This window comes from Cohnella faecalis (assembly GCF_003570905.1).
GTDB classification, from domain to species: domain Bacteria; phylum Bacillota; class Bacilli; order Paenibacillales; family Paenibacillaceae; genus Cohnella; species Cohnella faecalis.
Window position 1 is genome coordinate 691,840 of the sequence record NZ_QXJM01000040.1, and the last position, 57,671, is coordinate 749,510.

A 57,671-nucleotide genomic window follows, 5' to 3' on the forward strand; every position below is an offset into this window, starting at 1 on the left:
TTGCCCCGCTAGTGAAAATTACTTCATTTGAATCTACTTGTAGTAGTAAGGCAATTTCGCGGCGTGACTTTTCCACTAATTTATTTGCCATTTGGCCATACACATGTGTTCGACTACCAGCGTTACCAAAGTTATTACGATATACGTCGTTCATTTCTTGCAAGACTCTTTCGTCAATAGGGGTTGTTGCATTGAAATCTAAGTAGATTGTCATAAATAGTTACCCGCCTCCTCTTTGAGGAAGAGGGTATTTTCGGTTGCAAGAGTCAAGAGATCTTCTATAGATTTTATTAAGTTCGATGATGAAAGATATGATATACCTCGATGAAGATGTAGTCTGAAATATTTAGACAACGTGGCTGGGTCAGTCCCGAGATTGTCATTAATGCACCTTTGAATTATTAGTGCCTCAAATATTTCATGATGGTCTCCGCCGAAAACATGCCAACTCATTTCAACATTACTATCAGATGGAATAACCATTTCCATCGGAACCGTAGGTTCCCGTAGTGATAAACATACTGCCCAACGACATAATACATTCCAGTTTTGTATTCCAGTTTTGCCTTTTAACCGGGACAATTGATCTTTGGCATGATTAGATAGAGTGATTTGTTTAATTATCATATTGCTTCACCATCGAAATATCCTTTCGTTATTTTTGTTGTTTGTTCATTATGGTCAAACATTAGCATGTAGCTATTGTTAATATGTTTCTTGATTGAAGATAAATATTGTCCCTGAATTTCTGTATCTGTAGATAGGATTATTACTTGATGACTTGCGTTAGGTAAATACTTCTCTACAAAATTAAGCCTATGTGAGGAGTCAAGCCGCCCCATAGGAGTATCGATAATAACAGGTAATTGTCTACCAGAGGATTTAGCTAGCCCCCACAGAATAGAAATTGCCAACATTTGTTTTTCTCCTGCAGATAACCTGGATTTAGGTAACTCTATCCCCTCCATATCAAATAATTTAACCTCTAAAGCATCATTATCCACAATAACTTTAGAAACCAATGAAGTTTTGTGGATTAAAAATAAAAATGCTTCAGTAATGTGGAGGGATAAATCGCTTAATTTTTTTAGTTTAAGAACTTTCTTATATTCTTCCATTTTCTTCTGTGTTCGAATAGAGTATTCAATTATTCTCTTTGATTCCTCAGCATCATTACTTACTTCGAGAATTGTTTCTAAATTTTTCCGATATTGCATGGTCATCCGATTTATTTCAATCTCTTTTTGTTGATAATTCTGTTCTAGACGAACAAGTGACTCCTTAACTTCACCAATTTTTTGTGATAATGATTTCAATTCTTTAAGGATTAGATTTGATTTAGATTCATCAACTTCTAATAATAAGTGTCTATCTGCTTGTTCAAGCTGTAACTCTAAAGATTCGGTATTATTCACTAATGTTTTAGCTGTAAAACAAAGTTGCTGAGATTCACCACCCAAGAATCTTACCACTAATTCAATATTCTTTTCAGATGATGGGAACTGCGATTTGATCGTAGTATTTGCCTCGTAGGTCTTTCGCAAATTGTCTAAATAAGACACTAAATTATTTTGTAATTCATCTGTCGCATTGAACTCTTTTAGGGCAGATACGATTGAAGCATCGTGTTGCTTTAATATTGGCAGAATGGATGCGGAATCTTTGCGTAACTTTTCTGTTTTCATGTTATCTAATAAGCTATTTAATAATGGTGTTAACATTGAAACGGGAAGATTAGAAGCTGCTAAACTTATCATTTTTTCTTTGTTTTCCGCTAAAGAGGATTCTAATTTAGCCTTTGTGCTTATGAGGGTTGATCTGGTCTGAGCTAATTCTCCCCCTGTTTTTAAAAACTGATCTTCTTTTTGTTCAAGTTTGTGGTTTAGTTTTAGTAAACTTGTTTTTGTGCTAGTAATTTCTTGATTTATGCTCTGAAGTTGAAGTTGTCGTTCTTGGATTGCTGTTTTTAAATTATTAAGATCAAGGTCTTCTTCAATTGAAGGAATAAGTTTTTCGTGCTTGTTTATCACTTTTTTCATATCGACGATTAATCGATCAACAATGTCCAATCCAAGTAAGGACTGAATTGATTTTCTTGTGGTTTCACTATTATCATTTTCACTGGCTAACTTTGCAATTTTCTCACCATCGAAAAATATTAAGTTTGCTATCCCATATGGCAGCAGATCTTCCACATAAGTATCCCAATTAAGAGCCAGATAACTGTCTAGAACATCTTCTTTCCACACTTGTAATGATTCTTTAATGCGAACGTTACCTTTTTCCCATGAACGACGAATTAGAAGGGAGCTTTCTTTATTATCTAAAAAGGCTTTTATTTTTAGCTCAATCCAACTTTGATTCGAGGAAAAATCTCTACTTCGATGCATACATGCCTCAAGGTAATTTGAATATGAGATTCCACTTTCTTTATAAGATGGGCAACGTTGCCCGTAAAGAAGAAGAAGAATCGCATCTAAAATAGTTGTTTTTCCGCCGCCATTCATTCCGCCAATTAAAGTAATCGGCTTCCCTTCCACTGAATTTGGTGTAGGAGATAAATGGTGCTGTCCCGATATTGGCCAAAATTATTCAGACCTATTTCCTGAATTATCAAAGATGTCACCTCGTTTTATTATTCGTAAGAGCTTAATAGTAGATGATCAAAGTCAAGTTGTTTCTCAAGTTCGATTTTTTGATTCTCACGTTGCTTTTTATATTCAAGTGCATCTTCTTCGTCAGTATAAAAAGCTTTTTTAATTTCATTTTGAAGCTGGTCAAGTAATCCTTTCCGAACAGAATATCCATAGTTTTGCTGCTCAATATCAAGAAGAGAAGTTTGGAGTTGAAAGAACAGCTCATCACCTTCACAAATCTCCTTAAGTAAATTCCATTCGTCATGTCCTAACGGCTTTCTATAAATATCATTCAAATAGTTGTAACTGTTGCCAGTAACTTTTTCATAAATTCGGGGGAGTGAATCATCAAATTCATGTTTGTTTAAAACCCAAATACGTCTGATTTCACGCAGCTCGTCATCCGAGATTAGTTTGATTTTCCTAAACTCCTCAGGACCTTTTTGCTGAACTTCTATTTCGACCTCAAGAAGACGCGTTAACCAGTATTCTCTCCAAACTTTTGTATACGGACCGTGGACTGCTTGACCGTTATGAAGCAGAATATTTCCATGCATTTTTCTGAAGTCGCGTTTATCCCGATCATTAATTTTTCCTGATGAATCGGTTTTGCCAAGTTCATTTCGCAACTCGAGCATTGGAGTCATCCAGCTTTTTTCAGAGTCGTTTTGAATCATTGCCTTCATCGACTTATCTTCACTAACTAAAGTACATACCCAACATCCAAATCGACTGTTACCGCAACTTGGAGTGCTTGAATCAACGACAAGAGGGCAGTCATTGTCAGCAGTGGCACCTCGATACATTGTTAAAAGTTCTTTATTTGAAAACCCCCATGGATTTGGATACTGCATTAGAAAAGTCCAAACATTATCATCAGACCAATCTTCAATTGGGGTAAAGATTAGGGAGTTAGGAAGGCTGGCATTTGGACTAAGTCCGTCCCTCATTCTTTTATTCTCATAGAAGCTCATGTTACTTGCACGATTAGCGCTCTCAGCTTTGCGAGTCCCTAGAACAACAATAGCTTCTCCATGAGTTGCTACAACGTTTGTTATAAAGATATTTGATGGTTGGATTTTTAATCGAGAGGTACACCATCTAAATGTTATTCGTGGTGCAGGGTATCCTTTACCAATTAAATTCACCCAGAAGCTATCCTTGATTTCAGGTGTAAGACGATGGGGAACGATTGGCATTTGTTGTTCGTCTGCAGCTGCTTTTATTTTCTCGTGAGACAAAATAACCCACATTGACATAACTGGTGATTCAACTAATGTATCAGTACTAATAACATGTATCGTTTTGTGTCTACTTTCAACAGGTAATTTAGAAATGGCATACCAAACTAATTGTAATGTTGCGCTGGAATCTTTTCCTCCACTGTACCCAACAACCCAAGGAATAGTATCTTCAAGATATAAGCGCTGAATTTGTGCTGTAATATTGTCAATTATTTCTCTTGTAAGTTTTCCTGTGCTCATGCTAATCCCACCTTCTTACTACTAATATAGGCTTTTTCTGCACACTCTTCTTCGACTGATAACACTAATCCAAGGCTTCGTTTTAACTCGATGGCCATAAGGGTAATATTATTTCTAGAATTTGAGATCTTACCACCAATTAATGCTCGACCTTCCCATTGAACGTTATTTCGATGCCAGTTAATAACTTTAAGTTGACCAAGTTTTGCTTTCCAGTCATGTGGATAGCATTGTATAAGTGTTCTTCCTGCTTTTCCGATTGCACTTAATACAACTGCATGAGCATGGATATAGTCTTTTCTGAGTTCGGCTGCCGAAACTTCGCCTTTTTTGACTAATTGCCACTCATTAATGTTTTTGGATATCTCATTCCAATATTCAATGGCCAAAGCTGTTTGAGAAGAAAGATCAAGGTTATTTTTGTCTTGAAGCAGATCTAATGTTGCGTTATGAATTCCGCTTAAAGTAAATAATTTGTTAGAACGGTTTGAGATTGTTGATTTTTCAGTTTCAGTTAGGCCATTGAACACATGGACTTCAGAAATTATCTCACGTGCCATTTGAGCATAAGGGTCTCGATAATCATAAAGCAGGCTTAAGGATTTTGTAGTTCGAATCGAGTATCGATTGAGATCAGCAAACATCTGTTGTGAACGTCTTAGACCTAAATCAACAAAAAACACCACGGAAATGGTCTCATCACCCAATTCCGGGCGTTCCTTTAAAGCGGCTTCGATGGCAGCGCGTCGGTGCTGGCCATCATTAATAATAAATTGCGCATCCATCGGTATTTTTATGAATCCTAAATTATAATGCACTGGTTGATCTGATGCTGGGGAGAATTCAATATTTCCATCAACAGATGCTGTAAGAGCAGAAAACACATATGCCTCTGGATTTTGTACTATATATGAAGATATTTCAGGAATGCGAGATTTGTTTAGTACTCGCTGTGCTCTAATTTCAGGCTGAAGTTCCTCTTCATCAAAGAGAAATATCTTAGGTATTATCCGCATTGGACACATAGATATAAAATATTCTTTGCCTGCTTGTATTCCACGGATAGCAGGGAAGTTGTAGTAAAATGCATTTTGCATTTGAACATTCTCCTTTTGGAAGTCTTATAAAATGCATTTGGAAGTATTATATCATAGATTATAAAGCAACTCTTCTTCCTTTTGTTCGATCATTTGTTCATACAACGCCTTGTCATACCACTTGGAAACTAAAAAGGACACCCGTCTGGGTGTCCTGAAATTTCGCCTCAGAGATGATATGCTGAACCGTACCATAAGTGACGGCGAAAAACTTCGGATGCCCTTTTCCAAAGCTTATTGTCGGGAATTGTACAACAACATCCCGAACGAACGGGTGGGCTCTATCCATTGCTGACCGCGGCATCGGCTTTTGTTACAATAGGGAGACAAGGGAGTGAAACGGAATGGGACGGAAACAAGCGTACACGCAAGCGGAACTGTTGGACACGACGAAACGGCTGCTGCTAGAGCACGGCTATGACGGCTTTCATCTGAAGCTGCTGTCCCGACACTTGCACGGAGCGCGGAGCACGATTTATCAGTACTATGGCAATAAAGAGCAAATCGTCGCGGCCTGCATGAAAAGCGTGATGATGAACATGCTGGAAAGCGCGTCCTTGGTAGACGAATCGGATTGCATGAAGGCGCTGGAGCAGGTGCTGCGCATCTATATCCAAGAATCTGCGTTTCATCAGCTTCTTGGGAGTATCAACAAAATCAATACGGCGGATGCCCCGTCCGCAGCGGAAGATCTGGCGTTCGTGGAGCAGTCGCATATTACGCTGAAAGACCAGCTTAGCCGATTGTTCGCCCGTGCTCAGCAACAAGGCGCGCTTCGCAAGGATGTTCCGCTTCCCATTCTGATCGGAGTCTTCTTTAACTTCATCAACACGCCCAATATGCTCGGTATTCCGACCGCGCAGTGGAGCCGGCATCTGTTCGACATTTGGCTGAATGGCGCTCGGGAATAAGGCTTCCTATTCCGATATTTAATTGACACAAGTGTCATTTAAATGATTTAATAGGGATGCACATGCTGCGCAGCGTGAAGAGACATTGAATTCGACACAAGTGTCAATTAAATAGCAAGGAGAGGGACGAAATGTTTTTAGCGATCAAGGAACTTATGCACAACAAAACGAGATTTCTCATGCTGGCAATCATTTTCGTACTGGTTTCTTGGCTGGTTTTCATTTTATCTGGATTAGGAAACGGACTGGCGTCGCTTTCCGCTTCTACGATCAAGCATATGAAGGTCGAATACGTCGTCTTCGAACAAGGCTCACAGTCTTCGTTAAGCAAATCTCTGCTATCGGAGGAACTGGTTAAAGTGGCTGCGCAGCAACCGAACGTAAAAGCCGCCGCACCGCTCGGGACCACGATGGCGACTGCGTTAAAGGGGCAGAGCGAGAAGGACGAGGATAAACTTGACATTGCCATAATCGGAATCGCTCCCGGCAGTTTTTTGCAGCCAAAGATCGTAGAAGGGGAAGGACTTTCCGGCGATAAGCCAACCGGAGTGCTGGTCAATATTTCGATGAAGGACGAAGGATTCTCGATCGGCGATACGTTTAAGCTGGATGGGTCTACGGAGTCGCTCACTATTGTCGGATACGTGAATGGAGAAACGTATAACCATGTGGCTTCCGTGTTTACTCCGATCGATGAATGGCGCAAAATCGCGTTTGCCGCGCCGGGATCGGACAACGGCGTTGCGGAGCCGATTAACGCGGTTATGCTGCAAGGGAACGGGATTCATCCGAGCGATTTGAACGGGAAGCTGCCGAACACGAATACGGTTAATCGCGCGGCGGCCATACAAGGAATGCCGGGGTATAAAGAAGAGAGCGGCTCGATAACGATGATGCTCGCCTTTCTGCTGACGATTTCCGCCTTCGTGCTTGGCGTGTTCTTCTACGTGCTGACGCTGCAGAAGTCGAATCAGTTCGGCATTATGAAGGCGATCGGGGCAAGAAACGGGTTTTTGGCAAAGGCGATCATCTCCCAAGTGCTGCTGCTTTCCGTTGGAAGCATCCTCATTGGCATCCTCCTGACGTATGCGGCAGCGACTGTGTTGCCTCAAGCGATGCCGTTTATTTTGAGCACAAGGCTGGTCGTGATTTATGCCATCGTTCTGGTTATTATAGCGCTGTTAAGTTCGCTCGTATCGGTTCGGAAAATAACGAAGGTGGATCCGCTCAAGGCGCTGGGGAGGGTTGAATAATGACGACAGGATTGCACATGAGCAACGTGACGAAATATTATTCGGAAGGAAGCAATAAAATTGCCGCACTGGATCAAGTATCCATCACGATAAGCCCGGGAGAGTTGGTCGCCGTAGTCGGACCTTCCGGTTCTGGGAAAAGCACGTTCCTATCGGTCGCAGGCGCGCTGTTGAAAGCTTCCCAGGGGGAAGTTAACATAAGCGGGCAAGAGCTCTCCGAGCTCTCCGACCGGGAGCTATCCACGATCCGGCTGAACGAAATCGGGTTTATTATGCAATCGTCGAACCTCGTTCCTTATTTGAACGTGCTGGATCAGCTATTGATCGTGAAGCGGATGTCGGGAAAAGTGAAATCGGCGGATAAAGAGGTTGCTATAAGGCTATTGGAGGAATTGGGGCTCGGCGCGAAGCTGAAGAGCTTCCCCGAGGCGTTATCTGGAGGCGAGAAACAAAGGACGGCGATTGCTCGGGCGTTGATCAACGATCCGAAGGTCATTTTGGCGGACGAGCCGACGGCTAGCCTGGATACGAAACGTGCGCATGAAGTTGTGGGCTTGATTGCGAAAGAAGTGAAATCGCGGAAAAAAGCGGCGATCATGGTCACTCATGATGAGCGGATGCTGGAGTACTGCGATAAGGTGTATAGAATGGAAGACGGTAAATTAACGGCAGTGTAGCTAAGCGATGAGCGCTTGTCGGCAGGAAAATGCAAACACAAGGAGGCACCCGCTTGGGTGCCTTTCGATTTCGCTCTATAGATGTTACGGAGAACCGTATCATAAGTAGGGCGAATATTTGGTGCTCATAGTTTTTTTAGGGGCAAGTAATGTCGCCGTTCGGTACACTTAGGTACAAGTTTTGCTGTTTAACTCGGGCAACGAAGGCGGCTATTTATTATTGCTCTTTATTTTGCCAGAGTAACACATCGGCTTCATCTTCAAAATGATGAGTCTAGAAACCTAAAGAGGTGAGCAAATGGCAGTCGTAAAAGCCAGATCACGGGATATTGAAATGTTGGCAAGGTTAATTCGAGCTGAAGCTGAGGCTGAAGGGGAAATGGACTCCTGTGTAGCGTGACTGGAAATATCCATAAAAAACCATCTTGTCATATGACAAAACTAAGGACAACAGTCACTACTGTATAAAAATTTAATTATTTATAATTGATATTAGTATAATAGAAACTTTGCATATGGTAGCTAGTTCAATCGAGAGAGCGGCGAAGATACTGCGCTATGCACCATTAACCAATGCTACTCGAGCAGAAGCTCTTACAATGCTATTGCATGTATTAGAATTAGACTCAAGCCTTAAATCCTTATTTAAATAAAAAATAGTAAGACGGCGCCATCTTGCTTTTTAATGTTTTAATCATTTTCTATGTATGGTAAGAAAAGTTAAGTTTTCCATAACATTACTCATCTGAATAACCCTTTGAATCTGACAACGAATTATTTAGTTTTTTGTTGCGGTTTTTTAAGAGGGGTTTTTAGTTGGAACCTCGTATTTCAATGTGCACGTAAAAAGAGAGTACTGTTTGCTATAGCTATGATTGGAGGATGTACGTTGAATACAAGAAAGAGACGATTATTCACAAGATCAGTTTGCATAATGATGGTTATGGCCATGTTATTTTATCCGGGCTTTATGTTATCTAGTATCCCGGTATCCGCGGCATCGACAACATCGATTATAAGCACAATCAAGAATGTAGGGACTCAAGGAATAACATCGGATTCTTTAGGTAATGTCTATTACGTAAAAACGTCGGTTGGGAGTAAGATATATAAACTTTCTACTGAAGGAGTTGAAAGCGAATTTGCGTCTTTGGGATCGACAACTTATCAACTTGTCACAGATGCTAACGATAATATTTATGCGGCGGCTAATTCCGGGTTGAAAAAAATAGATCCTCAGGGAACGGTCACTTCAATCTCCGGTCCGACTAACGTGACGAGCATGGCGCTTGCTATTGATAATTCCGGAAATGTCTATTATTCGGACACTCTAACCATGCTTAAAAAGATAGATACGGCGGGAAATGTTACGGTGCTGGCGTCAGGCTTTAATCAGAATATGGGTATGGCTGTGGATTCGAACGGCAACGTATATGTGGCCGATTATACGGCTCATGTAATCAAAAAGTCGATACGAGCAATAACAATAATGTTACCGTTATAGCAGGAACAGCTTCATCTAGCGGGTACACCGGCAACGGTGGCCAGGCTAGCGACGCCAAGTTGAAGGGTCCGCACAATATGATTATGTCTGACGGGCAATTGTACTTTGCGGAATATGACAACTATGTTGTACGCAAAATCGATCTTGCCACCGGAATCATCGATGTGGTAGCAGGAAATGGAACAAGCGGCAATACAGGGGATGGTGGAGCGGCTGATGCCGCCACATTGGGGAGAGTGTTCTCCATAAGCAAAGACGCTTTCGGCATTTTATACATAGCGGCCGAGAACGCTACAAAAATAGTATATACGCCTGGAACGCTGAGCGGCACGGTGCTGGATACAAGCAACAATCCTGTCAATGGCGCCACGGTTGCCATAGCCGGAACGGCACTATCGACCACAACGAACGCAACGGGAAGCTTTACTTTGAACAATATTGTGCCGGGCAGCAGAAAGCTAACGGTGACGGCTGCGGGATACGGGAATGGCGAAGCGACAGTGGCAATCAATGACGGTCAAAGCGTAAGCGTTGGAAATATCGTAATTGGAGCTCAGGTTAGTGGCGTCACGTTGGATAAGCCCGCATTGTCCTTGGCGGTAGGAGGAGCACCGGCCGCACTTACGGCAACGGTTTCGCCCAGCAATTCCGCTGACAAAAGCGTAGCTTGGCATAGCAGTGATGCTAATATTGCAACGGTGGACAATAACGGACTTGTTACGCCGGTGGCTGAAGGAACGGCGACGATTACGGTGACGACGGCGGATGGAGGCAAGACGGCCACCAGTATAGTAACGGTGACGCATTTTGTAGCAATGCCTGCTATCGTCTATACAGATGCAGCAGTGCAACAAATTACTTCTATGACAGCTACTGCTGGAGGAAATATAGCTTCAGACGGTGGTGCTATGGTCACGGAGCGAGGAATTGTATATTCCAAGAATGCCAATCCGACTATTGTGGATGGTAAAGCTGTAGCTGCAACTGGGGGAGCAGGAACCTTTTCAGTGAGTCTTGCTGGGCTTCAACCCGGAACCATCTATCATGTGCGTGCTTATGCAGTGAATGCAAGCGGAATAAGCTATGGACAAGAGGTTACTTTTGCAACATTAAGCTCTAGTTCTGGCTTGGATACATTACATTTAAGCGGTATTACATTAGATCAAACGGTGAGCGGAAGTGTATATAACTATACGGCGAACGTACCGAATTCCACATCTGACTTCACAGTAACGGCGACTGTAAGTGATCCTATTTATGGTTCCGTGTCAGCGAGTGTCTATAATAGTGCCAATACTCTTGTAGCTGGTCCGGTGAGCTTGTTAAGCGGGGAAACAAGTACAGGGCTTCCCCTTAAAGTAGGCAGTAATCGAATTGAATTATTCGTCATTGCTCAGGATGGTACAAGTACCAAGTATACGGTGACGATAACGAGAGCTACACCAAACGATGGTCCTGTCGGTGGTGGACCGAGTGTCGTACTCCCGGTTGTCTCTACCGATGGGAAATTAATTCTCCCTGTAGGTCAAGCAGGCGAGGTTAGATTGGACAATGGGCTTGTTATTGCCGTTCCGGCTAATGCTTCAAGCAAGGAGCTGGGATTAACAATTGAAAAAGTGTTAGATGCGAAGAACCTTCTCAGCAATAGAGAGATTCTTGCAAGCTCGATCTACGAGATTCTGAAAAACTTCCCAGAGAACTTCAGTAAATCAGTGACTTTGACTTTTGTATTCGATCCAGCACAATTGAAGACTGGCCAAACGGTAGCGATCTTCTATTATGATGAAGTGAAGAAGGTCTGGGTAAAAGTTAATGGCAGTAAAATAAATGGAGATCGCATTGCTGCAGATGTGGATCATTTTACGAAGTTTGCTGTACTCGTAGTTGATCAAGCGACGGTTTTACCAGTAACTGAACCAACTAAGGAGGCTCAATTAAGCGATATTTCCGGACATTGGGCGGAGGCCAATATTAAGCAAGCGGTGAGCGAAGGCATCGTCAAGGGTTATACCGATGGATCGTTCAAGCCAAATACTACGGTGACACGCGCGGAATTTACTGTAATGCTGATGAATGCGTTGAAAGCGCAAGATGAAGGTGCGGAGCTGATCTTCACAGATGTAGCATCAATTGGGGCTTGGGCGAAGAAAGCAGTTGAGCAAGCCGCGAAGTCGGGCATAGTTAAAGGTTTTGATGACAATACATTCCGTCCGGATGCAAAAATTACACGCGCCGAGATGGCCGAGATGATTGCTCGTGCAATGGACTTGTCCATCGAAGAGAATGCCGAAACGGGATTTGCAGACGATAAGGATATCCCCTCATGGGTAAAGGGCGCGGTAGCTGCCTTAAAGAAACGGAATCTAATTGAAGGCAAAGGCTCCAACCAATTCGATCCGACTGCTCCAGCAACAAGAGCGGAAGCTTTAACGATTATATTGAAGATGTTAGAAAAAGAAAACAGTTAACCGTGTACTTCTGCAGTGAATGCCCTCCAATTCAGACAGATTCAAATATTTCGTATGTGATAAAAACCGCGAAAGCTTAATGCTACGCGGTTTTTTATGGTATTTTCATGCTTTCTTTTTAATATTCTTTCATTTCCAAAAGGCTTTGATATAACGGGCAATAATCATAAAAGCTAGGAATTAGCTTTGTTTAATTTAATGAGGAAAGAAGGTTGGCAACTATACGCCGCAACAAGCTCCTTCTTATTTTTCGCCGATAGACCTGTTACGCTGAACCGGCGAAAATTCTAAATCGCTTGTATTGAAGTGCACCCCTTAGAATAAACATTGGAAAAACCCTGGGTTAATCCGATGAAATTCTAAGGGGTGCATTTTTATGGCGATTAAGGGACAGAAGTATATGCATTATCCTGAATCACTTAAACTGGAGTCTATTCGGTTACATGTTGATGAGGGATGGAGATGGATGAGGAAATATCGTGAAGACGGGCAAGCGGCGTTTGAAGATAGACGTGGAAGCCCACATCGTGCAGAAACAGAGCAAGAACGAGAACTCAAACGCCTTTATATGGAGGTAGACGTTTAAAAAAGTGGTTACAAATCTTGAATCGGGAGGGTTGAAAAGTAAACATGCTGTTATATCGTCATCCCACTTTTCTAGTAAAATGAATTAGCATCACTAAATCCAGTGTATCATTATAGATTTCTTCCAACAATTGTAATTCTGCTTATAAGCGTTGATATTTGTGCAGCTCAAAAAGTGTGGTTGGTGTACAAGAGGATCATAAGAAAAGGGACTCCCTTAAGAATATTTCTCCATCATTTTATTTAAATAATTTCGAAATTCTTCAACATAGGTTTGGGGCTCTACTATCTCTAGATTTGTACCGAAACTTGCTAAAAATTGAAATCCAGTACTGTTTTGAGGAACGTGGATTGTGGCTAAGAGATATTCAGAGCTATAGCTTTCAATACTCTTTCGACCATACCTTTCAATAAATTGATCTTTTATGCTAGGCGGAATCAACGCCTTTATAGCGACTAGTTGCGGTTGATAACTTGCTTCATGTTCTTGTTCTAATAAATAATCTCTAGGGATAAACGTTTGTTCATCCATAATAAGATTATCAATCCTAGATAATTTAAATGTTCTATAGCTCTGACGATGTAAACAGAATCCCTTCAAATACCAACTCATTTCGCTAAAATGGAGCTGATACGGCTCAATAATTCGATTTGTTGTAATACCATCTTTATCAATATAATCAAATGAAACTAACTTTTTCTTTACTATTGATTCCTGACATGTGTTTAAGGTTTGAAGAATTTCAGAACGACCCTCCCAATCATAAAATGACAGGTGAATGGAACCTTTCCAGGATGTTGAGCCAATCATCGCATCAATTTTTTTTATCGTTAGTTCTACCTCATCACTAAATAAAATTTGTCCCAATCCACCGAGTGCAGTTAAAATATTTTCTAAGTCTTTACTGCTCAGAAGTCGTTTGTCTAATTTGTATTCATCCATTATTCCATAGCCGCCATGAACTCCATTTATAGCATAAATAGGTATATTAGAATAACTGAGGGTTTCCATATCACGCAGAATCGTTCTTTTTGACACATTAAATAATTTTGAGAATTCGGTTGTCGAAACAATATTTTTTTGCAGCAAGATCATTACGATAGATATTAATCGTTCAACTTTCTCCATGTTATCCCCCGGATCGGAACGTAATAAGTCCACCTATTTATGAAAACTCACAAAACTTTCTGAGAATCCTCTTTAGGTAAAAAAATGTTTTTTACAGAGCCATAATAGGTGACAAAGTAGCTGTCACCTATTATGGCTTATACTTCATGTATTACAAGAAGGAGGTTATATTATGTCGGTTATCACTTATGTAAATTTTGATGGAAATACAGAGCAGGTTATTGCCTTTTATTCAGAAGCTCTTCATGCAAGTGAAGTAAAAAAGGTGAAATTTAAGGATATTCCCCAAGATCCAAACTACCCATTGCCCGAGAATGAACAGAATATGATTATGGAGTCATCGTTGGAGTTCGCTGGTGGGAAAATAATGATGTCGGATATTCTACCTTCCATGAAGCAGGTAACGGGCGAGTTGGTTAAAGGCAACAACATACTAATTAGTATCGTTATTGATGATAAAGAGGCACTGCAAAATTACTTTTCTAATCTGTCTGTTGGCGGATACGTGATTATGCCGTTATCAGAAATGCCTTGGTCTTCCTGCTTCGGAATGTTGGTTGATAAGTTCGGTGTTACTTGGAAGTTCAATAGCGACGCGGATAAGTTCCTGGATAGAGTTCTCTCCAACCAACAGTAAATCATACAAAAAAATGGTCTTTCATGAAGACCATTTTTTTGTATGAAAGGTAATGTTATCGCCGAGTAGATAACAATTCATGAAACATCTTATCCAATAACATTATTTCCGCTTTTTGGCTGATAGCATGGTTCCCAAGCTTTACATCAATGATAAAGTCATTGCTCAGCCACTGACGATAACGGGAAATAATATCGTTCTCAGGCAATTCTCCCATTGCCTTCGTTTCTGGTGGGATTACCGGAATTCCGGCTTGCTCTACCAGGTGAAGGTTCTGTTTAATATCTGCGGCAATCTTGCTTAGAATCTTTATACTTCTTGCTGTCTCAATATCCACCATTCCGTCATTCGTGTAGAAATGCTTGTTGACGATAGCCAACGCAATATGCGATATATGGAATGCCAGAATGTCTTTTTGGATTTCATAATGCAAATTGACCGATTCGAATAGTTGGGCTAGCTCTTTCACTCTTTCAGTCGTCCGTCCATTTATTTCACCGAAAATGGTCCCTTGATGTTTTTCGGAACCAAATTGGGCGTATAGAACATCCTCTTTGATGTCTCCACCCGCACCCGGGAATCCTGGGAGCAGCCGGTCTCCCACGATTTCAAGCCAGCTGTCATATCCTATGGTGTTGGTCAAGGTGACAATGGTTTTGCTCTTATTGTTCTTGATCGCAGTCAGGGAAGATTCGGCCTGATCATATCGTACGGGAACAAAGATAAAATCATAAATGTCGTCGTTCTCAAGCGTGTCTATCGTCTTGACCGATATTTGCTTGACCGTTCCGTTGTCGTTGTATGACAGTCCGTTCCTTTTAAGTGCCTCCAGCCTCTTTCCTCGTGCCAACAAGGTTACGTCCAGTCCGTACTGTACAAATCGGAGTGCGTAAACACTGCCAACCACGCCAGCGCCAAATATCAGAAGTCGATAGGGCTTGGTGTTCAATAGAATCCTTCCTTTCAAATAAATAGTCATAAATTGTTTAAGCAACATCTGTTAGATAAGATGATAATGCTGCATGCTTGTGATCTCAACCGGCAGAGTTAGTTGAAAGTTGCGTAGGCAACACATTGTCATATTTGATGTTTATCAAGGAGATATTGAAATGGTAAATCAGGAAGATCCGAGGGTGTTGCGCACACGACAGTTAATTATAGAAGCGTTCAGAGATTTGTTGCGGAGAAAAGGATTCGGGGCCATCACCATCAAGGATATCGCGCAGAAAGCAACCATTAACCGAGCCACTTTTTATGCCCATTTTGAAGATAAATATGCTTTGCTTGACGAAGTCACTGAACAGGTGTTCCATGAGATGATTCCAGAGCAAGTGGCGAATGCACGGGAGTTTACGGATGAAATATGTGAACAGCTGATCTTGCAGACGCACCGATACATCGTGGATTTTTATCAGACCTGTAGAATGGATTCCAAGCCGATGGCTACGCTTGTCGATGAGAAAATAAAGAAAATGCTGCTGCAAACCATAGAAAGCATCTTTCTAAAAGGAGCTACGCATCTTGGTGTGGGCAGGAATCCTATCAAAGTCATGGCGGCCATGACAGGCTCGGCGATCTATAGCGCTGCGCATTATTGGTTAAATGTCGAGGAAAAAGATCGAACCGATGGGCTTGTAGACATTGTTCGTTCTTATGTTATGAACGGTTTGGGATTGTATCGCGATGGGGGTAAATAGAGATAAAACTTTCGCGATTTTGGACATATGAGGCGGTAGCGTCAAGAAGTTTGTGTAGTAGGTTTTTCCATCGGGATGATGGACATGATTTTAGGTTTTAGAGTTGGCGGAGAGCGCAGCTCAAGCGAAGGCGCGGGAGATTGGTTTTTGTGGCGCTACTCCTCGGATGTTATCTTGTCCGAATATCGTGCCTCAAACATCTCGGTTAACTTCTTCTTCACTTCAGGATCTGCAAACCCACGTATGGCGCGACTTTCGTTACGTTCGTTGTAGTCGATTGCCTGCAAGTAAACGATCTTCTCTGCCGCATCCATGTTCGTTAAACTATTCATCGGCTTGAGTCTCTTGCGGATTTCCTTATTCATCCGCTCGATTGGGTTGGAAGTGTAAATGGCTTCCTTGATGAGGCTGGGAAATTTGTAAAAGGTCAGCAACGTAGGCAGTTGCTCCTTCCAAAGTTCCATCTCTTTTGGATACAATTTGCCCCACTTTGCGTAAACCGTGTCGAAGGCTGCTAATGCAAGATCTTTGTCCTCAGCCGTGTAAACCGTTTTGATATCCTCGATAACTTCCGTTCGATGTTGCACCCGGATTTTTGGGAAAGTAGCACGGACTTTGTGCACCACACAGTGCTGCACGTCGGCTTTCGGGTAAGTCTCGCGGAAGGCTGCTTCAAGCCCTGTCAGGCCGTCAAACACGCCGAGCAGCACGTCTGTCGCCCCGCGTATATAAAGATCTTTGAGTACTTCCCGCCAGCCATTTGAACTCTCTTGGCCGCCAATGTAGAAGCCAAGGATTTGCCGGTGACCATCTTCGTCGATCCCCATCGCAAAGTAAACGACTTCGCCACTTACGGTGCCGCGTTTGAGTTTGACGTAAAGACCGTCGAGATAAATAACCGAGTAACGTTTCTTTAGCGGGCGCTGCAGCCAGATTTGAATGTCCTCCAACACTGTCGCTGTAATATTACTGACGGTCGTAGGCGAATATTGGCTACCAAACATGCTTTCAATGAAACGGGCGACGTCTCGTGTGCCCATACCGCTTTTGTACATCTGAATAACAGCTTCCTCTAGCCAACCATCTCGGCGCTGATACGGCTCGAATACGCTGGTTTGGAATTGGCCATTACGGTCACGTGGTACCTGGAGATCTTCAATGTGACCATACTTCGTGTGGAGGGTGCGCGTGTAATAACCGTTCCGGCTATTACGCTGATGTTCTTCCTGCTCCTCCAACATGTGTTTGATTTCAGCTCGCATGATCGTCTCAATGTTCTGTTTCACAAACTGTGTGACAAGATTTTCAAATAGATCGTTAAGCATGTTTTCGGGTATAGTAGTCATCGAGTAGGGCTCCTTCTTGGTGGCGTCGTAACCCCGAGAATACCCTACTTTTTTTTGTTTTGGTAAGACTCCAAAACATGGTACACAAACAATTTTACGTCATCTATGAGGCCGAAATCTCACATGTGGATTGGTCACTTTTGGACTTACGCCGGCATGCAACAGAAGGTCCTCATCCCGTTTTCGATAGACATGATTCATTTTATAACCGATGAACGGCGAGAATAGGTCGGATGGCATTCGCATGCCCACATTTTAGAAATATTTTCGAATTGTTTTCGAGGGAGTTTAGACTCCTCCTTTAGACTAAGGTTGTAAGCAAGAGAAACCATACAATCTTAAAGGAGCGAGTAAGATATGAAGAAGAGAAACCAATGGTTGATGATCGGTGGGGCTGCTGCTGCGGTGACGTTATTTACGGCGACGGCGTTCGCGTACACCCCGAATACGGAAGGGTACAACGCGTTCAAAGAGGCGCTGAAGGCGAACCAATTGTCGGGCAAAGCTTTCGAGAGCGCGACGATGAACGGGAACTTCACCGTGACAGTAGATGGCAAGTCAGTGCTCGCCGCGAACGGCAAGACGAAGGTGGCGGACGCGGAAGACGGACACATAGTGAGCAGCGACTTCGACTTCACCCTCATGGGCATCGCGCGCAGCGGCAGTCTGTACAGCAACGGCGATGAAAGCATCTATATGGTCGACCGTACGCACAATAAGCACTATCAGGTGATTAACACTGACGAGGAGAACGCCGGCAAGCACCGCGTGCGGCCTTATGAGGACGACTCCTATGACCGCTCGATGAGCAAAGCGGAAGAAGTGCTCCTCGACTTCATAGTCGGCGACCTCAAGGATAACTTTAGCGTGGCGAACCATGCGGACGGCTCGAAGACGATCACGGCAGACATTGACGAGAAGGACATTCCGCTTCCGATTCGACTACTGATGGACGCGGCAGAGTCTAATGACAGGATTGAGCGCAAGCATACGGAGGAAGTGCCGGCCGAATGGGAGCGGGTCAAGCAGCTGCCTTTCTTCCAAGGACTTAAGGACATCAACTTCGAAGAGCAAATGCCGGAGCTGACGAAAGACTTCGCGATTGAGCACGTGGTGCTTCAGTTCACGGTGAATGCGGACAACGAGCTTCAGAGCGTGCAAGGCGAGCTTGAAGTAAGCGGCAAGGACGAAGCGGGTGTCGCCCACACGGTGGAGATCGAAGGCGCAGGAGACGTCAGCGGCATTAACGCTACGATGCCGGACGTGTACGACCCTGCCGGCAAGAGCATCGAAATCATCGACGCGGCAACGTTCGAAGATCGCGGCTAACATCACGATAACGGGAGGACCTGTCATATGTTCGAAGTGGACAATTTATCGAAGGTCTACCCCGGAGGCCGCGGTTTCCAGGGGCTCAATCTCACCGTACTTCCCGGTGAGGTTGTCGCATTATTGGGGCCGAACGGTGCCGGGAAGACGACAGCACTGCAAGCGATGGCCGGGTGGCTCGAAAGCGACCGCGGGAATGCGCGCTTGGATGGCGCTTCCGTCGCCGACCAGCCCGAGCAGACGAGGCCGCACATGGGCTTGATGATTGGCGAGCCGACGCCGTACTCCTATCTCACGGGTTACGAGTATTTGAGACTCTATCACAAGCTGTACCCAGGCATCGACGAAGCGCGTATTCGGCAGACGATAGAGCTTGTGGGAATGTCGAAGCACCACGGGCTCAAGATCAAGAAGTACTCCACCGGCATGAAACAGCGGATTGAGCTCGCTAGCGCGCTGCTTCACCGGCCGAAGCTGCTGCTGCTCGACGAACCGTTCTCGGGCATGGACATTGAGGGTCGGCGGGAGATGGCCACGATATTGCACAGTCTCGTAGCTGAGACGGGGATGAGCATCATCGTCTCGTCCCATCAGGTGCACGACATAGAGGATTGGATCACGCATGCATGCATCATCTTCGAAGGGCGGCATATCGGTACCGCGAGCGTCGCACAGATTCGCGAATCTTTCCCAAGCGTAGAAGAATACTATTTGCACGGAATTTCGCAAGAAAGGAGCGGGGCCGCATGATCGCGCAATTGAGCTATCTCACGGGGGAAGAGCTGCGTAAGCTGCTCCGTGGAGGGAAGTTAAAGGTGCTGCTGCTGCTCGCCTTTCTGATCGGCGTCTTCCTCGTCTTCATCGGCGACCGTATCGGGCTGGACGACAACCTCCCGTCAACCGCGCTGGAACTGTTGCTTGCGATCGTGTTCCCCTTATTCATGGCGTCGTTAGGGAGCGACCTTATGGTCGGCGAATTTAAGGACCGTACGATCAAGCATGCGCTGAAGCTGCCGGTCAGCCGAGAGTCCCTTTTCATGGGGAAAATGCTCGCGGGTTGGACCGCCGGTGCGTTGATCGTACTAAGCGTGTTCGTGCCAACGTTGATCGGAAGCCTGGTGCTCCAGGGTGTGCCTGCACTCTCCGAGTTGGGCGCGAATTTGGCTGAACTCGGCGCTGCGATTCTTTTCTGCGGATTATTAGTGGTGCTGGCTAACTGCGTGGCTTTATGGACGGGAAGCGGCGGAGTGGGGCTGACGGTAAGCGTTGTGCTGTGGATGGCGATGGGCGTCGTCGGCTTGCTTGAACCGCAGTCGAGCCGTTTCCTCGTCACCGAATTCACGGACTGGGTGCGGCCGCTTCTGTACGCAGGCGATGCCGGCGCATCGATTTCGACATTGCTATTTATAATTGCCTACTATATCATTGGCACTATATTGGGCTTGTTATCCTTTCAAAGAAAAGAGATCTAATAGGTGTCTATTCGACTGAAGCTCATTTTAACGTATATTGTCGGCATTTTGCTGACCGCAGCGATCGTCATGGTGACGGGGATCGGACTCGTCACGGGGGTCGTCTCGTATTTCGCGAAAGGCATCGTGAAGGATCAAACCCCGCGCGAGGCGTTCCAACGGGGCATCGATCTGATCGTGGACTTGCGCTATGCGGAGCGGTATAAGTCGGAGGAGCTGACCTCCCCCGCATTCGCGAGCCTGTTAGGGGATCAGCTGCAGCCGTTCGGAGGCTTCCTTGTCGTCCAGGAAGGAGAGCGATGGGAAAGCTACGGCGCGCTCAAGAAAAAGGATACGTTCCTTGAGCAGTTGCGGAAAGACGTTTCGAAGCCGGGAAAGCATGCGGACGGCGCGTTCACGGTGAGTTCGTGGGAAGGACGCGATTTGTTCGCGCTGCGGTACGATTTTCCGGCGATCGACGATCCCTTAACGTATTACCTCGTCATTGACGTGACGGAGGTGTGGACGAAGGGCGACCGTTTCCCATTATTTGTGCTTCTTGGCATTGCGATCTTATTTGGGATCATTCTTGTCCCGCTGATCTGGATTACGACGAAGGATATCGTCAGGCCGCTGCGGCAGCTTGAACAAGGTTCCCGCCGTATCGCGGAGGGGGACCTGAACTTCAGCCTGCAATCGAAGGTGCGCAACGAAGTAGGCAGCGTGATTCGCTCGTACGAGAAAATGCGCAGCGAGCTCCAGCAATCCATAGGCGCGCAACTGGCGCTGGAGGAGAACCGCAAAGAGCTGATCTCGAACATTTCGCATGATCTGAAGACGCCGCTCACCTCGATTAAGGGATATGTGGAGGGGATTCGGGAAGGTATCGCGAACGATCCGGAGAAGCTGAGGAAGTATATCGACGTTATTTATACGAAGACGCTCGACATGGACCGGATGATCGACGACCTGTTCCTGCTGTCGAAGCTGGATCTCGAGCAAGAGAAGTTCCACTTCGATGCGGTGTCGCTGGAGGAGTTCTACCAGCAGACCATGAGCGAGCTGTACATCGAATATGAGAGAGCGGGCATACGGCTGACGGGCGAATACGAGGCCGGATCGGACGCTGTCGCGACGATGGATGCTCAGAAGATCAAGCGGGCCATACTGAACATCGTCGGCAACTCGGTGAAGTTTATGGATAAGAAGGAACCGCATATCCATGTGTGTTTCGGCCGGCAATCGGAGGCGTGGGTGATCGCGGTGAGAGATAACGGTCCCGGCATGGAGCAGAGCGAGCTAGTGCGGATTTTCGACCGGTTCTATCGGGCGGACGCCAATCGGAATCAGAATGTGGCAGGCTCCGGGTTAGGTTTGGCCATCGTGAAGCAAATCGTCGCGTTTCATGGCGGGACGATTACCGCAAGAAGCGAGCTTGGGCAATCTATGACGGTGATGTTTACGATACCGATGAATCGGTCTCGAGCGTGACGGGAGAGAGTAAGAAAGATGACGAAGCGGAAAGTGTTAATCGTCGAGGACGACCAAGCGATCGCCGAGCTGGAACGGGACTACCTTGAGGTACACGGCTATGAGGTGACCCTTAGGGCAGACGGCCGACAAGCGATGGAAGAAGCGTTGGAGCAAGCGTACGATCTTATTATTCTAGACGTCATGCTGCCGGGCATGGATGGCTTTGACATTTTGCGGCGGATTCGCGAGACGAAGTTCATTCCGGTACTGATGGTGTCCGCCCGCAAGGAAGATATCGACAAGATCCGGGGACTCGGCTTAGGCGCGGACGATTACGTAACGAAGCCGTTCAGCCCGTCGGAACTCGTGGCGAGGGTGAAGGCACATCTTGAACGATATGACCGGTTGACCGGGGCCGCGGCAGGCGCCGGTACTTTATCTGTCCGGAAGATACGCGAGCTGAACATTCGCGGACTTGCGATTCAGGTCGATGCCAGACGGGTGACGCTGAACGGGCAAGAAATCACGATGACCGCCAAAGAGTTCGACTTACTGCTCTTCCTCGCGGAAAACCCGGATCGGGTCTATTCCAAGGAGGAACTGCTGGATAAGGTGTGGGGTATCGATAACTTCGGGGATTCCGCCACGGTCACGGTCCACGTCGGGAAGATCCGCGACAAGATTCAGAAGGACCCCGCAAAACATCAGTTTATCGAGACGGTGTGGGGCGCGGGGTATCGATTTAAAGTGTGAATGCGTCCCCAACCTTCAACATACTTCTATAACAAAAAGGCACCCGATCGGGTGCCTTTCGATTTCGCTCCATAGATAATACGGTGAACCTTATCACAAGTAACGGCAAGTTTTTATTGTTCAACTCGAATCAAGTATGCAAAAATCGCCGATGATACGATCAAAAGGAAAGGAGGGAGGACTTCTATGTACGAATGGATTAGATCGGTTGTAAACAGTGTTACTCTAACAACGGTAAACTTATATACAAACATTTCATTCACGCTCGAAGAGGCACAACATTACGCTGTTATTGGAACAAGTGGCAGTGGAAAAAGTATCAATTAGCTTTAGATATTTTTGATGCAATGGGCGGGGGAAATTTTGAAAGCAACATTAATAAGAAACTAAATCTAGCAAACCTCATGAAGCTAAAAGAGGTTAGGGTATTCGATCTGAGTGGTGGGGAATTCAAACTCATTCAAGTGATGAAGGAAATGCTTAATAGCCCAGACTTGATGATTATGGACGAACCAGATGTGTTTTGTTGTTACGCACAACCGATATTTATTGAATCATTGCTTTAACAAAATTTAGATTACAACCCTAGCGGGAAGGGTAAAAGATAAAGCAAAGATGCCTTTAAGCCACATCCAATGGTTTAAAGGGAGGCGAGGGTGGTATAATCACGCTAGAGTGTTGGAACCAGAAGGGTGATAGCCATGAGCGTAATACGGTTGGAGAACGTCACGAAGAAGTATGAAGAGTCCATGATTTTTCGCGACATTTATTTTCGAGTTATGCAAGGGGAACGTATCGGCCTAATTGGACGGAACGGCGCCGGCAAGTCGACGGTATTTAAGCTCATCATGGGCAAGGAAGAGCCGACGTCCGGCAGAGTAGAAATAGATCCTCAGGTGCGAATCGGGTATTTCTCGCAATTCTCGGAACTCAGCGGAGGCTTGTCCGTTCAACAAGAACTAGAAGCATGCTTCAAGCAGGTTGCCCTTATTGAGCGAGAGCTGCAAGAGGTCGGAGATAAGCTGGGTGTGGTTGCCGACGACAGCGAGATGGATGCGCTACTAGCAAGGCAAGCGGAGTTATTCGAACAGATGGATCATCTCGATGGCTGGAACGTGTCCGTCGAGATTAATACGGTGCTTACGAAGCTAGGGTTTAACGACAGATCCCGCAACCAGCCGATCGATGAGTTGTCCGGAGGATGGCGTAACCGCGCGGCGCTCGCAAAAATGCTAATTGAGCTGCCCGATGTCGTTCTGCTCGACGAGCCGACGAATTACTTGGATATGGAAGGGATCGCATGGCTGGAGCAGTGGCTGTACCGATTCAAGGGTGCCATGATTCTGGTGTCGCATGACCGGCAATTTATCGACAAGGTCGTCACACGCACGATCGAGATTGAGAACTATCATTTTCAGGAATACGAAGGCAACTACACAGATTACGTCCGCAAGAAGAAGATGCGCAAGAAGGAACTGGACCGCCAGTTCGAGTGGGAGGAAGAGTTGCTGCTCATGGAATCCGAGGCGATCGACGATCGTGCGAACCGGAATTCCGGTTCCAAGGACCGTCTCTCGCGTAAGCTGGCGGATAACAAGAAGCGGATAGAGCCGCATCCCGTTAACGTGCTAATTACCGACATCTACGAGAGGTTGCGCTTCCCGGACAAGCTATGCGAAGTGAAGAAGATCGGGCAGACATACGAAGGTAGGCAGATCTTCGAGAACGTTAGCTTCGATATTCAGAAGGAAGATCGCTTGGTCATCGCGGGACCGAACGGAAGTGGGAAGTCCACGCTCATTAAGGCGCTTACCGGGCAGGAGAAACCGGATTCCGGAGAGGTTGTCTGGGAGAAAGGTGTTTACTACGCCTACTTCAACCGTACGTGGGAGGAGCTTGATCCTAAGGATACCGTCAGCCACGCGGTGAATACGTATGGATTGGGACTGGACGCTCCGCGCAAAAAGGTGAACAAATTCCTAGCTATGCTGCAATTCTCGGAGGCGGATCTGAGCAAGGCGATCGGCAATCTGTCCGGCGGGCAGAAAGCTCGGGTGGCGCTGGCTAAGTGTCTTCTCTCAGGTGCGGCCGTTATCATCTTGGACGAGCCGACCAACCATCTGGACCTCACGAGCATACAGGTTATGGAGCAAGCTCTGATCCATTTTCCCGGCGCGGTTATTACGGTAAGCCACGATCGCTTCTTCATCGATAAGATCGGAACCAAGATGCTGACCTTCGATCTGGTAACGGGAGTGACCGAACAGAGCTTGTAAGAGAGGATGGCTCTCTAAATACCTCTCAGCGTTGGCTAAAGCGGATTCGAGGGGCCGTCCTCCTAGCGTGACAACTTTATTTGCCGCAGAGTAGTAATAGGTTCATACATTGACAGTCATAAGAAAGAATAAATACATGTTATAAAGCAAGGGCACCCAAACGGGTGCCCTTAAATTTCGCCTTACAGATGATATGCTGAACCGTATCACAAATAGTTACAACTTTTCAGAGACAATCGAAATAAGATTTGTAGTATAAAGCGCCAGTTATTGGCGCTTTTTGTGTTGTATCTTTAAGGTCGTATGCTATAATTTGGGTATTATTTCCTAGTGGGTGGTGCTTTTCCATGGCAGTTCAATCTAATTTGGAAGTCCAAATAACAAATGATCATATTGGTAAGTTACTTAAATTTCAACCACTAAGGGCATTATCTGAATTAATTTGGAATGCTTTAGATGCTGATGCTACAGAGATTGATATAGATTTTGAACGAAATGCATTAGACGGATTAGAACATATAATAATTAAGGATAACGGACATGGAATAGACTTCAATTTAGTTGACGAACACTTTGGAAAGCTAGGAGATTCACATAAAGTTAAAGATAAAGTTAGCCCTAAAGGAAGAAAGTATCACGGTAAATTAGGTCAAGGGAGATACAGTGGATTTGTCTTGGGAAGAAGAGTTGAATGGGTTAGTTTGATCAAGAAAGAAGAGGAATTATATGAGTTTGCAATATCGGGACATGATAGCAATTTAAAATTATTCAGTAAAACAGAACCCTCAAGAACTAATGGACAAAATTCAGGAGTAATAGTATCAATTACTGATCTTATTAACGAAAGTGCTGATAAAATTGCTGATAAACTAGGCCTTATTCAGAATCTTACGATGATCTTTGCTCCTTATTTATTGGCCTATAAAGATATTTCTATACGGGTAGAAGGGTTTAAACTCGAACCAGCAAAACAAATAATCAATACATATGAATTCCCGTTATTTGCACATAATGAAGAACAGTTACCGGTCAGAGGTACTTTGAAAATTATTGAATGGAAATCTAGTAAGCATAAAAATTTATATTTGTGTGGACAGACTGGAATCGTCTTTGAAGAAGAACCATCAGGATTCAGATCTAGCTCGTTTTCACACTCAGCGTACTTGCTAAGTAATATCGTTGATGACCTATGGGAAACAAACCAGATTGATGTTAGAACATTGAATCCTGACTATAATACGCTTAGGGAATTGACAGATTTAACGTTACGTGATCTATATCGTCAGAAAATGGCCAGCGAAGCTTCAAATGAAATAAAGAAAATTAAAAAGGAAAATATTTATCCCTATAAAGGAGAAGCACAAACTGTTGTTGAGGAAGCTGAGAGACAAGTATTTGATATTTGCGCCGTAAAGTTGAATCAGTATTTGCCGGATTTCAGCAAAGCTGAAAAGGGTGCTAGAGAGTTTACATATAGGCTTATGAAGGAGGCACTACAATCAAATCCGGACAGCTTACAAACAATACTGAGAGAGCTTCTTAAACTTCCTACAGAGCAACAAGATGAACTTGCTGCAATTCTTGAAAAGACAAGCTTGGAGTCAATAATTAACACTACAAATCTGATATCCAATAGAATCTTATTTTTAAATGGACTGGAACAAATTTTATTCAGTGATCAATACCGTAAAAGGTTGAAAGAGAGAAGTCAGTTACACAAAATTTTACTTAGGGAACTTTGGTTATTTGGTGAGCAATACGTGTATGGATATGACGATATTTCTCTTAAGAATGTTCTCAAAAAGCACCTTTCAATTTTGGGAAGAGAGGAATTAGCAAAAGAAATTGATTTTAAAAGCATAACCTCTTTAGATGATATTCCGGATATAGGACTATACCGTCAGTATAAGTATGGAAGAGACGATTGTTACGAAAATCTTGTGATCGAACTAAAGCGGCCTAAATGTGTAATTGGAACTGAAGAGATCAGCCAAGTCAGAAGATATGCTCATGCAATTGAAAAAAATAATAATTTCGATAAAGCGAAAACAAAATGGAAAATAGTATTGTTGGGAACTGATCTTGATGAGGATGCACGTTTAGAATCATCACAGGGTGATAGAGCACCAGGATTGATCTATAAAAGTAAGACCGGTAACATGGAAGTGTGGTTGAAGGAATGGAATGAGATAATACAAGAAGCTAAGGGGAAACATCAGTTCCTTAAAGAAAAGCTTGAACTTGAAGTGAAGGATAATGAGGAAGGCCTTAATTATTTACGAATGAAGTACAAAGAATATATTCCGGATTAATCAGAAGAGGGGCCTACGCACCCTCTTCTTCCTTATTTACGTTACATTCAGCCTGCGATGCTCCATAATCCTGAACCATTTCAGCAAGTGTTTTAATAAATTCAAAGTAGTTTTCATCTTCATTGACCATTATAAACTCTCCTTTTGTTTAGACCGGGTAATACAAAGGAGAGGAAATTAGGGTTATTATTCCGGAGAGTCAGCTTATCTTGGACAGCATTGAAAGTTCATGACATTCAGCCAAGAATCAGTGCTTAAATAGATACTTAAATAAAGTGATACGAAGCATGCTCAACTTACTTGTTAAAAGCAAAGGCGACTTTGTTCCAAGATGTCAGCAATGGCAATCATAAATAAAAAGCAGTCAGTTACTTAATCTCAGATAGAGTTAAGCATCGGACTGCTTGATTCTTTTATAGACATGGAATACAAAACTGAGACTATAACTCACCTACAAGATGTGAGATCATAAATAAACATGAAGTAAACAAAAACAAAGTTCATACATAACGATCCGGACGATCCAGATAGCTCTGAATCGTTTTAAGTAGGATTGAACGATACGAGCTATGCAGAGCGATTTATATAACATCAGAATGCGTTCTGGGCTACTTCTATTATCATATCAGCTTCAGAGATTGCGATGACATATGTTTTCATAATGTGGGCTTGAGTTTTGACATGCTCATATATTAAGAAGCAAATTGCTTGGAAAATGACAAGAAAGAAGAATGATAATGGAGAAGAATATCACGAAAAGAGTAAAATACTACACTAATTTCATGAGCTTATATGAATTTCTTGTGGATGCTCAGTATTCAAGTCCAAATCAAGATGACGATTTCAAGGGAGAGATCGAAATTGAGCCTGAAATGCTCAAAAGATTAGTCCACCAATTCAATAAACTGTATATCTCTAGAAGAAAAGGCTACCTGGTTCAGAATCATTTTCAAGTGCATGAGCGAGGCAAAGCATTTGTTTATAAAGATCAAACGCTTAGTGATACTGTACTGCAAAATCATCTGCTCGGAAAGCAAACAATCGCTTGCTATCCTTGTAATGCTTATAGCACGAAGTGGTTTCTCTTCGATGTTGATGTGGCCTTGAATGGTCAGGATGCAATCATTCTAGCTAAACGCTGTACTAAAAGATTGATCACTACGCTTAAAGAGTATATTTCAGAAGAGTACATACATTGTTATAGAAGCGGAAGTAAGGGCTACCATATTGTTATTTATTTAAGCGAACCCGTTCAAAGAAAACGAATTGAAGAGTTTCAGCAGTGTATTATTGCTATGGCTGGTTTACAAGGATTAAAGAATGCTGATGTTGAGATCATTCCGCAAATAACAAATGAAAAGAAACAAGGCAAAACAGCTAAACTACCTCTTGGACGGAATCACATCAATTTAGAGTATGGTTCAAATTTTTGTTGTCTTGTAAATCTTGATACGCTTGAGTATAAGCCATCACAGTACAGAAACTTTTTGGATATAGACCCGTTGGATAGAGACTCCTTTAATAAGGTTGCTGATGTTGTTAAAGAAATAGCGCCCGTCGCAAAAAAGCAGCACATTCCAATGCGTCGTATAGAAAAGAAAGTTGAAATTGCACCACGAGTACTCCAAGAGAATGATATATTTTCTTTTTGTAACAGCTACGAGGTTACAGCTCATGGCCAGCGTCATGACATGACTTTTGATTTGGCATTAAGGTTAAAGAATGACTACAAGTTATCACAGAAAGAAACGGAAGCAGCGCTATTAGATTGGCTTGATAACCAAGAAGGTAGATATGGTTCTTCTAGAGTAGAAGCGATAAGAGATACAAAGTTTCAGGCCCAATATGTCTACAGCAGAGGGTATGAGCTTAGGGGGAAGTTAATTCATAGTATCGTTGTGACAAGAGATGAAGCTGCTTTTTTTGCTGATATCGTAAATGAAGAGAATAAGATTGGTATTATGGAACGGAATGCAATGACTGTGTTAGTTGCGTTCATTAGGCATGCTAAGTTATTTGGCGACAATCAATTCTTTATGTCTTACGATCAAATTGAGGGAATTTCGGATGTAAGAAGAATGGCGATAAATCCTTGCATAACACGCTTAGAGCATTTAGGGAAAATAGAAATAATAGAGCGAATCGATTTCAAGAAAGGTATAACAAAAGCAAACAGGTATAAGATTGCATTGGATGTTATGCATGAAGAATCTACGAAAGGTTACACGATCCACTATGACAGCAAGATCAATGTGTTGGAAATCTTATCGGCTTTCTACAGTGTAACTCAATTGAAATCAATGCTTACGAAATCACTTTATAATAACATTTTGGAATCGCAAGAATCTTCTTAGAACGCTGAAAAAGCTTGTTACGATAAGAACAACGGTTTATATTTCTAAGCTAACAGGAACGATCTGAACAGCTTATACGAATAACACAAAACCAGTCATTGCGACTGGTTTATTTGCGTTTATTTTCACTTGTGCTTCTCATAAATTTGACGTTCTTTAAAGCGTAATCAAGGGCCATATTGATAAGTTCATTTCTGGAACGTTCGCTTTGTAGAGCCAAACTATCTAACTTATCAGCAATAGCTTTATCTACTCGAATAGTGATCGTCACACTTTTCTCTTTAGGTGTCACAATAAAATCATCATTATCCATTTGCGTTCACCTCTTACATCAGTATAGAAATTGTAAGAGGTCGAAAATAGAACACAAATTGCAATCATTATAAATTACAATTTAGAATCAGCGTGGTAAAATATTACTCAAACTAAACGCTAGGAGAGCTACTATGTCAAAGTACAAATGGCTAGGGATAATTGCAATATTATTGGTCGTTCTTAATGGTTTTCTAATCATGCATCTATACAAAAAAATATCCGGAAGTAGCGACAGCAATCACTATGTGGCACAGGGACAAGTGAATAATCTAACTACAGGTAATACAGACGTAAAGAATGCTTTGGACTACTTGGAAATCCAGAGTGATTTGTCACAAGGCTTCAAAGAGTATGCTCTGAGTGACTTCAAATCCAAGAATACAATGAGCATTAAGATTAATAAGATGGCTTTATCAAAACAAGGTAACGATATTATTCTTAAGGCAAACCTGCTGAATGACTCTGCAAGTAATGTGAATTGGATTCTAGTGAATATACAGCTATATAATGCAGTCGGACATAATATTGGCCTTGTGCCATATACCATATTGTCTAGTCAAACTGGTGATAAACCATTAGAACCAGGAAAAGAAATAACTCTGAATCATACGTTTGACGGTGAAAGCGTAGAAGAATGGGATGGTAGATTCTCTGTAGATGTACTCACAAAGAACTCTGATAGCAGCCAAACATCTAGCCAGAGCAATGCTGAGCCTAAAAAGAAAGAAATAAATGAAAAAGTCTCTAAAGAGGATCAGATTGAGTCAGCAATCACAGACGCTGTTAGCGAATTAAACGGGATTGAAATTTATCAAAGAGACGGAAGGTATGTAGTTGAGGCGACTTATGATTTAGAAGATGGTCCCTACCTAAAAAGTGCTGCTGAAAAGGTAGCTCGTGACTTTACATTCGCAGCATACGCTACAGGATTGCCTATTCTTAGGACATCCATAATAATCAATAAGCCTGATAGGATAGTGGGGCTAACCGTTACAGTGGGAAGTGCTCAAGCAAATACACAACCAGAAAGCACTTGGTCTGATTCAAAAATTGGTCCTACAATCTTTATGGATTGGGTAAAGCAAAATTCCAATGACGATTATAATAATCTTGGCAATCATACAGTAGCTAAGTACAACTTTTAGCGTGTACTTACAAATTTATGAACTGTACGATAAGTTTCAACTATACGTTAAGGAGTTGAAACAATGGAAACGAATCTAGATTTGATTAACCAGTATGTGAAAAGTGTTGTAGAAAAAGAGCAACTTCTGGAAAAACTAAACTTAACAGTTTTATCGGAACAAGATATGCACAAACTGATGTTGCTAACCTGTACTATAAATGAGCTAGTCGGACGAATGGTAGATGCAGGACTAATTCAAATTGAAATCAAGAAGTAATCAGATTAGCATTCGTATTACAATTTCAATTTACACTTAAACAAATATGATACTACAAATAGTAATCAAATAAATTTAACTATTTGTAGTATCATATTTTATTTATTGATATGGAATACAAGAATGAAAGTATATCCGACTTCCAATCCTCGCGTGCCTCCGCAAAGCATTTTTGTCCAAGTAATTCTAATTAATTAAACATCATAATGATAATTCCGTTCTTAATCCAACATGAATTGCAAATTCTTTATCGAAATCAATCACTGCTTTGTTATCACGATAGGCCCAAGAGTAAAAATATCTATCCATTCCATCTTTCTTCCATTTATTACCTATCAGTCCAAATTCAAAAAAGGTTTTTAATATTTCCTCTAGTTTTATATTTGGATAGATGCTTTTATTCTTTTCATAGTATTCTTTCAAATTTTTGAACTTAAATTCTCCTCTATTATATTGTTTGAGCAGTAGAGTGCCTTCATCAATTAACAAATCATCAAGATGGCCTGACAACTCATTTCTAACTTCTTGAAAAAAGTATGTAGAATAATCTTTTTCCAACTCGATAAAAGCATGTTCTTTAAACCGACTCTCTTGTGCATACTTTTCAATTATGAAGTTTAGGTAAGTAACAACATCTCTAGGTCTGAAAAATGTTCGACCAAGCAAAAACTTCTCAGTATCAATTCGTCGTATTTGTTCGGGAAAGAATAAAGTAAACAGTTCTACTCGTGACTTATCTTTTAAATCTGGCACTGATGCTTTGATCTTTGTAAATACTAAATCAAACAACGGTGAGTCTACTTGAATTGTTGCTCCCCAATCAATAGTTATAGAGTTATCAATTTTTATCTTATTGAGGTCTGGGTCATTTAATATATAAAAAATATCCGTTCTCAATAGAACCGTTACTTTACCATTGATTCTATTGTCCAACATAGATAAGTTGATTTTGTCCACTGCTTTAATCAAGCTAATTATACTGTTTTTGTAAATTTCGTTGTTTCTGAATTTATCATCTAGCTCATCATAAATTAAAGTGTATTTACAATCTGTTTCAGCAAGTAATTCAAATACAGTTTCTCTCAAATCGTCAAGATAGTATAGATATGAGCCAACACTGTATTTCTTTGTTTTCCCATGTTCTCCACCAAATTTAAACAAATTCCCACTTAGTTTGTTTTGTTGCGTTACTTCGATAATCTTCATCGCATTTAACTTTACTGTAAAGAAATTGTCCCTTACGAATTTGTTCAATTTCTGCCATGTTTCTGAGTAACTAAGATTTTCGTTTTCAAGACAAAGTTTAGCTAGTTCAAGTAAAATAACCCATTCCCATATGGAGATATATTCATTTGGCTTAATATCACCATTTTTTAAATTGACCAATTCGTGAAATTGGAATTCTTTATATGAACAAAGATTACAGAACCACTCAGCATCGTTTTGTGCTTTCTTTTTAATAAACTCACCTAATATTGATTTTCCGGTTCCTTTTCTCCCTAAAACTAAGTATTTCTCATTTTGCATAACTTTATGGTAAATTTTGTTATGATCGTAGAAGTAATTTTCAAAATCAGGTCTATAACTTGCTTCCTTCTTCCCGTCATTTTTGCCGAGAAAAATATCGTTTAATGTGTACATTATCTAAAACCCCTTTGCATCTTCTCTATGTACAAACAATTCCCACCTCAGTAAGATGTCCACATAGATTCATATGGATGTTACTTACAGGAGGTTAGTCTATGAAACAAAAAATCAAATCTGTTCTTGGCTATGTTCGCATCAGTTCAGACACGCAAAAAGATAACACTTCAATTGCTGAACAGAAAAAGCGTATTCAGGCATATTGTACCAGTCAGAATTGGAATTTGAAAGGAATCTTTGTCGATGAAGCTAAGTCTGGCTCTAAAATTGACGAAAGAATCGAATATGTAAAAATGATTGAATTTGCTCAAGATAAATCCAATGAGATCGATGCAATAATCGTGTTTAAGTCAGATAGAATTCATCGTCATTTGAAGAATCTATTGATTATGATTGAAGACGATTTACAGCCACATGATATTGCATTTATCAGCGTCTCTGAGAACTTTGACACTTCCACGCCACAAGGAATGCTCACATTACAAATGCTTGGTAGCTTTGCAGAGTTTGAGAGAAACTTGATCAATGAACGGACACGCTCTGGTCGTGTAGTTACAGCTAAATCAGGCAAGTATGCGGGTGGAAAAATTCCTTTCGGTTACTTAATAGATGATGGCAAATTCGTTGTAAATGAGTGTGAAGCAACACTCGTTCGCAAGATGTTCCAGTTGTACGCTGAGGGTAAAAGCTATGGTTTTATAGCAAAATATATTAGCTCGCTAATCAAACAGTCTGGAGACGATCCTGGCAGCTCTGATGCCAATAAAAGCTGGTCGAGGACTTCAATATGCTATATTTTGCGCAATGCTTCGTACACTGGACTACTTAGCTATGACGGTAAGAAAGAAAAGAATCAAATTCAGGTTAAAGCTTCGATTCCAGCAATCATATCAAAACAGTTATTCAATAAGGTCCAAGCAATGCGAGAACAGAAAAGAAAGATGGACGCTTAGTTATGGCGAAGAAGAAACGAGTTCTTACTGTCTCCAGTGCGTTCATCAATAATCAACTCATACCTCAGATCAGAATTCAGGGCAAGTGGCTGAATGATCTGGGGTTTTCTATTGGATACAAGGTTGTAGTTGAAGAAATACAGGGGCAATTAATTATTAGAGTGGTGGAAATTTAGTCTCAGAGCGTCGTTCATATAATCCTCTATGTTGGGTTACTATTCAAAATAGGAGAGGGTTCGCATGACAATGAAAGTTGCAATTTACACTCGGGTAAGTACAAAGGAACAAGCAGAAGAAGGGTTTAGCTTAGATGCTCAAAGGGGTGTATTAACAAAGTTTTGCTTGGATAAGGGTTATGAAGTAGTGGGTATTTATTCAGATGAGGGCATCAGTGGTAAAAACAAAAAGCGGCCAGCACTTCAAAAAATGCTGAAAGACAGCGCATCAAGCAAGTTCAATCTTGTGATTGTATGGAAATACTCCAGAATAGCCAGAAATCTAGTAGACACGCTGACCATAGTACAAGAACTGAAGAAAAATGATGTCAGCTTCAAATGCCTAGATATTGATTTTGATACAACGACTCCAGCAGGTATCATGCTCATGCAAATGATGGGCTCTATTGCTGAGTATGAGAGAAACAATATTGTTGAGAATGTAGTCCTTGGTATGAATCAGCGAGCAAGGGATGGGAAATGGAATGGTGGTATTTTATTCGGCTACAATTCGATTAATAAATCAATACAAGTCAATCCAGAAGAGGCTGAGGTAGTGAAGCAAATGTTTACATGGTATCTGAACGGCGTAGGACCAGTGTTGATCAGAGACAGATTAAACAAACTTGGAATAAAGACGAAAAAGGGCAACGAGTTTAATACGATAGTTGTTCGTGATATTTTGACTAATCCAGTGTATAAGGGCTATATACGATTTGGAAGAAGACGGGAGCATAACAAACTGAATGAAAGCTACACTTTAGTCGTAGGGGAACATCAGGCGATAATTGACGAGGAAACTTTTGAAAAGGCGCAAATCGTCATGCAGTCTAATAAAAGAAAAACAAAGCGTGGTACAAGTGGCGTTCATTTACTGACTAGCATTCTTAGATGTCCAGATTGCGGTGCAAAAATGTATTTTCATCCTGCAAGTGCACCTAAGCCAGACGGAACATATAGAGGCTATTATATGTGTAGCAGGTACAAACAAAACGGAACGTGTAAAGCAAGGACTATTAATGCTGAGAAAACTGAAAGAGCAGTAATTGAACGATTGGCTCATTTCATCGCTTCACAAGAAATTGTGAAGGGCGTTGTGAATGAGCTTAACAACAATGGTACGATGGATTTAAGTCTGGTGAAGAAGCAGCTAGAAACGATTCTAAGAGAGATTCGAGAATTGGAAAAAGGTAAGCATAAACAGATGTTGGATTACAGCATGGGAAAGATTGATGTGGACAGCTTTAAGGAAATAAAACAGTTCACCGAAAAAGTAATTAAAGAACGAGTTGAACAGAGAGAAGCTCTAGAGAAAGAGCTAGTCAAATCGGTCAATAACACAGTGAACTATAATGCCGTGCATAACGCACTAAAGAAGTTTCAAACCATGTTTCAAAAAGCTGATATGAAATTAAAGAAGCGGTTGCTTGATTCGCTCATTGAGAAAATAACCTTGAATGAGGATAGAACGATTAAGCACATTGAGTTCAGATTTGAATTGCCAAATAATAATGGTCCAGATGATGTAGAAAGTAATGATGTTGTAACAAGTCATGGCACGCTGAACCGTATCATAAGTAGGGCGAAAGCAGAAATCTGAAATTATGGTGAATAAGGAATCTCACTAAGCAAGAGGCGCGCATTTCGACGAGAATCTGTGTACTGGTGAGTGCGGGAACCGATACTTACAGTTTATCAGGCATCTCAGGTATTACAAATATTGTTAATGAGTTAGCTTTCATGATTATTATCCTCAAAAGGTAATGTTATCGCTGAATAGATATCAATTCATGAAACATCTTATCTAATAACAATATTTCCGCTTTTTGGCTGATAGCATGGTTCCCAAGCTTTACATCAATGATAAAGTCATTGCTCAGCCACTGACGATAACGGGAAATAATATCGTTCTCAGGCAATTCTCCCATTGCCTTCGTTTCTGGTGGGATTACCGGAATTCCGGCTTGCTCTACCAGGTGAAGGTTCTGTTTAATATCTGCGGCAATCTTGCTTAGAATCTTTATACTTCTTGCTGTCTCAATATCCACCATTCCGTCATTCGTGTAGAAATGCTTGTTGACGATAGCCAACGCAATATGCGATATATGGAATGCCAGAATGTCTTTTTGGATTTCATAATGCAAATTGACCGATTCGAATAGTTGGGCAAGCTCTTTCACTCTTTCAGTCGTCCGTCCATTTATTTCACCAAAAATGGTCCCCTGATGTTTTTCGGAACCAAATTGGGCGTATAGAACATCCTCTTTGATGTCTCCACCCGCACCCGGGAATCCTGGGAGCAGCCGTTCTCCCACGATTTCAAGCCAGCTGTCATATCCTATGGTGTTGGTCAAAGTGACAATGGTTTTGCTCTTATTGTTCTTGATCGCAGTCAGGGAAGATTCGGCCTGATCATATCGTACGGGAACAAAGATAAAATCATAAATGTCGTCGTTCTCAAGCTTGTCAATCGTCTTGACCGATATTTGCTTGATCGTTCCATTGTCGTTGTATGACAGTCCGTTCCTTTTAAGTGCCTCCAACCTCTTTCCTCGTGCCAGCAAGGTTACGTCCAGTCCGTATTGTGCAAAGCGGAGTGCGTATACACTGCCAACCACGCCGGCGCCAAATATCAGAAGTCGATAGGGCTTGGTGTTCAATAGAATCCTTCCTTTCAAATGGGTTTCGGGCCACGACAACCCACCTGCTCGGATGAGCTTGGTCGATGCGCTCCGTGCGGGAGGGGATACAAATCCGATTGAAGTTGGTTGTAAACAGTGTTACGCTAACAACGCTAAACTTATATAATCTATGCTCTACAATACACCTAATAATAGTCACTATTTTACTATTTCAGATATAAAGAAAGGTAATACTATGATAAAAGTTGAAAGCTTATCCTTCTCATTTCCGCAAAAAGAACTATATAAAAACATTTCATTTACGCTCGAAGAGGCACAGCATTGCGCTTTCATAGGAACAAGTGGCAGCGGGAAAAGTACATTGGTCGATATACTGTTAGATCCAGAAAGATATTTGTTCGAGGGCAAGTTAGAGATAGACCCAACCTGCAAAATGGGGTATGTAAGTCAGTTCTCTCCACTAGACAGAACGAAAGAAACAACCGTTTTTGAATATATCGGAGATAAATATATTAAGATACAAAATGAAATACAAACGATTTGTACTGAAATGGAAACATCATCGGATATTGAGCCGTTACTCGAAAAGTATCAATTAGCTTTAGACGCATTTGATTCAATCGGTGGGGAAGATTTTGAAAGCAACATAAATAAGAAATTAAATCTAGCAAACCTCATGAAGCTAAAAGATGTTAGGGTATCCGACCTGAGCGGTGGGGAATTCAAACTCATTCAAGTGATGAAGGAAATGCTGGGTAGTCCGGACTTAATGATTATGGACGAACCAGATGTATTTTTAGACTTTGAAAACCTAAATGCGCTTAAAAATCTTATTAATGCTCACAAAGGAATACTGCTAGTTGTTACGCATAACCGATATCTATTGAATCATTGTTTCAACAAAATCATACACCTCGAAAACACGGAAATCCAAGAGTTTGATGGGCGATATATGGAGTATAACTTCTCATTACTTCAGACTAAAATGGAGTTACAAGAACTCGCAGTCGCTGAGGAAGAAGAATTTAAGAGAAACGAGAAAATTATAAATAATCTAAGAGCTATTGCAACTTTTAATGCAGACGCCTCTAAAGGTAGAGCGTTAAAAGCTAGAGTTAGTTTTCAAGCGAGATTGGAAGCACGCAGAATTAAAGCGCCATTTGTTGATATCAAGGAGCCGAATATTAGTTTTGGTATTGATAATGAAATTGAAGATATGACTGTTATAAATGTAAGTAATTATAGTGTTGCCTTCGATCAGTTGCTCTTGGACAATGTTAGCTTTGAGATAAAATCTACGGATAAAGTGGCCATTATCGGTCCAAACGGTACCGGAAAAACGACTTTACTTCGAGACATCTTTAACAATAATCATGATTCCATTGAAATAAATGCGGATGCTAAAGTGGCTTATTTATCTCAGATTCAAGGCGAAATGCTAAAGGATTCAAATACAATACTAGAAGAATTCATCGATGCTGGGTTTAACACGTATGATGAGATCAGATCATATATTTCGCATTATGGCTTTGAAGGAGAAATCGTTAATCAAAAGATAGAATCTTTATCTGGTGGAGAAAAAAATATTCTTCAATTGGCTAAAGTTTCTACCAGTAAAGCAAACGTATTGCTTCTTGATGAACCGACAAGCCATTTAGACACCTATACACAAATCGCACTGGAGAAAGCAATTGAAGCCTATAAAGGTGCGATTCTCATGATATCTCATGATTTCTATTCTGTCGTAAATGGTATGGATTATGTATTAATCATTAACGATAAGACGATTAGAAAAATGAGTATGCGAAAATTTAGACAGATGATTTATGCTAGTCATTTTGATAAAGACTATTTAGAAACGGAACAAAATAAAAAAGCAGTTGAAATGAAAATAGAATTGGCTTTAAGGAATACTGATTTTGAACTTGCAAAAGGTTTAGTTGATGAGCTAGAAGAGCTGATTAAGTTGCTTTAAATGACAACCCTCTAATTGATGTACTAAGAAAATTCCATTAATTAGGCTCGAGTGGGTTCAAAAACAGTGATTCACCGGTTATTCATTTATAATATTCAAAATATCTAGATAAAGTAAAAGGCACCTGTCTGGGTGCCTTTTGATTTCGCTCTATAGATGATACGGTGAGCCTTATCATAAGTAGGGCGAAATTAATTGCTAGTTTACAACGAGCAACGTCAAAGGCCAACGTTGATCAGGGTATGATGGATCCATGTCTGCTTCGTGTGATATTCGATTTCTTCGGTTAACGATTAGATTTTGTTACAAAACACCCCAGCACCAAAACAAGTATGGCGAGAATAAATTCAATCCAAAAAACCGTTTGTAGGCCGGTAAGAACACTCTGTGTTTTCTCATGCACCGCAGTGGGATCGAGCGAATGTTGAAGATAACGATTGGATCCGGATGACATGACGCCAACGAACAAAGCGATGCCCATTCCCCGGCAATTTGTTGGAGCGTATTGTATATGGCTGTGCCATGGGCGACTAGATGACGCGGAAGTTGATTTAATCCCGTTGTCTGTGCCGGCATGACGACGAACGATATGCCAACAAATAAGAGGATATGATTAAAAAGAACGAAACCTTGCGCAGTATCGCTGTCGATACCGGCAAACAGCCATAAGGATATGGCGATCAAGAGCAATCCGGGCACTATGACGAATCTCGGCCCAAATTTATCGAATAATTTTCCCGTCACCGGCATCATCATTGCGTTTAAAATACAGCCGGGCATCAGAAGTAAACCTGCCGCGAATGCTGTCAGTTGCATCACATTCTGCAAATAGATAGGCAGCAATGTCGTGGTGGCGAATAGAACCATCATCAGGACGACTACCAATACCGCAACCAAAGAAAAAGTGCGATGCCGGAATACGGACAGATCAATCAACGGCTCTCTGATCTTGAGCTGCCTCCATATAAGCAAGAGCAAGAAGAGGCTTCCTAGAGCAATCAAACCGTAACCCTTAAGCTCAGACCAAACATTTGTTCGTCCGAAGCCGTAGATGACGCAACCGAAACCGATGGTCGATAACATAATGGATAAAAGATCGACCCTTGGCTTGGTTAGTTCTGTCACATTCTTTAAGTACAGGAATGCATAAATAATTGAAAACAATGCGACAGGAATCACCATAAAGAATAGCCATCGCCAGTGTAAGGTATCGATGACCAGACCAGACAAAGCTGGCCCGATGACAGGGGCGACCATAATGACCAGCCCCATGAGCCCCATGGCCGCACCCCGCCGTTCTAGAGGATAAAGAGCGAGAATCGTATTCATCATCAACGGAACCAATAATCCTGTCCCGCAAGCTTGAACGACCCTGCCCGTCAGCAAAATTTCGAATCCAGGGGATCCTGCACACAAGCAGGTGCCGGCTAAAAATAACGCCATCGCAGACATAAACATCTGGCGAGTCGTGAACCACTGCTGCAGCAATGCGGTCACCGGCACCAGTACGCCGATCACGAGCATATAACCCGTCGATAACCATTGTATGGTCGAAGCAGAAACGTTGAATTCCCGCATCAAACCAGGAAACGCATTGACAAGTAAATTTTCGCTAAGAAAAGCAACAAATGCGCCTATGAGCAGCGCGGCTAACATAGGCCCTCTCCTCAATCTGCTTGCTTCGCTAGCCTGTTCGTTCATCTTGTACCTCCCGAACGTTCTTTTTGTTCTGTCCTTGACACCGAATGGCCGGCCTGTCGTGCAAGTTATCCTTCATCATCGAATTTGCCGATTGACCGTACCCTGACAAGTTCATGTCCGCCATTCATGTCCATGTACCCGTAGCATTCTGCTTCGGGCGTTTTACCGTAAAGGAGCATAAATCTGATTTTGTCCACTCTGTTCATGCAGTGCAGTCCCTCCTTTTCTGTCTACCTTCTCCCATTGACCTGAAGAGAATTTTACGTGAAGCTGGATGAATTGGAAAAAGCGAAAATGCTTCTCATTCGCGGGAATTCATTCCTAATTCGAAACCATTAGTGGGGCGCCCCCGTTTTTTCGCTCATTCGCGCATTATCTCTTGACAGGATGAGGTTTGGGGATTATGATATCGTGCCGGTTAACTCAATAGGGTAAATCAATAAAAAGGCCGACTTTTCGAAGTGCCTTGGCACCGAATCGTCAGCCTGTCGTGCAGATCATAAAAAAAGCTTTTTGCGGAAAACTAGCAGGAGACTTGGAAAGCTCGTTGAATGGTAGGGGTTAGGTTGAGAACAAGTAGTGGCGAGGGATAACGTGGAAAACAACGATAGTAACGCAACGACCGCTTCCCGGTATTTTATCGGGGAACGGTCGTTTCATTTTGGTTATAATGTAAGTAAGCAAAGTTCAGTAATTTTCAGAAAGCAGGATAAATCTTAATGATATTCAATCAAAAACAGCGTTATCGCTTCAGCGATGCACCGATATGGGCCCTACAGAGGCAATATTACGAAGAAGAAGGATTGAAGGCTTGGAACAACGATCAAGTGCCGCAATACATAACGAGCAATCCGATGATCGCGATCGCATACGCAGAAATGATTTTCGGTTTACTTCAAGATCGGGCGAATAAGGGATATGGCTCGGAGCCCGTGATGATCGTGGAGCTTGGAGCGGGAGCGGGGCGTTTTGCTTACCATGTGTTGCGCGAGTTATCCCGGTTGAGGGATTACGCAGGGATCGCATTGCCTGCGTTCCAGTATGTGATGACGGATCTGGCGATGAACAATGTTCGGGCTTGGAAGGAGCATCCCGCTCTGCAAGCTTTTATTGCCGAGGGGATCTTGGACTTCTCGCGGTTCGATGCTATGCATGATACATCCCTGCACCTCGAACTGTCAGACGTAATGATTCGTCAAGGGGACTTACAACAACCGTTAGTCATTGTAGCCAACTACTTTTTTGACAGCATCCCGCAAGAGTTGCTTTATATAGGCGATGGACAGGTTTATGAAGCGGACGTGTACGTCGAATATCCCGAACATCATGATTTACTGAAACCATCGGAATTGCTGAATCAAATCGTTTTAAGTTATGAGCATCGGCGGGCGGCGGAGTACGAACAAGAAACCTATCCATACCGCGATGTCATTGCCGTCTACAAGGAGCAGCTCGAAGATTCGCATATTTTATTCCCCGTCGCAGGATTGAATTGCTTAGAGCGACTAAACAAGTTGTCGCAGCATGGATTTCTATTAGTCACGGCTGATAAAGGATATCACTTGCTCGATAGCTGGAAATTCGCAGAGCCGCCGGAGTTGATCCTGCACGGCAGTTTTTCTTTAACGGCAAACTACCATGCGATTCAATATGTCTTTGAACAAAGAGGAGCTGCGGCGTTATTTCCACCGCATCATTTTAAAAATATTAATGTGGGTTGCATTCTCAATTTGGAACAACCGATGGACTATGCCCAAACGAGATTAGCTTATCGTCGGTTTATCGAACGCTTTGGACCGGACGAATTTTTTAGCATGAAGGTATGGGTAGATCGCAATTTAGAGAGCATGGATCTGCAGCAAATCTTAAGTTTTTGGCGTTTGGGCGGATACGATGCGGAATTTTTCATTCAGAGCACGAAGCGGATCTCTGGTCTAATGTCGGATGTGAATGATGAAGAACGGCAGGATCTTTTGACAGGCATACAGCAAATGTGGTCCTCGTACTATGTCATGGAGCAGCGGTACGATCTTGCGCTCGATGCGGGGTTGGTACTGTTTGAGATGAGTATGTACGAGGAGTCCAAACGGTTTTTGGAAATATCGATCCTTGAAGAGCAAGATGAAGTCGTATCGACCGTATACTATTGTCTAGCTATTTGTTGTTTCGAGTTAGAGTTATTCAAAGAGGCATCGCATTACTTGCGTGAGTTATTAGTGCTCGATCCTGGTCATGAAGAGGCAATGGCATTGTTAAGAATAAACACGGAAAGCGAGTAATCGATAAGACGAAGAGGGGGAAACCGAAATGAAGACGATCAAGTGCATGATGGAACACATGTACTGGGCGGACGAACGCATCTTGGACGCGCTTAAGGAGAGTGGGACGAAGGACAAGGACCTTCTGAAGCTGGTTCGGCACGTCGCGGCGGCGGAACGAGTCTGGCTGTCCCGATTGCAGGGCAAGGGCAGCGCGCCATATTCGTTGTGGGAAGAAGCGGAAGACTTGACGGCGATCCGGACGATGTTCGAAGAAAACGCCGAGCAATATCGCGTCTATATCGAAGGGCTCGAGGAATCCGAGTTGGACGAGATGGTTGACTATGCGAACCAGAGCGGGGTTCCGTTCCGAACGTCCGTCCGGGACATCCTGTCGCAGGTTCTCCTACATGGGCAATATCACCGGGGCCAGATCAACCGGGGACTTCGGATCGAATCGGCAGAGCCTGCCCAAGTCGATTACATCACGTTCGCGAGGCTCTAACAGGGCCTAATAATCACCATTATTCGGAATGGGATTGGCATTGAACTAACGAATACGATAGTTGAATCACCGACAATCAGGCCGCCGATCACTTCGGTGGCTTTCTGTGCGCGGGGCTATACTTAGGTCGATTTTCACCGATAGCCGCGTTAAACTGAACCGTACCACAAGTATTGGCGAACTTTATGAATTAACTCTGCTCTGGAGGTATCTATCCTATGGAACTATTTAAGGAGCCAATTCTATATAAAGATCCGCTGCTTCGTATTCAAGTGCGTAGCTTTCACACTACGGCAATATGTCAGCATGGGTGGCATTTTCATCCGCAGTTAGAGATTATTGCTGTGCGATCTGGGAGAATGGAAATTCATACACCAGCTGAAGTTTACCACTTGCGAGCGGGTGATGTGTTAATTTTGGGTTCCTGCCAGCCCCATCTCGATCTGAGAAAAGAAAACGAAGTTGTTGATTATGTTGTGATCCAATTCGAGCTGGAGGCATTCTTAGATTCCAACATGCTTCCTGTCCTTTATTTGTTTCAGGAATCATTGCTGCCTTTGGTAAGGTTAAACTCATTGGCTAGGGATAATTCCGAATTGCGGCAACAATTATACAGCACGGTAATGGAATTGCAGCAGGAGCATGAACAGAAGCAAAGAGGCTATGAGATGGCCATTAACTATTTGGTGAAGAAATGTCTTTTTTTATTATTACGTCATGACAATGAGGGGTTATTAGAACATAACCGATCGATGAACTATGCCAAGCTAAAGGTAGTCTTTGATTATGTGGAAGCTCATTTGTCCGATAAAATAACGGTTGAGCAGGCTTGTCTTCTCGTCAATTTCAGCTATACCTATTTCCTTAAATATTTTAAACAGACCCTGGGCGTTACCTTCACTGACTATGTCATTCAACGCAGAATCAAATATGCAGAGCGCTTGCTTCTGACCGAAGATCTCAGTATTGCTCAGATTGCTGAGCGTGTCGGCTTGCCGAACATTTCACATTTCTACAAGTTGTTTAAACGAGTCCATCATTGTTCCCCTAAAAGCTTTAAAGACACCATCATAGCCAGAGCTAACGAAACCATTCATGGCAGGGACGGATGATCACAACAGAATAGCATCATTGTGGAGTAGTATCGGATATTGGAAGCCTGTTTCAATACAGATACGCTAGAAGAAGAGAATAGATAAAAAATCTTCGAGGTGACTTCAAATGGTGCAAGAAGTAGATTATAAACGAAAATGGTGGAAAGAAAGCGTAGTGTATCAAATCTACCCGAGAAGTTTCATGGATACCAATGGAGATGGCATTGGAGATCTTAAAGGGATTATTTCGAAGCTTGATTATCTACATAATTTAGGCGTTGACGTGATTTGGATCTGTCCCTTCTACAAAACTCCAAACGCTGATAACGGTTATGATATTAGTGATTATTATGCTGTTTCTGAGGAATTCGGAACAATGGCAGATTTTGAACAGTTATTGTCAGAAGCTCATCGCAAAGGAATCAAGGTTATCGCAGATTTAGTCTTAAACCATACTTCTGATGAGCATCCTTGGTTCGTTGAATCCCGTGAATCCAAAGACAGCCCTAAACGAGATTTTTATATATGGAAGAAAGCGAAAGAAAACAAGGAGCCACCATCCAATTGGGCGTCATTCTTTGGAGGTTCTGCGTGGGAATATGATGAACAGTCAGCGGAGTATTATTTACACCTTTTCACCCAAAAGCAACCGGATCTGAATTGGGAGAATCCGCTTTTGATTGAGGAGCTTCATCGCATGGTACGATGGTGGCTTGATAAAGGCTTGGATGGCTTTCGTATCGATGCTATCAATCATATCGTCAAGATGGAAAATTATCCGGATGCAGAAGCGCCGGCTCATGAGAAAATCGTATCCGCACATCATTTATGTTCAAATCTTCCAAAAGTACACGATCATATTCAAAATCTCAATCGAGAAGTGTTTAGTCACTATGACATCATGACCGTCGGGGAAGCTGCAAACACGGGCCCAGAAGAGGCTCTGTTGTATGTGGATGAAAATCGGGCCGAGCTTAATATGGTCATTCACTTTGAGCATTTAGGCATGGACAGTAGCAATGGAGGTCTTGAGAGTTGGGAGAAGACTCCTTGGTCGATTGATGATTATAGAGATGTCGTTACCCATCAATTTTATCGTCAAGCACAGAAGGAAGGTTGGACGGAGGATCGGATCATGAGAGCCATCCACCAATCAAGCAGAGACAACGCCCGAACGCCCATGCAATGGAATGATCAAGCTCATGGCGGGTTCACAACCGGAACGCCTTGGGTTCAAGCCAATCCCAATGCGAGATGGATCAATGTGGAGTCTGCTGTGAAAGATCCAAACTCCATATTGAACTATTACAAGAAATTAATTTCTCTTCGCAAAGAGCATCTCGTTGCAGTCTATGGTAAATATGAATCCATTTTCCTTGAGAATACGTCCATTCTAGCCTTTTCAAGGACTTTAAGAAATGAACAATTGGTCGTGGTTATGAACTTCTCGGCCGCATCGGCACATGTGGAAATCCCCGAGGTTTCAGCCGACAAATCTATTAAATTGTTGCTTTCCAATGTAGAGTCAGATTTGGTCGAAACACGGGTTGATGACCGTCTTCAGCCTTACGAGGCCAGAATTTATTTAAGGGGGGTTATACCATGCTGACTAAATTACCAACAAGGGGATCTAAGGGTGTCCGATTTGTTTATTATACGGATACTCCCGTTGATAGTGTTGCTCTAGCAGGGACCTTTAATAATTGGAATGGTGATAGAAACTACATGGACAGAATGGAAGATGGGACAGGTTGGGAGATTGAATTGCCTATTCTTAAGGGAAGACATCTCTACAAATTTGTGGTGAATGGGGAAGCATGGATAGTAGACCCGTTGAATCCGAGTATTTCAGAAGATGGGCAGAATAACTCTGCGATTACGGTAACTGAAAATGGTGACGTACTGATCCGAACAAATGAGATTTCAAAAAGTCACCCGGGATATATGTATGAGAACTTTACAGCTCTTTCTAGTCCGGAATGGCTTAAAAAATCGGTCATTTATGAGCTTCATCTCCGTGCGTACACGGACAACGGTTTCCGTGGACTTGCTGATCAGATAGATTATTTTAAAGAGTTGGGAATCAATACGCTTTGGCTAATGCCGTTTAATGAAGTGGGGCATGAACGTAGGATTGGTAAATACGGTGATCCCTACGCGGTAAAAGATTTTTATTCGATAGACCCTGAATTCGGAACCAAAGATGATTTATTGTTATTTATGCGCAAAGCCCATGAGAACGGGATCAGAGTCATTTTGGATTGGGTCTTAAACCGTACTAGCAGGGATCATATTCTGACAGATAGTCATCCGGAATATTTTACTCATAATGAACAACAGGAGATCTACTATGATGTTCCTCATCGTGAATATTTTGCCGGTTTACAATTTAGCAGTCGCGACATGAGGAAGTATGTCATTGAAGCTATGAAATACTGGATTGCCGAGTTTGATTTTGACGGAATTCGATTGGATGATTCGGACATTACCCCTATGATTTCCTCACGGAAATTAAGCAAGCCTTACAGGAAGTCAGAGCTGATCTCATCCTAATCTCTCAGTCATACGATGAATATCATCATATTGAAGCCTGTGATTTAACCTACAACGGAAATCCTCGAATTCTTATTCGTCAGATGATCGATAGAACGATTACACAGCATGATTTTATAACGATTCATAACTCTTACAAGTACAGCTTTCCTAAAAATTCTCTGAGGATGAATTGGCTTGAGGAAAAAGAACAGTCCAGAATCGGGGAGTATTTAGGCGTGGAGCATGCAGGGCCTGCCGCTTCGATCTTACTCACGCTCGAAGGCGTTCCCTTCATCATGATGGGACAGGAGTTTAATGAGAATACGATGGAAACATGGACGTCTTTATTCGATGAGTACAAACTCAACTGGGATTCGTTCGATACAAGGATGTTCGAGCACTATAAATTCCTGATCCACCTTCGAACAAATGAGCCGGCATTTTGGGCTGGCGAACTAGAATTCATACGCAACTCGAAAGACATGGTGTTGTCCTACATAAGGCAGCACGAAGGCGTCAAACTTTTGATTGTCGTTAATTTGTCGGAGGACCCTGTTCTCGTTCAGTTTGATCAGGAAACCCTGGCAGACGAATTTATCAAAGATAGGAGTAATATGCTCTATCGTACCGGAGGGGACGATCTTCACGCCGAGAAAGATTACTCAGCATTATGGATGAATAGCTATGAAACTATCATATATAAAATAGGGGAATGCATGAAAGAGGAGGGCCTCTAGAATGTACCCGCCATTTGATTTGACTGGTAAGGTTGCCATGATCACAGGAGCTAGTAAAGGGATCGGGTTTGGGCTTGCAAAAGCATTGGCTCACGCCGGCGCGAAGGTTGCCGTTGCAGCAAGAAACAGGGAACAACTAGATCATTTGGTATCGGAAATCCGGGCTGACGGAGGCGACGCTGTAGCTTTTACACTGGATGTTCGGGATGTTAAGGAGATCGACTCGGTAATACATCAGGTAAAAATACACTTTGGAAAAATAGATATTTTAGTTAACAATGCCGGACTGGGTGATAATCATCCAGCGGTCGATGTTACGGAAGAAGCTTGGGACAACATGATGGATGTGAACCTCAAAGGCTTGTTTTTCTGTTGTCAATCGGCGGGGAAGATTATGCTCGCTCAGGGATATGGCAAGATCATAAACATGAGCTCACAGGCTAGTGTCGTTGGCATCGTAGATCATGCCGTATATTGTGCCTCCAAGGGCGGGGTTAATCAGCTGACGAAAGTTCTGGCATTGGAATGGTCCGCTAAGGGTGTGAATGTGAACGCAGTCGGACCAACCTTTACGTATACTCCAGGAAATTCAGAGCGTCTGGATGATCCCGCTTATTTAGAAGGGGTACTGGCAAGAATACCTAACCGACGTTTAGCTGAGATTAGCGATGTCGCAGGTGCTGTCATCTATCTTGCTTCACCAGCAAGCGATATGGTAACGGGTGTCACTCTAATGGTTGACGGAGGTTGGACTGCGCAGTAAACGACTTAAGCCCGCATCAAAATAATTTGCAAAAAGGGCACCGAAATCGGTGCCCTCCCCCAGCTGCTGGCGTTTCCGTCATTTCCTTAAATATGACGGCAGGAGAAGTCGTGCGTATAGACGCTAGCACTACCTTCAAGGCCGGTTTAATTGTGTATTAAGCTCGGGCGGATGCCTGAATAAATCCCGGGCATGAGGGTAGTGACAGGTTGCTGGTTGGTGACCTGTTTGCAAATGGGTTTAGGTTAAAAACAAAATTCGTGTTCGTAAATCGAATTAATCCTTTCCAAAACGTTCCGCGCTTGATCTTTAGATTTTAATTCCGCAACCTGATCTTTCAACAAAAACACGCCGGTTTCATTCTGGTGTTGCCCGAGGGCACCTTCATACAGCCTGTTGGCTCCGTGGGTTGGCGGAGAGAAGAACAGTTTCATCAACAGGGCGACCAATAGGGGCAGTCCGGAATTTTTTCCTTTCCTTAGCGTGTTGTTGCCACCCGGATCAACGCTGCGGATCTTGATATCATCCTTGGCAAGCTGCGGCGCGATGGCCTGGGTCCACAGCGAGAGCGCTAACTTGGAGGTGGCATAAGGACCAAGCAGCTTGCGAAAGCTTTTGGGGCGCTCCAGGCTCTCGATAGTAAACTCTTTTGTAAATTTTAGAGCTGAAGATGAGGTGTTGATCACCGTTTTTAAGCGACCGCTTTTTATAAGTTCCTTCAATTCCATCAGAATAATATACGGAACGACTGTCATCAGCTCATAATGATACTCGCGTCCTTGTTTCGAATAGCTCAGCTCGGAAAAGGAACCTCCGGCGTTGTTGAACAAAATATCGATCCGCTGCTCCTTGCTTTTGACTTCTTCCAAAGCCCGTCTCAAGGCGGCATAATCGGCAAGATTATCCGTCTTATAAATTCGAAGCCATCCCCTCTGGATTGCTTCTTGGATCCTCCTATCGTCCGGCGGAAAGTCGGAACGGTTCAAAGCAACCACTTGCCAGTTTTCTGACAGCAATTTCCGGGTTAAAGCCAACCCGATCCCTGCGCTTGCGCCCGTAATTGCGGCGATATTTTCACGTTGTCCCTTATTCATTGCATGTCTCCTCCTACCGGGTTATTTCTCCTGATAAGGTTCACTCTATAACTTGGAGTCGACTCCAAGTCAAGACTGAAAAACCAATTTTTGTCCAAAGGATAAAGGACTTGACTTGGAGCCAGCACCAAGATGTATAATGCACAAAAAAAGCCTCTGGGAGGGAACAGGATGAAGGAAGGGCAGACTTTTACGATAAAGCAAACCGCCAAGCAAACCGGAATTTCTGAAGATACGATTCGTTATTACGAAAAGATCGCGCTGCTCCCCCGGGCTGAACGGAAGGACAACGGGCACCGCATCTACCGGCAGGAGGACATCGAGACAATCCGGCTGATAACTTGTATGAAAAAAACGGGGATGCCGCTGGAAGAAATGCGGCCTTTTTTGGCGGTCTCCACGGATGCTGATCCCGCAGAATATCCCGAGCTGGTGGTGCTTTTAAGGAGCCACCGGGAAAATATCGTCAGCCAAATCTCATCTCTGCAGCAGGTTGTCGATTTTATCGACATGAAATTGGAGCAGGGAAGGTACCGGCGGGACTGCTCGGATGAGATTCAGGACGACGTGTCCGAAAACAGGATGGAAGAACCCAAACCCAAGTCGGTCTCGACGGATCAGATGAGTTATTTTTCCGTACCGGCCGGAATGGGCAAGTCACCAACCTCCGTAAGATAAAGATCAAAAATCCAAAAGGACTGAACATGAGGATCAGGAATAACAGAACCGATTGGATTCAAGATCAAGAAAAGCCGAGGAGAACTAGGAATGGATACCTGAATCTCGCTCGGCTTGAGAGCAAACCTTGTTAAGTTACTTATGATACGGTTCAACTCGTTTGGGGCTTATTTCTTGTTACAGACTGAATGATTCATACTCCCATGCTTGTAATCCGGCACCTATCATTCCGCTGCGGTTTCTCATACAAGCCGGTCCAATCCATACATCCTTATGCAAGGAGGGCATGGTTCTTTTCGCAACTTCATCACGAAGTGGGCCGAAGAGAGGTTCGCCGATTTCAGCAACACCGCCGCCAATGACGATTGCATCGGGATTAAGAATATGAATTAAGCTGGAGATGCCGGCCCCCAAAGCCATGATAACTTCATCCATGATTTGGGTTGAATCCGAGTCCCCTTGGAGCCAGCGACGCACTACTTCTTTGGATTCAATAGGAATAGGATTTCCAGCAATCCCTTTCCTCTCTTGCAATTCTTGCATCATCCTGGCAATGCCTGTCCCAGAAGCATATAGCTCTAGGCAGCCTATGCCTCCGCAAATACATGTGGGACCCTTGTAATTGACAGACATATGCCCAATCTCTCCGGCCGCACCCCATGACCCGTGTACAAGTTTGCCATCAATGACGACGGCACCCCCAACCCCTGTCCCAAGCGCAAGACAGAGCATATGACGTGCCTTCGATCCGATGCCGAAGTACTTTTCAGTCAACGCAAGGACATTGACATCGTTATCCACATATACGGGTAATGAAAATTTTTGTTCGAGAATACTTTTTATCGGTGTACCGGTATATCCAGGAATCAAATCTAATCCGTATTGAACTGTTCCTGTCTCCCAGTGAATTTGTCCCGCTGTTCCGATACCAATTCCTTTAAAGGGTGTTCCCTGAAACGCTGGTCCTGCTTTTTGAACAACACATTCAATCGCTTCGATGATTCTTGAGATGACATCCTGCTGATGGACCAAAGTGGGCAAATAATGTTCCGCAATCACATCACCCTGACGGTTAATTACACCCGCATGTATTTTAGTCCCGCCAACATCAACGCCGACAGCGAATGGAGCTTCTTGGGAATTTGCCCTGGGTTCCATGTTGTATCACCGTTTTTCTATTTAATTTCCGTATTCCGATTGCTGTATTTCGTCAGGGCTTGCATATATTTCTGCGTGATGAGTTGCGGACGGGTAATGGCACTGCCGACTACGACATAAGTGGCGCCTGCCTCCAAAGCCCTCGCCGCTTCGTCCGGCGTCCAAATTCGACCTTCGGCAACTACGGGCACCTTTACCAGCTCACTAAGCCTTTCAATTAATAAAAAATCTGGCTTCTCTTGCTGCGGACTGTAGGGCGTGTATCCCGATAATGTAGTGCCGATTAGATCTACTCCCAGTCTTTCCGCCGCTAAACCCTCTTCCAGTGTGGAAATATCAGCCATTACGCCGACACCTTGTTCATGGGCATAATCGATCAATAGGTTAACTTGCTCCAACCGGTTTTCCCGTTCCGTTACATCCAAAGCGACAATATCCGCACCAGCCTCAATGATCGCCTTCACTTCTTCCAGCGTAGGCGTTATAAATATGGCGGAATCGGGAATTACTCTTTTAATTAAACCGATAACCGGAAGATTTACTGCCTGTTTTATGCGGCGAATGTCTTCCTCACCGTTAGTCCGAATTCCGATCGCTCCAGCCATTTCAGCTGCCTTCGCCATTTTGGTCATGGTGTCGCCACTGTACAGCGGTTCGTCGGGAAGCGCTTGACAGGATACGATCAACCCTCTCTTTTCAAACCATTTACTCGTCAGCATCACACACGAATCCCTTCGCTTTTGGCTTCCTCAATATAATGAAGGATTTTATGGTTAAGTGCTTCAATCTTCGAATAATCCGACTCTGGAATCGGAGAAATCGGCATTCTTGGAATACCGGTATCGATCCCGCGTAATTTCAAGATCAACTTGCTGGCTCCGTACAAAGAAGGAAATGCCACCAATTCTGTAATGATTTCATTGACTTTAATTTGCCAATGCTGTGCTTCGGCAATCTTGCCTTCTGCGAAACATTGCTCAATCTTCATAAATAACTCAGGCATAACGCCATAAGTACCGCCAATTCCAGCCTCAGCGCCCATTATAAGTCCTGCTACATACTGTTCGTCTGGTCCGTTGAATAAAATAAAATCTTCGCCGCCAATGCGTTTAAACTGCTGAAGCTCATATGTGCTGTCCGTTGTGATTTTGACGCCAATGACTTTATCTTGTTTGGCCAGCTTACCCAATAGATCTTTCGAAAGATGGAAGCCGGTTGTCGCAGGGATATGGTACATGATAAAAGGAAGTGATGAGCTATCAATAATCGCTTGCCAATGTTCTTCCACGCCTTTTTCTGAAATTCGGTAGTAAATGGATGGCACTGCAGAAATTGCATCGGCTCCCACGGATTCGGCATGAACAGTCAATTCAACGCAATCACGTGTGGAGGCTGCGCCAATGTGCGCGATTACAATCAGTTCCCCTCGTACTTCTTCCATGACTGCTTGCAGTATTTGTTTGCGTTCTTCCACACTTTGCAGCATACCTTCGCCAGTGCTTCCCGCCAAATAAAGTCCTTTTACACCAATATCAGCATAATGTCTAGCAAGCTTTTTCGCTCGTTCCGGTGAAACCTCTCCCTGTTCGTCATAGCACGAGTTCATAGCAATAAATACACCCTTGAATTTGTTTAAATCGTATGGTTTCATTTGATAGACCTCCGTTATTTTTGATTTTAAGTTTCTATACCACGATATTTTGAGGCTCTCTTCCGTTTAATACATCGATAATGGCTTTGGCGATAGTCAAGCTTTCATACTGTAAACTCTCACAAGTGGTTCCTCCGATATGAGGCATACAAATGACGTTATCTAGCTTCAGCAGCGGATTTTGTGGGTTAACCGGCTCTTCTTCAAACACATCAAGTGCGGCTGAAGCTACCTTTTGTGAACAAAGCGCCCGATAGAGAGCTTTCTCGTCTACTAAGCTGCCTCTAGCTGCATTGATGACAGAGGCGCCTTCCTTAAGCAATGCAAATTGCTTGTCTCCAATCAGGTGATGCGTTTCTTTCATATATGGTGTATGTAGGCTAATAATGTCAGAGTTTCCAAGCAAATGGTCCAATTCCACGAATGTGACGCCTAGTTCTTCTGCACGCAGATGATTTGGGAACACGTCATAAGCCAGTATGTTTGTTTCAAAAACAGATAGAAGCGAAGCAATCTTTTGGGAGATTTGGCCAAATCCGATGAGGCCGATTGTTTTCCCCTTCAGTTCGGAGCCCATCATCGTGCGATTCCATTCACCTTCGAACATCTGTTGATTAAATATGGGAACATGCCTAAGCATCGTAATCATTAATCCGATGGTTAACTCTGCCACAGCGTTGGTGTTTGATCCCTTCGTGTTCGTAACCCGGATTCCGCGCTGCTTTGCCGTAGCCAAATCGATATTGTCTGTTCCAGATCCGGTCTTGGAGATAACCTTTAACTTCGACGCTTTTTCCAAAATGTGTTTATCCCACGATCCGTTCCCCCCTATCATGACTGCATCCAACTCGGGGAGCACATCCTCTAATTTATCAAAGGGAATGATAGGTTCAGACTGAATATCAATAATTTCAAATCCATTTTCACGTAGAAGTTCAGAAGCCTCGGGACATTGTTCTAGAAAATTAGGGATTCCTGCCAATACTTTTTTCATATGCTACGTTCCTTTCGACTTTCGACTATAAATTAACCTTTAACGCTTCCATCTGTTGCTCCACTTACCATGAATCGCGATCCCACAAAATAGAGAATGATGACAGGTATGGAAGCAATAATCGCGCCTGCCGTCAAAGTCCCCCATGGATAAACATCTTCCACGATTAACGAAGCCAACCCTAATGTAATCGTTTTAGAGTGTTCTTTGGTTATGATCACCAATGCATAAAGATATTCACTCCAACACAAGGTGAAGGAGAAAATAAGTGTGGTTATTATTCCAGGCCATGCGAGCGGCAATACTACTCTGAACATTGCTCCAAGCCTTGAACTCCCGTCAACGATTGCCGCTTCTTCAATCTCAACCGGAATTGATTTCATGTGGGCAACTAACATCCAAGTCGCATACGGAATAACGAACGTCGGATAAATTACCCCCAACCCTAGAATTGAGTTATTTAATCCTAGTAAACTGACGAAAATATATAATGGAATGTACATGACTGACTTCGGTATTAAATACGCATAAAGTATACTGCGCGAAAAAAAGTTTCTGAACCGAAAATTCAATCTACTCAGCGCAAAGGCTGCAAGTACGCTTACAAATAATGAACCAACGGAAACAAGCGCGGATATGACAAAGCTATTCGTTAATTGGATTACAAAATCACCTTTGAACAGCTTTACATACCCGGAAAAATCAAAGTTGCTTGGCCAATACGAAGGTATTGCTCGATAGATTTCCGCGTTAGATTTGAAAGATGTATTTAGCATCCAATAAACTGGGAATATAGCAAATATTAATAAAGCAAATAAAACGATATAAACACCAATCATGTTTTTTGGGGCACCCCTCTGGCCCATACAGATCCCTCCTAATCAACTAAAGTTTTATTCGTTACTTTATTAACTAAATAGATCATGAAAGGTAAGAACAAGATCGGTACAGCAACAGCTTTAGCCACGTCCATATTAATAAAGCCAACGATATAGCTATAAGTAGAAATCATATTTGTTGCATTGGATGGTCCGCCACCGGTAAGAAGCCATACGATTTCAAAATCATTCAAGGTCCAAATTGTCGTAACAAGCGCAGATAAATAAAGAACACTATTGATACCCGGCAGGGTGACATGCTTAAATCTTTGCCATTTATTCGCGCCATCCAGACTTGCTGCCTCATATAAATCGTGTGAAATGGTCTGTAATCCTGCAAGAACCGAAATACCGATAAACGGCAAGCCACGCCATACGTTAACAAGAATGACTGAGAACATCGCCATCGATGGGTCAGACAACCATAGTACGGGTTCACTTACGATTCGCATGCTCATCAGTATATGATTTAATACTCCACCCACATCCGAATAAAGCCACTTCCAAATGAGTATTGAAATCACAGTAGGCAGCGTCCATGGAATAATAAGTAACGAACGGAATATATTCCGCCCTCTGATAGGTTCGTTGATCACTAGTGCCATTACCGTACCGAGTACTACTTTCGCCACTACAGAACAAAGGGTAAACAAGAGAGTATGCAATACTGCCTTGAGAAACATACTATCCGTTAATAGCTCCCAATAATTTGCTAACCCGATGAACTCGCTCGGTGTTCCGATTTTTTTGTTGGTAAAGCTTATATAAACAGTCCACAATAGAGGGAAAAGCATCACAATAAGCAAATAGAGAAATACGGGTGAAAGAAGCATTACTGCTAACTGGTTGTCTTTACCCGTATATGAACTGTTTTTCTTTTTTATTTTCATCTCCATGTTCACTCCAGTATTCTCTTTATCTCCATACAGAGAAAGAAAAAACAAATAGGGTATGAACACACTATTTGTTTTTTTCACTGTTTAACAAATATTATGGAGTATAGATTTTCAGCATTTTGTCTTGGGCTTCTTTCAACGCTTTGTCGATTGAAATTTTATCAACTAAAATTCGTTGATACATCTGAGTAAGAATTTTTTGGTTATGTACTTCCGTCGCTTGCGACATATTCGGACCCGGATAACCGGTATACGTAAAGTACTCGAGTGAAGCGATAATTGGCTTATTGTATTCACTTTGCCAGAAAGGTTCATTTGCTAGATCAATATAAACAGGAGCGAACGTTGGCGCCACCGTTTCGATCCAGGTTTTATACCAACTTTTATCCATTACATATTGAATTAGTTCCTGGCTGAGCTCGGGCTCTTTGGTATTCTTGAATACGCCATTATAATTCGTTGAGCCAATTACCGTCGTTCCTTTCGGTCCTGCAGGCAACACGGCAACACCGGTGTTATTTTTTACATCATCAGGCGCATCCTTCAGCGCACCAACCACAGAAGCCGCATTAATAATCATAGCCGTTTGGCCTGACAAATAGGCTTTATTATTACCGCTGTCATCCCAGGATACGGATGTTGGAGGAACTGATTTATCTACTACAACCATATCTGTTAACATTTTTACAACGCTGGACATTTCAGGCGTATCCATCGTAGGTGTTTTGCCATCCGCACTGTTTAGTGATGCTCCTAATGACCAAGTAATACTTCTTTTTTCATTTTCCGAGTCATTTGCAGAGCCGAATACAAGACCAGCGCCGTAAACACCTTTGTTTGTTTCAGTAACTTTCTTGGCTACTTCTCTGAATTCATCCCATGTTTTCGGAGGTGCGTCATATCCGGCTTTTGCAAGCATGTCTTTTCTGTAAAAGAGAACCGTAGCAGAGTTATACAGCGGGATACCGTAAATCTTGCCGTCAACCGAAGCATAGTCTAATCCCTTTTTAAATAACTCGCCATTAACTTTATTAATATTGTTTGAAAGATCGGATAGATCCAACAACAAATCTTTTTCCTGAAATTGTTTAATGACTTCCGGAATTAAAAATGCAACATCCGGCGTTTGTTTAGACTCTATCGCTGCGCTATATTTTTCAGTCATGCTGCTTGAAGAGATAAGTTCAACATTTACAGTAACATTCTTCTCCTTCCCAAATTGCTCCATGCGCTTTTTCAATAGCTCGTCGGCTTCTGCGGAGAACGTTTGTTTAACCCACACCGTCAATTTTTTAGCACCTGTTTTTTCTGTGCCTTTCTCGCTGCTTTGTGAGGCTTCATTTGTTGTGTTACCACTACTGCAAGCGCTTAAAATTGTAATAGAAGCAAGCGTTAAAAAAGCCCATTTTTTACCAACCATGAATTACGAACCTCCCTAGGAATCTTTTTGGTTTTTTAGGTGAAATTTTAGTTCTCGGTTACTGTTGTCGTTCTGCATACTTTTGAATGTAGACCCCCGTTTTCCAAATTTATGCAGCAAGGACTAACCAAATCTGGTGGTCGGACCTCTAATGGTCAGACCACTTGGTTAATAATGTTATCTCATGCTAATTAGCATGTCAATCGTTGACAAATAAAATAAAAGAGTTAGTATTGAATGAGGTCCGACCATTTTAGGGGATACCATTGATCATATAGATAAGTGAATTTTAAAATTGAATCACAAATGGGAGCTAATAATGGGAACAGTAAAAAAACAAGAAAGAAGTACACTTGCCAATGATGTCTCTAAATATTTAAAACAATATATTATCGATAACAACATCGGACCGGGACAAAAACTTCCATCGGAACGAGAATTGTCCAATACACTCCAAGTTAGTCGACAAATACTGAGAGAGGGTTTGCGTAGCCTAGAAAGCACCGGTATTATTTCGATTCGCCACGGTGATGGAGCAATTGTGCAGTCACACAATTTAACTCCCTTGCTTGAACAACTCATGTTTTTATGGAAAATGGATAATAAAAAAATTAGTCAGTTGTTGGATCTTCGTCAGATTTTTGAATTGGCAGCCGTCGATAAGATTATTGCAAATGCAACCGAAGCAGACTTCCAGATGCTTAGAGATCTTACCCTGCAAATGGCACAACCTGCTGCAGATACCAAAGCCATTCAAGAAGCCGATATCGAGTTTCATAGGGCATTAATC

At 42.8% G+C, this 57,671-nt stretch carries 49 protein-coding genes and 3 pseudogenes (2 of these 52 only partly in view); 32 read left to right on the plus strand and 20 right to left on the minus strand.

Annotated elements, in window-relative coordinates; genetic code table 11:
• The 5 genes in view from D3H35_RS24595 to dndB are tightly spaced (at most 56 nt apart) and all read right to left on the minus strand, a layout consistent with a single transcriptional unit that may run on beyond the window.
• Positions 1-214, minus strand: partial view of a cysteine desulfurase family protein gene (locus tag D3H35_RS24595; RefSeq protein WP_119151782.1) — the 5' end (the start) only. It extends 920 nt beyond the left edge of the window; only the first 214 of its 1,134 coding nucleotides appear in the window; the start codon lies at positions 212-214; the stop codon falls past the left edge of the window.
• Entirely contained in the window at positions 211-627 is a 417-nt protein-coding gene (gene dndE / locus D3H35_RS35010; protein ID WP_119151783.1) for a DNA sulfur modification protein DndE, read from the minus strand. Before dndE ends, D3H35_RS24595 begins: the two co-directional genes overlap by 4 nt.
• Positions 624-2,579 (minus strand): DNA sulfur modification protein DndD, encoded by a 1,956-nt coding sequence (gene dndD / locus D3H35_RS24605; protein WP_119151784.1) that lies wholly within the window; start codon positions 2,577-2,579, stop codon positions 624-626. The genes dndE and dndD overlap by 4 nt, the downstream gene beginning before the upstream one ends.
• Before the next feature lie 56 nt (positions 2,580-2,635).
• A complete protein-coding gene (gene dndC, locus D3H35_RS24610; RefSeq protein ID WP_119151785.1) occupies positions 2,636-4,120 on the minus strand; it encodes a DNA phosphorothioation system sulfurtransferase DndC in 1,485 nt (494 codons plus the stop codon).
• Entirely contained in the window at positions 4,117-5,217 is a 1,101-nt protein-coding gene (gene dndB / locus D3H35_RS24615) for a DNA sulfur modification protein DndB (protein ID WP_119151786.1), read from the minus strand. The genes dndC and dndB overlap by 4 nt, the downstream gene beginning before the upstream one ends.
• Before the next feature lie 344 nt (positions 5,218-5,561).
• On the opposite strand from dndB, the gene D3H35_RS24620 reads away from it, so the two are divergent.
• The 6 genes and pseudogenes from D3H35_RS24620 to D3H35_RS24645 all read left to right on the plus strand — a co-directional run bounded on the left by D3H35_RS24620 (position 5,562) and on the right by D3H35_RS24645 (position 12,030).
• Positions 5,562-6,128 carry a TetR/AcrR family transcriptional regulator gene (locus D3H35_RS24620; protein WP_119151787.1) on the plus strand — a complete coding sequence of 189 codons (567 nt, stop codon included), beginning with the start codon at positions 5,562-5,564 and terminating at the stop codon, positions 6,126-6,128.
• Between the two features lie 131 nt (positions 6,129-6,259).
• Positions 6,260-7,381, plus strand: a complete 1,122-nt coding sequence (locus D3H35_RS24625) for an ABC transporter permease (protein ID WP_119151788.1) — start codon at positions 6,260-6,262, stop codon at positions 7,379-7,381.
• Positions 7,381-8,058, plus strand: coding sequence for an ABC transporter ATP-binding protein (locus D3H35_RS24630; RefSeq protein ID WP_119151789.1), 678 nt, complete (start codon positions 7,381-7,383; stop codon positions 8,056-8,058). Before D3H35_RS24625 ends, D3H35_RS24630 begins: the two co-directional genes overlap by 1 nt.
• Before the next feature lie 298 nt (positions 8,059-8,356).
• Positions 8,357-8,440, plus strand: a pseudogene (locus D3H35_RS32875) (cell wall hydrolase); the annotation flags it as partial.
• A gap of 507 nt (positions 8,441-8,947) precedes the next feature.
• A complete protein-coding gene (locus D3H35_RS24640; RefSeq protein WP_119151790.1) occupies positions 8,948-9,562 on the plus strand; it encodes an NHL repeat-containing protein in 615 nt (204 codons plus the stop codon).
• Between the two features lie 77 nt (positions 9,563-9,639).
• Entirely contained in the window at positions 9,640-12,030 is a 2,391-nt protein-coding gene (locus D3H35_RS24645; RefSeq protein WP_119151791.1) for an S-layer homology domain-containing protein, read from the plus strand.
• Between the two features lie 802 nt (positions 12,031-12,832).
• Here the strand turns inward: D3H35_RS24645 and D3H35_RS24655 are convergent.
• Positions 12,833-13,744 (minus strand): helix-turn-helix transcriptional regulator, encoded by a 912-nt coding sequence (locus D3H35_RS24655; protein WP_119151944.1) that lies wholly within the window; start codon positions 13,742-13,744, stop codon positions 12,833-12,835.
• A gap of 172 nt (positions 13,745-13,916) precedes the next feature.
• On the opposite strand from D3H35_RS24655, the gene D3H35_RS24660 reads away from it, so the two are divergent.
• The gene (locus tag D3H35_RS24660; RefSeq protein ID WP_119151793.1) at positions 13,917-14,381 is read left to right on the plus strand and encodes a VOC family protein; all 465 of its coding nucleotides are present in this window, start codon (positions 13,917-13,919) and stop codon (positions 14,379-14,381) included.
• A 55-nt stretch (positions 14,382-14,436) separates the two neighbouring features.
• Here the strand turns inward: D3H35_RS24660 and D3H35_RS24665 are convergent, their stop codons facing one another.
• On the minus strand, positions 14,437-15,330 hold the full coding sequence (locus tag D3H35_RS24665) for a ketopantoate reductase family protein (RefSeq protein ID WP_119151794.1): 894 nt from the start codon (positions 15,328-15,330) through the stop codon (positions 14,437-14,439).
• A 160-nt stretch (positions 15,331-15,490) separates the two neighbouring features.
• On the opposite strand from D3H35_RS24665, the gene D3H35_RS24670 reads away from it, so the two are divergent.
• Positions 15,491-16,078, plus strand: a complete 588-nt coding sequence (locus D3H35_RS24670; RefSeq protein WP_119151795.1) for a TetR/AcrR family transcriptional regulator — start codon at positions 15,491-15,493, stop codon at positions 16,076-16,078.
• A 155-nt stretch (positions 16,079-16,233) separates the two neighbouring features.
• Here D3H35_RS24670 and D3H35_RS24675 read toward each other — a convergent pair whose 3' ends face one another.
• Positions 16,234-17,424 carry an IS256 family transposase gene (locus D3H35_RS24675; protein WP_119151796.1) on the minus strand — a complete coding sequence of 397 codons (1,191 nt, stop codon included), beginning with the start codon at positions 17,422-17,424 and terminating at the stop codon, positions 16,234-16,236.
• Between the two features lie 357 nt (positions 17,425-17,781).
• On the opposite strand from D3H35_RS24675, the gene D3H35_RS24680 reads away from it, so the two are divergent.
• The 9 genes and pseudogenes from D3H35_RS24680 (at position 17,782) to D3H35_RS24720 (ending at position 29,372) form a co-directional block, all read left to right on the plus strand.
• Positions 17,782-18,753: a hypothetical protein gene (locus tag D3H35_RS24680; RefSeq protein ID WP_119151797.1), complete on the plus strand. Its 972-nt coding sequence runs from the start codon at positions 17,782-17,784 to the stop codon at positions 18,751-18,753.
• Positions 18,754-18,780: 27 nt separating this feature from the next.
• The gene (locus D3H35_RS24685) at positions 18,781-19,503 is read left to right on the plus strand and encodes an ABC transporter ATP-binding protein (protein WP_119151798.1); all 723 of its coding nucleotides are present in this window, start codon (positions 18,781-18,783) and stop codon (positions 19,501-19,503) included.
• Entirely contained in the window at positions 19,500-20,225 is a 726-nt protein-coding gene (locus D3H35_RS24690; protein WP_158594251.1) for an ABC transporter permease, read from the plus strand. The genes D3H35_RS24685 and D3H35_RS24690 overlap by 4 nt, the downstream gene beginning before the upstream one ends.
• A 3-nt stretch (positions 20,226-20,228) precedes the next feature.
• The gene (locus tag D3H35_RS24695; RefSeq protein WP_119151800.1) at positions 20,229-21,695 is read left to right on the plus strand and encodes a sensor histidine kinase; all 1,467 of its coding nucleotides are present in this window, start codon (positions 20,229-20,231) and stop codon (positions 21,693-21,695) included.
• 18 nt (positions 21,696-21,713) lie between these two features.
• A complete protein-coding gene (locus D3H35_RS24700; protein WP_119151801.1) occupies positions 21,714-22,430 on the plus strand; it encodes a response regulator transcription factor in 717 nt (238 codons plus the stop codon).
• Positions 22,431-22,741: 311 nt separating this feature from the next.
• Positions 22,742-23,003: pseudogene (locus tag D3H35_RS32880) on the plus strand (ATP-binding cassette domain-containing protein); the annotation flags it as partial.
• A gap of 128 nt (positions 23,004-23,131) precedes the next feature.
• On the plus strand, positions 23,132-24,706 hold the full coding sequence (locus tag D3H35_RS24710) for an ABC-F family ATP-binding cassette domain-containing protein (protein WP_119151802.1): 1,575 nt from the start codon (positions 23,132-23,134) through the stop codon (positions 24,704-24,706).
• Between the two features lie 347 nt (positions 24,707-25,053).
• Positions 25,054-27,018 (plus strand): ATP-binding protein, encoded by a 1,965-nt coding sequence (locus D3H35_RS24715; RefSeq protein WP_119151803.1) that lies wholly within the window; start codon positions 25,054-25,056, stop codon positions 27,016-27,018.
• 737 nt (positions 27,019-27,755) lie between these two features.
• Positions 27,756-29,372 (plus strand): TOTE conflict system archaeo-eukaryotic primase domain-containing protein, encoded by a 1,617-nt coding sequence (locus tag D3H35_RS24720; RefSeq protein WP_119151804.1) that lies wholly within the window; start codon positions 27,756-27,758, stop codon positions 29,370-29,372.
• A 109-nt stretch (positions 29,373-29,481) separates the two neighbouring features.
• On the opposite strand, the gene D3H35_RS24725 is transcribed toward D3H35_RS24720, so the two are convergent.
• Positions 29,482-29,685 (minus strand): CopG family ribbon-helix-helix protein, encoded by a 204-nt coding sequence (locus D3H35_RS24725; protein ID WP_119151805.1) that lies wholly within the window; start codon positions 29,683-29,685, stop codon positions 29,482-29,484.
• A 133-nt stretch (positions 29,686-29,818) separates the two neighbouring features.
• Between D3H35_RS24725 and D3H35_RS24730 the strand changes: the two genes are divergently transcribed.
• Positions 29,819-30,832 (plus strand): hypothetical protein, encoded by a 1,014-nt coding sequence (locus tag D3H35_RS24730; RefSeq protein ID WP_119151806.1) that lies wholly within the window; start codon positions 29,819-29,821, stop codon positions 30,830-30,832.
• Positions 30,833-30,895: 63 nt separating this feature from the next.
• Positions 30,896-31,090 carry a hypothetical protein gene (locus D3H35_RS24735; RefSeq protein WP_119151807.1) on the plus strand — a complete coding sequence of 65 codons (195 nt, stop codon included), beginning with the start codon at positions 30,896-30,898 and terminating at the stop codon, positions 31,088-31,090.
• 201 nt (positions 31,091-31,291) lie between these two features.
• Here the strand turns inward: D3H35_RS24735 and D3H35_RS24740 are convergent, their stop codons facing one another.
• Positions 31,292-32,731, minus strand: coding sequence for a P-loop ATPase, Sll1717 family (locus D3H35_RS24740; protein ID WP_119151808.1), 1,440 nt, complete (start codon positions 32,729-32,731; stop codon positions 31,292-31,294).
• A 101-nt stretch (positions 32,732-32,832) separates the two neighbouring features.
• On the opposite strand from D3H35_RS24740, the gene D3H35_RS24745 reads away from it, so the two are divergent.
• The 3 genes from D3H35_RS24745 to D3H35_RS24755 all read left to right on the plus strand — a co-directional run bounded on the left by D3H35_RS24745 (position 32,833) and on the right by D3H35_RS24755 (position 35,502).
• Positions 32,833-33,687 carry a recombinase family protein gene (locus D3H35_RS24745; protein WP_119151809.1) on the plus strand — a complete coding sequence of 285 codons (855 nt, stop codon included), beginning with the start codon at positions 32,833-32,835 and terminating at the stop codon, positions 33,685-33,687.
• A 2-nt stretch (positions 33,688-33,689) separates the two neighbouring features.
• A complete protein-coding gene (locus D3H35_RS35015; RefSeq protein ID WP_119151810.1) occupies positions 33,690-33,863 on the plus strand; it encodes a SymE family type I addiction module toxin in 174 nt (57 codons plus the stop codon).
• A gap of 64 nt (positions 33,864-33,927) precedes the next feature.
• Entirely contained in the window at positions 33,928-35,502 is a 1,575-nt protein-coding gene (locus D3H35_RS24755) for a recombinase family protein (protein WP_119151811.1), read from the plus strand.
• Positions 35,503-35,668: 166 nt separating this feature from the next.
• On the opposite strand, the gene D3H35_RS24760 is transcribed toward D3H35_RS24755, so the two are convergent.
• A complete protein-coding gene (locus D3H35_RS24760) occupies positions 35,669-36,562 on the minus strand; it encodes a ketopantoate reductase family protein (RefSeq protein ID WP_119151812.1) in 894 nt (297 codons plus the stop codon).
• 217 nt (positions 36,563-36,779) lie between these two features.
• On the opposite strand from D3H35_RS24760, the gene D3H35_RS24765 reads away from it, so the two are divergent.
• A complete protein-coding gene (locus D3H35_RS24765; RefSeq protein ID WP_119151813.1) occupies positions 36,780-38,519 on the plus strand; it encodes an ABC-F family ATP-binding cassette domain-containing protein in 1,740 nt (579 codons plus the stop codon).
• Between the two features lie 286 nt (positions 38,520-38,805).
• Here the strand turns inward: D3H35_RS24765 and D3H35_RS24770 are convergent.
• Positions 38,806-40,220: pseudogene (locus D3H35_RS24770) on the minus strand (MDR family MFS transporter).
• 719 nt (positions 40,221-40,939) lie between these two features.
• Here D3H35_RS24770 and D3H35_RS24775 point away from each other — a divergent pair.
• The 7 genes from D3H35_RS24775 to D3H35_RS24800 all read left to right on the plus strand — a co-directional run bounded on the left by D3H35_RS24775 (position 40,940) and on the right by D3H35_RS24800 (position 48,112).
• The gene (locus D3H35_RS24775; protein ID WP_199728593.1) at positions 40,940-42,499 is read left to right on the plus strand and encodes an SAM-dependent methyltransferase; all 1,560 of its coding nucleotides are present in this window, start codon (positions 40,940-40,942) and stop codon (positions 42,497-42,499) included.
• A 28-nt stretch (positions 42,500-42,527) separates the two neighbouring features.
• A complete protein-coding gene (locus D3H35_RS24780; RefSeq protein WP_119151814.1) occupies positions 42,528-42,983 on the plus strand; it encodes a DinB family protein in 456 nt (151 codons plus the stop codon).
• A gap of 218 nt (positions 42,984-43,201) precedes the next feature.
• The gene (locus D3H35_RS24785; protein ID WP_119151815.1) at positions 43,202-44,095 is read left to right on the plus strand and encodes an AraC family transcriptional regulator; all 894 of its coding nucleotides are present in this window, start codon (positions 43,202-43,204) and stop codon (positions 44,093-44,095) included.
• Positions 44,096-44,204: 109 nt separating this feature from the next.
• Positions 44,205-45,686: a glycoside hydrolase family 13 protein gene (locus tag D3H35_RS24790; RefSeq protein WP_119151816.1), complete on the plus strand. Its 1,482-nt coding sequence runs from the start codon at positions 44,205-44,207 to the stop codon at positions 45,684-45,686.
• A complete protein-coding gene (locus D3H35_RS32885) occupies positions 45,680-46,630 on the plus strand; it encodes an alpha-amylase family glycosyl hydrolase (protein WP_233568127.1) in 951 nt (316 codons plus the stop codon). Before D3H35_RS24790 ends, D3H35_RS32885 begins: the two co-directional genes overlap by 7 nt.
• A 218-nt stretch (positions 46,631-46,848) precedes the next feature.
• On the plus strand, positions 46,849-47,349 hold the full coding sequence (locus D3H35_RS32890) for an alpha-glucosidase C-terminal domain-containing protein (RefSeq protein ID WP_233568128.1): 501 nt from the start codon (positions 46,849-46,851) through the stop codon (positions 47,347-47,349).
• A gap of 1 nt (position 47,350) precedes the next feature.
• Positions 47,351-48,112, plus strand: a complete 762-nt coding sequence (locus D3H35_RS24800) for an SDR family NAD(P)-dependent oxidoreductase (protein WP_119151817.1) — start codon at positions 47,351-47,353, stop codon at positions 48,110-48,112.
• 245 nt (positions 48,113-48,357) lie between these two features.
• Here D3H35_RS24800 and D3H35_RS24805 read toward each other — a convergent pair whose 3' ends face one another.
• Positions 48,358-49,206, minus strand: a complete 849-nt coding sequence (locus D3H35_RS24805) for an SDR family NAD(P)-dependent oxidoreductase (RefSeq protein ID WP_119151818.1) — start codon at positions 49,204-49,206, stop codon at positions 48,358-48,360.
• A 171-nt stretch (positions 49,207-49,377) separates the two neighbouring features.
• Between D3H35_RS24805 and D3H35_RS24810 the strand changes: the two genes are divergently transcribed.
• On the plus strand, positions 49,378-49,884 hold the full coding sequence (locus D3H35_RS24810) for a MerR family transcriptional regulator (protein ID WP_119151819.1): 507 nt from the start codon (positions 49,378-49,380) through the stop codon (positions 49,882-49,884).
• A 177-nt stretch (positions 49,885-50,061) separates the two neighbouring features.
• Here the strand turns inward: D3H35_RS24810 and D3H35_RS24815 are convergent, their stop codons facing one another.
• The 7 genes from D3H35_RS24815 to D3H35_RS24845 form a co-directional block, all read right to left on the minus strand.
• Positions 50,062-51,042 carry an ROK family protein gene (locus tag D3H35_RS24815; protein WP_119151820.1) on the minus strand — a complete coding sequence of 327 codons (981 nt, stop codon included), beginning with the start codon at positions 51,040-51,042 and terminating at the stop codon, positions 50,062-50,064.
• A 17-nt stretch (positions 51,043-51,059) separates the two neighbouring features.
• Positions 51,060-51,761 carry an N-acetylmannosamine-6-phosphate 2-epimerase gene (locus D3H35_RS24820; protein WP_119151821.1) on the minus strand — a complete coding sequence of 234 codons (702 nt, stop codon included), beginning with the start codon at positions 51,759-51,761 and terminating at the stop codon, positions 51,060-51,062.
• Positions 51,761-52,693 (minus strand): dihydrodipicolinate synthase family protein, encoded by a 933-nt coding sequence (locus D3H35_RS24825; protein WP_119151822.1) that lies wholly within the window; start codon positions 52,691-52,693, stop codon positions 51,761-51,763. Before D3H35_RS24825 ends, D3H35_RS24820 begins: the two co-directional genes overlap by 1 nt.
• Before the next feature lie 34 nt (positions 52,694-52,727).
• Positions 52,728-53,687, minus strand: a complete 960-nt coding sequence (locus D3H35_RS24830) for a phosphoglycerate dehydrogenase (RefSeq protein WP_119151823.1) — start codon at positions 53,685-53,687, stop codon at positions 52,728-52,730.
• Between the two features lie 32 nt (positions 53,688-53,719).
• Positions 53,720-54,553: a carbohydrate ABC transporter permease gene (locus D3H35_RS24835; protein ID WP_119151824.1), complete on the minus strand. Its 834-nt coding sequence runs from the start codon at positions 54,551-54,553 to the stop codon at positions 53,720-53,722.
• Positions 54,554-54,564: 11 nt separating this feature from the next.
• Complete coding sequence (locus D3H35_RS24840) at positions 54,565-55,461, minus strand: carbohydrate ABC transporter permease (protein WP_119151946.1); 897 nt, start codon at positions 55,459-55,461, stop codon at positions 54,565-54,567.
• A 94-nt stretch (positions 55,462-55,555) separates the two neighbouring features.
• Positions 55,556-56,881 (minus strand): ABC transporter substrate-binding protein, encoded by a 1,326-nt coding sequence (locus tag D3H35_RS24845; protein WP_119151825.1) that lies wholly within the window; start codon positions 56,879-56,881, stop codon positions 55,556-55,558.
• Between the two features lie 319 nt (positions 56,882-57,200).
• Here D3H35_RS24845 and D3H35_RS24850 point away from each other — a divergent pair, with 319 nt between their 5' ends.
• Positions 57,201-57,671: the 5' portion of a FadR/GntR family transcriptional regulator gene (locus tag D3H35_RS24850; RefSeq protein ID WP_119151826.1), read on the plus strand. Its footprint extends 231 nt past the window's final position; the window shows 471 of its 702 coding nt (coding positions 1-471); its start codon is at positions 57,201-57,203; the stop codon falls past the right edge of the window.

Excerpts from the sequence above, each read along its gene's own strand:
- D3H35_RS24675 (WP_119151796.1), bottom strand. The coding sequence starts at position 17,424 with ATGACTACTATACCCGAAAACATGCTTAACGATCTATTTGAAAATCTT.
- D3H35_RS24685 (WP_119151798.1), top strand. The coding sequence starts at position 18,781 with ATGTTCGAAGTGGACAATTTATCGAAGGTCTACCCCGGAGGCCGCGGT.
- D3H35_RS24800 (WP_119151817.1), top strand. The coding sequence starts at position 47,351 with ATGTACCCGCCATTTGATTTGACTGGTAAGGTTGCCATGATCACAGGA.
- D3H35_RS24660 (WP_119151793.1), top strand. The coding sequence starts at position 13,917 with ATGTCGGTTATCACTTATGTAAATTTTGATGGAAATACAGAGCAGGTT.
- D3H35_RS24845 (WP_119151825.1), bottom strand. The coding sequence starts at position 56,881 with ATGGTTGGTAAAAAATGGGCTTTTTTAACGCTTGCTTCTATTACAATT.
- D3H35_RS24630 (WP_119151789.1), top strand. The coding sequence starts at position 7,381 with ATGACGACAGGATTGCACATGAGCAACGTGACGAAATATTATTCGGAA.
- D3H35_RS24745 (WP_119151809.1), top strand. The coding sequence starts at position 32,833 with ATGAAACAAAAAATCAAATCTGTTCTTGGCTATGTTCGCATCAGTTCA.
- D3H35_RS32885 (WP_233568127.1), top strand. The coding sequence starts at position 45,680 with ATGCTGACTAAATTACCAACAAGGGGATCTAAGGGTGTCCGATTTGTT.
- D3H35_RS24690 (WP_158594251.1), top strand. The coding sequence starts at position 19,500 with ATGATCGCGCAATTGAGCTATCTCACGGGGGAAGAGCTGCGTAAGCTG.
- D3H35_RS24725 (WP_119151805.1), bottom strand. The coding sequence starts at position 29,685 with ATGGATAATGATGATTTTATTGTGACACCTAAAGAGAAAAGTGTGACG.
- D3H35_RS24655 (WP_119151944.1), bottom strand. The coding sequence starts at position 13,744 with ATGGAGAAAGTTGAACGATTAATATCTATCGTAATGATCTTGCTGCAA.
- D3H35_RS35015 (WP_119151810.1), top strand. The coding sequence starts at position 33,690 with ATGGCGAAGAAGAAACGAGTTCTTACTGTCTCCAGTGCGTTCATCAAT.
- D3H35_RS24790 (WP_119151816.1), top strand. The coding sequence starts at position 44,205 with ATGGTGCAAGAAGTAGATTATAAACGAAAATGGTGGAAAGAAAGCGTA.
- D3H35_RS24645 (WP_119151791.1), top strand. The coding sequence starts at position 9,640 with ATGATTATGTCTGACGGGCAATTGTACTTTGCGGAATATGACAACTAT.
- D3H35_RS24820 (WP_119151821.1), bottom strand. The coding sequence starts at position 51,761 with ATGCTGACGAGTAAATGGTTTGAAAAGAGAGGGTTGATCGTATCCTGT.
- D3H35_RS24830 (WP_119151823.1), bottom strand. The coding sequence starts at position 53,687 with ATGAAAAAAGTATTGGCAGGAATCCCTAATTTTCTAGAACAATGTCCC.
- D3H35_RS24740 (WP_119151808.1), bottom strand. The coding sequence starts at position 32,731 with ATGTACACATTAAACGATATTTTTCTCGGCAAAAATGACGGGAAGAAG.
- D3H35_RS24755 (WP_119151811.1), top strand. The coding sequence starts at position 33,928 with ATGACAATGAAAGTTGCAATTTACACTCGGGTAAGTACAAAGGAACAA.
- D3H35_RS24785 (WP_119151815.1), top strand. The coding sequence starts at position 43,202 with ATGGAACTATTTAAGGAGCCAATTCTATATAAAGATCCGCTGCTTCGT.
- D3H35_RS24815 (WP_119151820.1), bottom strand. The coding sequence starts at position 51,042 with ATGGAACCCAGGGCAAATTCCCAAGAAGCTCCATTCGCTGTCGGCGTT.
- D3H35_RS24735 (WP_119151807.1), top strand. The coding sequence starts at position 30,896 with ATGGAAACGAATCTAGATTTGATTAACCAGTATGTGAAAAGTGTTGTA.
- D3H35_RS24715 (WP_119151803.1), top strand. The coding sequence starts at position 25,054 with ATGGCAGTTCAATCTAATTTGGAAGTCCAAATAACAAATGATCATATT.
- dndB (WP_119151786.1), bottom strand. The coding sequence starts at position 5,217 with ATGCAAAATGCATTTTACTACAACTTCCCTGCTATCCGTGGAATACAA.
- D3H35_RS24730 (WP_119151806.1), top strand. The coding sequence starts at position 29,819 with ATGTCAAAGTACAAATGGCTAGGGATAATTGCAATATTATTGGTCGTT.
- D3H35_RS24765 (WP_119151813.1), top strand. The coding sequence starts at position 36,780 with ATGATAAAAGTTGAAAGCTTATCCTTCTCATTTCCGCAAAAAGAACTA.
- D3H35_RS24805 (WP_119151818.1), bottom strand. The coding sequence starts at position 49,206 with ATGAATAAGGGACAACGTGAAAATATCGCCGCAATTACGGGCGCAAGC.
- D3H35_RS24720 (WP_119151804.1), top strand. The coding sequence starts at position 27,756 with ATGGAGAAGAATATCACGAAAAGAGTAAAATACTACACTAATTTCATG.
- D3H35_RS24775 (WP_199728593.1), top strand. The coding sequence starts at position 40,940 with ATGATATTCAATCAAAAACAGCGTTATCGCTTCAGCGATGCACCGATA.
- dndE (WP_119151783.1), bottom strand. The coding sequence starts at position 627 with ATGATAATTAAACAAATCACTCTATCTAATCATGCCAAAGATCAATTG.
- D3H35_RS24700 (WP_119151801.1), top strand. The coding sequence starts at position 21,714 with ATGACGAAGCGGAAAGTGTTAATCGTCGAGGACGACCAAGCGATCGCC.
- dndC (WP_119151785.1), bottom strand. The coding sequence starts at position 4,120 with ATGAGCACAGGAAAACTTACAAGAGAAATAATTGACAATATTACAGCA.
- D3H35_RS24710 (WP_119151802.1), top strand. The coding sequence starts at position 23,132 with ATGAGCGTAATACGGTTGGAGAACGTCACGAAGAAGTATGAAGAGTCC.
- D3H35_RS24625 (WP_119151788.1), top strand. The coding sequence starts at position 6,260 with ATGTTTTTAGCGATCAAGGAACTTATGCACAACAAAACGAGATTTCTC.
- D3H35_RS24810 (WP_119151819.1), top strand. The coding sequence starts at position 49,378 with ATGAAGGAAGGGCAGACTTTTACGATAAAGCAAACCGCCAAGCAAACC.
- D3H35_RS24680 (WP_119151797.1), top strand. The coding sequence starts at position 17,782 with ATGAAGAAGAGAAACCAATGGTTGATGATCGGTGGGGCTGCTGCTGCG.
- D3H35_RS24620 (WP_119151787.1), top strand. The coding sequence starts at position 5,562 with ATGGGACGGAAACAAGCGTACACGCAAGCGGAACTGTTGGACACGACG.
- D3H35_RS24825 (WP_119151822.1), bottom strand. The coding sequence starts at position 52,693 with ATGAAACCATACGATTTAAACAAATTCAAGGGTGTATTTATTGCTATG.
- D3H35_RS24780 (WP_119151814.1), top strand. The coding sequence starts at position 42,528 with ATGAAGACGATCAAGTGCATGATGGAACACATGTACTGGGCGGACGAA.
- D3H35_RS24670 (WP_119151795.1), top strand. The coding sequence starts at position 15,491 with ATGGTAAATCAGGAAGATCCGAGGGTGTTGCGCACACGACAGTTAATT.
- D3H35_RS24840 (WP_119151946.1), bottom strand. The coding sequence starts at position 55,461 with ATGGAGATGAAAATAAAAAAGAAAAACAGTTCATATACGGGTAAAGAC.
- D3H35_RS24835 (WP_119151824.1), bottom strand. The coding sequence starts at position 54,553 with ATGGGCCAGAGGGGTGCCCCAAAAAACATGATTGGTGTTTATATCGTT.